A 56,417-nucleotide genomic window follows, 5' to 3' on the forward strand; every position below is an offset into this window, starting at 1 on the left:
TCGAATGCCGCGAAGCTCGATGCGTTTCGCGACGAGCTTCGCGGCGATCACGTCGCGATCGCCTGCAACCTGTCCGATGGCGCTGCGGTCGACGGGCTGGTGCCGCAGGCGGTCGCAGCGCTCGGCAAGCTCGATATCCTCGTCAACAATGCCGGCGTTACACGCGACAACCTCGCCATGCGGATGAAGGACGACGAATGGGATCAGGTAATCCGCGTCAACCTGGAGGCCGCGTTCCGACTGTGCCGTGCCGCTGCCAAGCCGATGATGAAGGCGCGCTTCGGCCGTATCGTCTCGATCACCTCGGTCGTCGGCCAGACCGGCAATCCGGGCCAGGCCAACTATGCCGCGTCGAAGGCGGGGCTGGTTGGCATGTCGAAGGCGATGGCCGCCGAACTGGCCAGCCGCGGCATCACCGTTAATTGCGTCGCGCCCGGTTTCATCGCCTCCGCCATGACCGAGGTGCTGCCCGAGGCGCAGAAAACCGCCCTGCTGACCAAGATTCCCGCCGGGGCGTTGGGCGCGGGCGATGACGTCGCTGCCGCCGTCGCCTATCTTGCCAGCCGTGAGGCCGGCTATGTCACCGGCCAGACGATCCATGTGAATGGCGGGATGGCGATGGTATGAGCGTGATGCTGATGGCGGCGATGCTGGCGACGGGCGATGCGAATGTCGTCCGCTGTGTTGCGACGAAGATGCCCAAGACCGACATGGCACGCTTGCAGCAGGGCATCATCGTCGGCGTGCTGGAGGGCAAGAAGCCAGCCCCCGCCACCGAAGCGTTGGTGAAGAAAGCGCGCGCGCAAGCGGCGGCCTGTCAGCCCGGCACCGGCAAGGCCGATGCGCGCGCGGGTGAGATCGTCGTCACCAGCATCGCGGTCGAAGCATTGGCGTCGGGACTGAGTGCGAAGGGCGTTGATCCGATCGCGGTCAACCGCCGGTTGAGCCAGACGCCGCCGGCCGTCCTGAACGCCTTTCTCGCGCGCAAGCAGACGGCGCAGGTCGACAGCTTCATGAGCGGCATGATGCATTTGGCCGGTGCGCAAAAGGGCGATACGCGGGTGCAGCGGCTGATGGGCGGCTATGCCTATAACGCCGCGACGCTCGCGCGGCTATTCGCTGCCAAGGGCTAACCCACGGCTTGCGCCGGAGCCGGACGCGCTTTAGGGGCGTTCAGGTACGATACACCCCGGATGTGAAGAGGGAATGAATATGAGCGAGACTGCCGAACGCGTGAAGAAGATCGTCGTCGAGCATCTCGGCGTCGAAGCGGAAAAGGTTACCGAAGACGCGAGCTTCATCGATGATCTGGGCGCCGACAGCCTCGACATCGTCGAGCTGGTGATGGCGTTCGAGGAAGAATTCGGCGTCGAGATCCCCGACGATGCCGCCGAAAAGATCACGACCGTCAAGGACGCGATCACCTATATCGACGAGCACAAGGGCTGATCCGGCGGGGACGCGCTGCCGCGTCCCGCCATCTGCCGAGACCATCACGGCCCCCCGTCCCGGCGAAAAGCCATGGGCGGGGGGTCGTTCGTTAAGTAACTGAACGGAGAGTAATGCCATGCGCCGCGTAGTCGTGACCGGCCTCGGCCTCGTGACCCCGCTGGGTGCCGAGGTGGAAACCGCCTGGAAGAACCTGATAGCCGGCAAATCCGGGGCGGGTCCGATCACGCATTTCGATGCGTCGAACCAGAAGTGCCGGATCGCTTGCGAGGTGAAGCCGGCCGATCACGCCTATGGTTTCGATCCCGGACTGCGCGTGGATCACAAGATCCAGCGGCAGGTCGATCCGTTCATCATCTTCGGCATCGATGCCGCCGGACAGGCGCTGGAAGACGCCGGCCTGACCGACATGAGCGAGGAAGAACGCTATCGCGCCGGCTGCTCGATTGGTGCCGGTATCGGCGGTCTGCCAGGCATCGCCAGCGAATCGCTGGTGTGCGAGAACAAGGGCCCGTCGCGCGTTTCGCCGCACTTCGTCCATGGTCGGCTGATCAACCTGATTTCGGGTCAGGTTTCGATCAAGTACGGGTTGATGGGTCCGAACCATGCGGTGGTCACCGCCTGCTCGACCGGTGCGCATTCCATCGGCGACGCCGCGCGGATGATCGCGATGGACGACGCCGACGTCATGCTGGCGGGCGGTGCCGAAGGCGCGATCTGTCCGCTGGGCATCGCCGGCTTCGCACAGGCGCGTGCCTTGTCGACCGCGTTCAACGACCACCCCGAAAAGGCGTCGCGTCCCTATGACCGCGACCGCGACGGTTTCGTGATGGGCGAGGGCGCAGGCGTCGTCGTGCTCGAGGAATATGAGCGGGCCAAGGCGCGCGGTGCGAAAATCTATGCCGAGGTCATCGGCTATGGCCTGTCGGGTGACGCCTATCACGTCACCGCGCCGCACCCCGAAGGTTCGGGGGCGTTCCGGTCGATGGAAATGGCGATGCGCAAGTCGGGCCTGTCGCTGACCGACATCGACTATATCAATGCGCACGGCACCTCGACCCCGCTCGGCGACGAACTGGAGCTGGGCGCGGTGCGGCGGCTGTTCGGCGATGCGATCGGCGGGCTGGCGATGTCGTCGACCAAGTCGGCGATTGGGCACCTGCTGGGCGGCGCCGGTGCGGTCGAGAGCATCTTCTGCATCCTCGCGATGCGTGACGGGATCGTGCCGCCGACGCTGAACCTCGACAATCCGTCGGAGAATTGCGCCGGCGTGAACCTCGTGCCGCACACCGCGCAGGAGCGGAAGGTGAAGGCGGTGCTGAACAACTCGTTCGGCTTCGGCGGCACCAACGCGTCGTTGGTGATGAAGGCGGTTTGAGCCGATGCGCCGGATCGGTTGCCTCGGCCTGATCGTCGGACTGCTCGCGATCGGCGCGCTGTTCTTCGTCATCCAGAGCTGGGGCGGAGCCGGTCCGGCCGAGCGGACGCTGACGGTGACTGTGCCGCAGGGCACAAGCCTTGCCGCGGCCGCCGAAAAGCTGGAGGAGGCCGGTGCGATCCGCTCGGCTGGCCGCTTCCGCCTGCTGGCCCGCTTCCTTGGCAGCGACGAACCGATCCGTGCCGGTGAGTACCGCATTCCGAAGGGACTGAGCCAGGCGGACGTGCTGAAGCTGTTGCAGGGCGGCAAGACCCTGCAACGTTTCGTGATGGTGCCCGAAGGCTGGCCATCGGTGCTGGTGCAGGAAGCGGTGGCCAAGGCGCCGCAGATGGACGGTACCGCGCCGCTACCACCAGAGGGTAGCATCCTGCCCGACAGCTACAGCTATGAACGCGACGGCAACCGCACCGATCTGATCGAGCGGATGCAAGGCGCGATGGATCGCTATCTCGCCGATGCATGGAAGAAGCGCAAACCGACGACGGTGGTGAAGTCGCCGCGCGAGGCGATCATCCTCGCTTCGATCGTGGAGAAGGAAACCGGCAAGCCGTCCGAACGGCGGATGGTCGCCGCCGTCTATTCCAACCGGCTGCGCGCGGGCATGCGGTTGCAGGCCGATCCGACCGTCATCTACCCGATCACCAAGGGGAAACCGCTCGGGCGGCGCATCCGCCGGTCGGAATTGCAGGCGAAGAACGGGTACAACACCTATGCATCGGCCGGGCTGCCGGTCGGACCGATCGCCAATCCGGGGCGCGCGTCGATCGATGCGGTGCTCGATCCGGTCGAGACGAAGGCGCTGTATTTCGTCGCGGACGGGAGCGGGGGGCATGTGTTCGCCGACACGCTGGCCGAACATAATGCCAATGTGAAGAAATGGTACGACATCCGCCGGGCGCGGGGCGAGATGTAGGCCGGGTCAAATCCTCCCCGCTACGCTGGGAGGGGGACCATGCGCAGCATGGTGGAGGGGGATTTCGGCACACACCACGGTTGCGTTCGTGGGCGCCCCCCTCCATCATCCGGCTGCGCCGGACGGTCCCCCTCCCCATTCATGGGGAGGAGTTTTCGGTTACGCCTTCAAACCCGCCGCTGCGTGCGCGCGCGTTTCGGTTTCTGCGTGGGTTGGGCCGACGATCCAGCTGCCACCGACGCACAGCACCGGGTCGAACGCCAACCATTCGGGCGCGGTCGCTTCGGTAATGCCGCCGGTCGGGCAGAACTTCGCCTGATAGAAGGGCGCGGCGAGCGCCTTCAGTGCCTTCAGTCCGCCCGACGCTTCGGCCGGAAAGAACTTGAAATGCGTCAGGCCCAAATCCAGTCCGCGCATGATGTCGCCGGCATTGGCAATACCCGGCAGGAACGGCACACGGCTGTCGATGATCGGACGTGCGATCGTTTCGGTGAGACCGGGCGAGACGATGAACTCGCTGCCGGCGTCCATCGCCTGCTTGAACTGATCACCGTTGACGACGGTCCCGGCGCCAACGATCGCGCCATCGACCTTCTTCATCTCGGCAATGGCTTCGAGCGCGGCGGGGGTGCGCAGCGTGACTTCGAGGACGCGCAGGCCACCCTTGACCAGCGCCTCCGCCATCGGGCGCGCTTCGGCGGCGTCGTGGACAACCAGGACCGGGATGACCGGGCTGGTCTGCATGATGTCGGAAATGGTGACGGTCATCGTGCGTGCTCCTGCGCAAAGGCGGCGGCGGCCCCGAACAGGCCGGGCTGGGGATGGGTAATGAGTTTGACGGGAATGCCCGCCATGAGCTGCTGGAAACGGCCCTTCGCGGTAAAGCGCGTGCCGAAACCCGATTCGAGGAGGTGATCCTTCAACCGCAGGCCAAGGCCACCGGCGATCACGACCGCCTTCGCGCCCTGCGCCAGTGCAAGGTCCCCGGCGACAGCGCCCAGCGTCAGACAGAAGCGGTCGAGCGCGGCGACGGCGATGCTATCGGTGCCGTCCAGTGCGGCGGCCCAGATCGCCTTGTCGTCGATGTGCGGGACCGATACGCCCTCGATCTCCGCCAACGTTTCATACCAGGCGACGATCGACGGACCGGCACAGGCACGCTCGTTGGAGCCGCGACCATGGGCCTTGCGCAGCCGCTTGAGCAGCGCATCCTCGATCCCGTCGAGCGGGGCGAAGTCCTGATGCCCGCCTTCGGTCTCTAGCACGTGATAGCGATCGGCGGTGCGCAGCAGTTGGGCGACGCCCAGACCGGTGCCGGGGCCGCAGATGGTGACGACGCCCTTGGTCGGAAGAGGGCCTTCGGGACCGCACAGGTGGATGAAATCATCGTCGGCAACCTGCGCCACGGCGTGACCGACCGCGCCGAAATCGTTGATGATCGTCCACGTGTCGACGCCGAGCCGTTCCTGCATCAGCGGCGGACGGATAATCCACGGATTGTTGGTGAACTTGATCAGCGTGTCGTTGACCGGCGATGCGACGGCGAGGCTGGCAGCGCGAGGCAGGGGGCGGCCCAGATCGCGTTCGAACGCACGCCACGCCAACTGGAGACTACCATGTTCGGCGACCTTTTGCGTGATCGGTTCGCCCAGATGAACGACCTGGCCGTTCTCGACCTCGGCAATCGCGAAGCGGGCGTGGGTGCCGCCAATATCTACCGCAACGACTTCCATGCACTTCTCTCCGTTGCCAATCTGTACTGCCGTTGGTCCTGAGTAATGACTGGACCTGTCGAAGGCGCGTATCGAAGGACTGTTGCCGGTCGCAACGGTCCTTCGATACGCCATTTCGACTTCGCTCAATGGCTACTCAGGACAAACGGAAGGTGTTGTTTACAGCCCCGCCGCGGCCAGCATCGCCGACGCGCCGGCCTCGGCCTCGCTCGCGCCCTGCCGCATCATCGCAAAGATTTCGCGCCCGGTGCCATCGGCTGCCGCCGGGGCTGGAGCATGTTCGCGCGCGGCCCATTCGTCGGCGGGCACCAGTGCCTCCAGCGTATTCGCATTGGCGTCGAGGCGGATGACGTCACCGTCGCGCAGCTTGCCGATCGGACCGCCGCCCAGCGCTTCGGGCGACAGATGGATCGCCGCCGGCACCTTGCCCGATGCGCCCGACATGCGGCCATCGGTGACCAGCGCTACGCGGAAGCCGCGATTTTGGAGGACGCCCAGCGGCGGGGTCAGCTTGTGCAGTTCGGGCATGCCGTTGGCGCGCGGCCCCTGATGCCGGACGACGACGACGACGTCGCGGTCGAGTTCGCCGTTCTTGAACGCGGTCTGCACCGATGCCTGATCGCTGAACACGCGGCACGGTGCTTCGATGACCCAGCGATCGGGGTCGACCGCCGACACCTTGATACAGGCGCGACCGATATTACCCTGCAGGATGCGGAAGCCGCCTTCGACCGAGAAGGGCGCGTCGATGGTGCGGACGATGGTATCGTCGCCGCTGGTCGGGGCGTGATCCTTCCACACCAACTGGTCGTTCTCGATTCCCGACTGGCGGCCATAGGCGGCCATACCATCCTTTGCGATCGTCAGCACGTCGGCGTGGAGCAGACCGCCGCGCAGCAGTTCGCGGATGACGAAGGACGGGCCACCCGCATCCTCGAACCCGTTCACATCGGCCGAACCGTTGGGATAGACGCGGGTCAGCAGCGGCACGACCTCGCTCAACCGGTTGAAATCGTCCCAGTCGATGATGATGCCGGCGCAGCGCGCGATGGCGGGCAGGTGGATCAGGTGGTTGGTCGAGCCGCCGGTCGCGAGCAGCACGATGGCGGCGTTCACGATCGCCTTCTCATCCACCACCCGACCGATCGGGCGATAATCGTCGCCGTCCCAGCCGATTTCGGCGAGACGGTGGACCGCATAGCGGGTCAGTTCCTGCCGACGCTTCGTACCCGGATTGGCGAAGGCGGCGTCGGGAACGTGCAGGCCCATCGCCTCGACCATCATCTGGTTCGAATTGGCGGTGCCGTAGAAGGTGCAGGTACCCTTGCCATGATAGGCGGCGATTTCGGCGTCGAGCAGTTCCTCGCGACCGACCTTGCCCTCGGCATAGGCTTCGCGGACCGCCGCCTTCTGCTTGTTGGGAATGCCCGAGCGCATCGGGCCGCCGGGGATCAGCACCATCGGCAGATGCCCGAAGCGAAGCGCACCCATCAGCAGGCCGGGCACGATCTTGTCACAGATGCCGAGCAGCGCCGCGCCCTCGAACGCGCCGTGGCTGAGCGCCACCGCCGTCGACAGCGCGATGGTGTCGCGACTGAACAGCGACAATTCCATGCCCGGAAAGCCCTGCGTCACGCCGTCGCACATTGCCGGCACGCCGCCCGCGACCTGCGCCGTCACGCCCGCTTCGCGCGCCCAGACCTTCATCTGTTCGGGATAGCGGTAATAGGGCGCGTGGGCCGACAGCATGTCGTTATAGGCGGTGACGATACCGATGTTCATCCGGTTGGCCGGACGCATCGCATCGCGATCCTCATCGGTCCCGGCATAGGCATGGGCAAGGTTCGCACAGCCCAGCATCGGCCGGTCAACGCCACTTTCGCGCTCCCGGTCGATCAGCGCGAGATAGGCGGCGCGCTTTTCGCGTGACGCTTCGATGATGCGGTCGGTGACGGCGGCGATCGTGGCGTTGAGGGCCATTAGCGGCTCCAGTGGATATCGACGGGAAGTTCGACTTCGGCCAGCACGCGGCCGATCGGATAGCTGGACGATGCGCCCTGATCGATGGCGCGTTCAAGCACCGTCTTCTTCTCCTCGCCGGTTATCGCGATCATCAGCGCGCGGGCCGAAGCGATCGCGGCATGGCTGAGCGTTACGCGCGCGACCGGCGCCTCGGGAGGCAGCGGGTCGGGCATCACGCCCAGCGCGCGGCGTTCTTTCGGTCCGGTCAACGCCTCGACCAGATCGGGGCCGGGGAAGATCGATGCGGTATGTCCATCGGCGCCCATGCCCAGCAGGCAGAGGTCGAGCGGCCAGTGCAGGTCCTGCAACCGGGCATCGGCGGCGCGACCGGCGGCCTTGTAATCCGCAGCCTTTTCGGCGGTCAGCGGGATCACCCGTGCGCCCTTAGGCAGGAAAATCTTGGCGAGGCCGGTGACGTTCGACAGCGCGTCACCCATCGGCACGATGCGGTCGTCGGTCGGGACGATCGTCACCCGCTTCCAGTCGAGCTTCGCCTTGATCAGCTTGTCATAAATCGGGGCGGGGGTGCGACCGCCCGCCAGCGCGATCACCGCCGCGCCGCGCGCATCGATCGCCGATTCGATGATGAACTGAATGTCGCCGGACAACGCTTCGGCGAATTCGGTGGGTTCGTCATATTCCCACCATTCGATCTCGGTCATGTGTCTCTTATCCTGCTAAAATCCAAGCGGGGATTTGGGGAAGGGAGCGCGTCAGCCGCTCACTCGTTCCACGTCACCCCGTCGCGTTCGGTCAGCGCCACGCTGGCGTTCGGTCCCCAGCTTCCCGACGGATAGCCCTTGGGACTGGTCGCATTCGCCTTCCACCCGTCGCGGATCGCGTCGATCCACTGCCACTGTGCCTCGACCTCGTCACGGCGGACGAACAGCGTCGGATCACCCTCGATCAGATCGAGCAGCAACCGCTCATAGGCGATACGGCGGCGCGTGCCGGCAAAGGCGGTGGTTAGCGACAGGTCGAGCGGCACTTCACGCAGGCGGACGCCGTCACGGTCGAGGCCCGGTTCCTTGGCCATCACCAGCAAGCGGACATATTCCTCGGGCTGGAGGCGGATGACCAGTGTGTTGGGCTGCAACCGGCCACCACGATCGGCAAAGATCGAATGCGGTACCGGCTTGAACTGGATCGAAATTTCCGAATGGCGATCCTGCATCCGCTTGCCGGTGCGCAGGTAGAAGGGCACGCCCTGCCACCGCCAGTTGTCGATATGCGCCTTCACCGCGACAAAGGTCTCCGTGTCCGAATCCTTGCCCAGCTCCTCGTCATAGCCACGTACGATCTCACCCTTGACCGCGCCGGCGTCATATTGGCCGGTGACGGTGTGGGTGTTCACTTCGGCCGGGCCGATCGGGCGCAGCGAGCGGAGGACCTTCACCTTCTCGTCGCGGATCGAGGTGCCGTCGAACTTGGCGGGCGGCTCCATCGCGATTAGCGCGACCAGTTGCAGGACATGGTTCTGCACCATGTCGCGCAGCGCGCCGACCTCGTCATAATAGCCGGCGCGCCCTTCGAGGCCGACCGTTTCCGAGATGGTGATCTGGACATGGTCGATGCCGCGCGCATTCCACACCGGTTCGAACATCGCATTGCCAAACCGCAGCGCGAGGATGTTCTGAACGGTTTCCTTGCCCAGATAATGGTCGATGCGGAACGTCCGCTCCTCCGGAAAGGCGGCGGCGACCAAGTCGTTGATCTCGCGGCTCGATTCGAGGTCCTTGCCAAGCGGCTTTTCGAGGCTGATGCGGACGTTGGGGCCGGCAAGGCCCGCGCTCTTCAGTCCGGTGATGGTCGGGCCGAACAGCCACGGCGCGGTCGACAGGAAGATGGCGAGGCCACCCGAAATGTCGCCGAGCTTTTTGGCAAGGTCATCGAACCCGTCGACGTTCGATGCGTCGAGCGGCTGATAGTGCAGCCGCGCGAGAAACCCGTCGATCGCGACCTCGTCCTTGCGGTCGTCGGGCAGGAACTGGTCGAGGGCGTGGCGTGCGAAGGCACGGAAACCGTCGTCGTCATGCTCGTGCCGCGCGGTGCCGGTGATGGTCAGGCCTTCGGGCAACAGGCCATCGGCATGGAGGCCGTAGAGCGAGGGGAGCAGCATCCGTTGCGACAAATCCCCGGTCGCGCCGAACAACAGCAGCTTCGCTACCGCTTGCCTCGTCATGCGTGCTCCTATCTTCAAACTCGGTCGTGCGCGCTCCTAGCAGCCTATTTCGCAAACGCGAAGGCAGCATAGGTATGCGATGCGAAACGATTGCGTGGATCGTCAGAATATCGCGTGCGGCCGGCGGGCAGCGCTCAGAGCGTCAGCCCCGCCGTCTGGTCGAACCCGGCCATCAGGTTGAAATTCTGTACCGCCGCACCGGCCGCACCCTTGCCCAGATTGTCGAGCGTCGCGACAAGCCGTGCTTGCCCCGTCTCCATATTGCCGAACACGCGCAGCGACAGGCGGTCGGTGCCGGCATCGGCCTCGATCGGGATCGCGCTGTCGTCGCCGTCGAGGACGCGGACGACGGGCGATTCGCGATAGGCTTCGCGCAGCGTCTGTTCGATCGCCGACAGGCTGGGGCGGCGGTGGAAGGCGAACAGCGGCAGCGGCACCTCGACGACCATGCCGCGATAGGCGCGCGCGACCGACGGCTGGAACAGCGGCGGATGGGCGAGGCGGGCATGGCGCTGCATCTCGGGCACATGCTTGTGCGCCAGCGACAGGCCGTAGCCGAGCCAGGCGGTATCGGTCTCACCATTCTCGAACGCGGCGATCATCGCCTTGCCGCCGCCCGAATAGCCCGAGACGGCGTTAACGCTGACCGGCCATTCGTGCGGGATCAGCCCGGCGCGCACCAGCGGCCGGACGAGCGCGAGGAAACCGGTCGGATAGCAGCCGGGGTTCGACACCCGCATCGCCGTCGCAATCGCGCCGGGCTGGGCCGGCTCCAGTTCGGCCATGCCATAGGTCCAGCCGTCGGCGACCCGGTGCGCGGTCGACGCGTCGATCACGCGCGTGCGGTCGTTGGCGATCAGCGACACCGCCTCGCGCGCCGCATCGTCGGGCAGGCAGAGGATGACGAAATCGGCGTCGTTCAGCGCCTCGCGCCGCGCCGTCGCGTCCTTGCGCCGGGCATCGTCTAGGGTGATGAAGTCGATCTCGGTCCGATCCGACAAACGGTCGGCGATTTCGAGGCCAGTGGTGCCGGCGGCACCGTCGATGAAGACGCGAACGGTCATGCGGGGCGCCTCCGGGCGCGAATGGGGCCGAACCGGTCGAGCGCGGCGACGGGTTCGCACCGCACGACGTCGTCGGCATGAATGGCGGTATCGCTATCGACCAGCATTGCGACATGGTCGTTAAAGTAGATCAGATCGCCGCGACGAAGCGGGTCGCCGGCCGCCAGCGGAGTGCCGATCGCCTCGGCCTGCAAATCGAGGAAGCGCGGCGGCGGCGATCCGGCGAGCGACAGCGCGAGGAAAATCAGCCCGGCCGCATCCACGCCGTCGCCCGAACGGCCACCGGGCAGCACGGGTACGCGCTGCAACAGTGTCGCATAAACCACCGGATCGCTGGTTTCATCGTCGAGCGGCAACAGCATTGAGCGCAGCACATAGCCGCCATCGACCTCCGCCCATTCGTCATTCGCCGGCACGGCTGCGACCCGGCTGCCCATCGGCAGGGCATAGGGCAGGGCACGATCCAGCGAGCGATCGGCATGGACCACCGCCTTCGCTGCGCAGACGACATGCGACGTGGCATATGCGTCCGTCAGCGCATCGCGCAACACGAATCCGACGCTGCCATCGATCGGAGAGCGCCCCCAGCCGTGGGCGGACGTGAATTCGAGAACGTCGAAGGGTTCGCCCGCCAATGCCTGCGACACGATCTTGCCGTCGGGCGCATCGAGGATGGCGGTTGCAGTGCCGATGCTGCGCCGGGCCGGTACCGCATAGTGTGGCGCGAACACGCGGTCGGCCAAGCGGATATCGGCCAAGTCACGACGGACCGCGTCGATCCGGGAATCGAGCACGACCGACCGTCCGCTCAGGGCAAAGCGGTTACGCGCTGGCGCGTCGGTGGAAGTCGCCGACGCCGTCGCCGCCCATGAACTGCCCGAACTCTGCAAGAAAATTGGCCCCTTCGCTGGTCTGCGCGACGAAGATGTTGCGCTTGTCGGCATCGTCGCGTTGGCGGCGGAGATAGCCGAGCGTGCCCAGACGATTCAAGGCGCGCGTTACGACCGGCTTCGATACATTCAGTGCACGGGCCAGCCCGCGTACCGTATGGGGACCGGGTTGCAGATAGACGATCATCATCAGTGCCATCTGGCGGTTGGTCAGGTCCGGCTCGCCCGAGCGGACATAATCGACCAAGCCGTCCATCCATTTTTTCAAGGGGATCGTTGGGAACATCGCAGCAACCTAACGTCAATACAGGCCGTGAGGCGGGGTCGAAAGATGAACGTCGCAATTGTGCGCTTGGTTTCCCGTTCGATACGATAATGTTACGGATTGGTCCCTGGCGCTCGGTTGATTGCCACGATCGGCTCGCCTATGTGGCGCGCTTCGAACCTGCACTCCTTTCTTTCGGAAATGTTCCCCGGCCATGTTCACCTTCCTGCTCGTCGTCCATGCGATCATCGCCGCGTTGCTCGTGACGGTGATCCTCATGCAGAAGTCGGAAGGCGGCGGCCTGACCACCGGCGGCAGCCCGTCGGGGTTGATGTCGGCACGGGGTGCGGCCGATTTCCTGACGCGGGCGACCGCGATCCTCGCCGGGCTGTTCATCGCGATGAGCATCGCGCTGGCGGTGATCGCGGCGAATCGCGGCGGTTCGTCGATCGATACCTCGCTGGCACGGCCGACGACTCCGCCGCCCGCCGCCACCGCACCGGTCAATCCGGCCGCCGATCCGATCGGCAACCTGACCGGGGCGCCCGCTGCCGACAACGGCGCGGTCCCGCTGGCCCGCTAAAACCCTTTCCATCAACCGGTCCGTCGTATTTCGCGGGCGTGGGAGCAATCCCGCGCTTGGCGGCGATGGCGTTCGACGCTAGGCGATATCTCCCATGGCGCGGTATATCTTCATCACCGGCGGCGTGGTTTCGTCGCTCGGCAAGGGCCTCATGGCGGCCTCTCTCGCAGCACTCTTGCAGGCGCGCGGCTACAAGGTCCGCATCCGCAAGTTCGATCCCTATCTGAACGTCGATCCGGGCACGATGTCGCCCTATCAGCATGGCGAAGTCTATGTGACCGACGACGGGGCGGAAACCGACCTCGACCTTGGCCACTATGAACGCTTCACCGGCGTCGCGGCGCACCAGTCGGACAACGTCACCTCGGGTCGCATATACCAGACGATCATCCAGCGCGAGCGGCGCGGCGATTATCTGGGCGCGACGGTACAGGTCGTTCCGCACGTCACCGATGCGATCAAGGCATTCGCACAGGCCGATACGGTCGACGACGACGGGCAGGACCTCGACTTCGTGCTGTGCGAGATCGGCGGCACGGTCGGCGACATCGAATCGCTGCCGTTCATTGAGGCGATCCGCCAGTTGAAGAATGAACTGGGCCGCGGCCGGTCGATCAGCATTCACGTCACGCTGGTGCCGTATATCGCGGCGGCGGGCGAACTGAAGACCAAGCCGACCCAGCATTCGGTGCGCGAACTGGCGGCGCTGGGCGTGCAGCCCGACGTGCTGGTCTGCCGCTGCGAAAAGCCGCTGCCGGCGAGCGAACGTGCCAAGATCGCATTGTTCTGCAACGTGCCCGCAGGGGCGGTCATCCCCGCGCTCGACGCCCCGAGCATCTATGCGGTGCCCGAGCAATATCATGCCGAGGGGCTGGACGCCGAAGTGCTGCGTGCCTTCGGCATCGAACCCGGCGATGCGCCCGACCTGTCGCGGTGGAGCGACATTATGGACCGCCTCCAGAACCCCGAAGGCGAAGTCACGATCGGCGTGGTCGGCAAATATGTCGGGCTGCAGGACGCGTACAAGTCGCTGAACGAGGCGCTGGTCCATGGCGGCATCGCCAACCGGGTGAAGGTCAATATCCGCTGGATCGACGCTGAATTGTTCGAAGGCGATCATGACCTGGTCGCCGCCGAACTCGAGCCGTGCCACGCGATCCTCGTTCCCGGCGCGTTCGGGGAACGCGGCGCGGAGGGCAAGATCGCCAGCGTCCGTTTCGCTCGCGAGCGGAAAGTGCCCTATTTCGGGATCTGCTTCGGCATGCAGATGGCCTGTATCGAAGGTGTCCGTGCGACCGGTGGCACACCGGACGCGTCTTCGACCGAATTCGGCCCGACCGAACAGCCGGTGGTCGGCATGATTACCGAATGGATGAGCCCCGAGGGCATCCAGAAGCGCGAATCGGACGGCGATCTGGGCGGCACCATGCGGCTGGGTGCCTATGAGGCGACGCTGGCCGGCAATTCGGTCGTCGCGTCGATCTACGGCGGGACGACGATCAGCGAGCGGCATCGCCATCGATACGAGGTCAACACCGGCTATCGTGACATGCTCGAATCGGGCGGGCTGGTTTTCTCGGGCATGTCGCCCGACGGGATGCTGCCCGAAATCGTCGAGCGGCCCGACCATCCGTGGTTCGTCGGCGTGCAGTTTCATCCCGAGCTGAAGTCGAAACCGTTCAATCCGCACCCGCTGTTCGCGAGCTTCATCGCCGCAGCGGTGAAGCAGTCGCGGTTGGTTTAAGGTCTTCGCCTCTCGTCATTCCCGCGAAGGCAGGAATCCATAAGCGCAACGTCCAGCACTGACCCGTCAGCCTCGGGCATATGGATTCCCGCCTGCGCGGGAATGACGAGTAGGGCGGGGACTTCCTCCAAAAACCCGAACGGGCGCCCGAACCCATCCGGTTCAGGCGCCCGCCCACGGCGCGCAAGGGAGCAACGCGCGGTAGCTCAGGCAGCGTTGGCCGAATCGTCGGTCTTGGCTGCGTCGTTCGCGATGACCGGCTGTTCGCCCGTGCCGCCGATAGCGATCCGGCGCGGCTTCATCGCATCGGGGACTTCGCGACGCAGGTCGATGGTCAACAGGCCATCGGCTAGGTCGGCGTGTTCGACGACAATGAAATCGGCCAGTTCGAACCGGCGTTCGAAGCTGCGGTTGGCAATGCCCAGATGCAGGACCGCACTCTTCTGTGCGTCGGCTTGGTCGGTCTTGCGGCCCGAGACGACGAGCAGATTCTGCTGGGCGGTAATGTCCACCTCTTCGCGCTTGAACCCGGCGACCGCCAGCGTGATGCGGTAGCGATCTTCGGCAAGGCGTTCGAGATTGAACGGCGGATAGTTTTCGCCGGTGGTCGCGCGCGCGTTGCTTTCCAGCATGTCGAACAGACGGTCGAAACCGATGGTGGAGCGGCGATACGGGGTGAAGTCGAAGCTACGCATGTCAAATCCTCCAGATGAAGCGAGTTGAACGAGGCGGCATCCATAAGGCGATGCCGGTTCGTGAACGGCCCCTCAGGCACCGTTCGCGAACCGATATGGTTCGATAACAGAGGGCTTCAAGAGGGCGTGGGGCGCGAATATCGTGTAGGCTGGATGACGTTCTGCGAGATAGCAATGCAGTCTCTCGCTTTCCTTCAGGGGAGGAGCCTCGCCGGTGGTGTGGGTGACGCCCTTGATGATGTCTCTCCCCTCCCTGAAAGGGAGGGGCTGGGGGTGGGTAGACCCATGACGAAGGGTAAGTGCGCCACAACGGGCCGACCCACCACCGGCCCCTCCATTGTCAGGGAGGGAAGGGAAACCATCACCGGATGCCGTCTTCAAGCGACTGCGCACGGGCGCTGTCCTACAGGGCGCACCCATGCCACCATCCGGGCTGGACGCTGACCGCCTTGCTCTTTGAATCCGCTGCCCGTCGCACCATGCAAACCGCGCAAACCGTGGCAAGTGTGACTTTTGTGAACTTTGACGCGAAACCGTCAATTTATCAGAGACTTGAGCCAAACAAGTAAACTAGGCACGTCGACCCCGCGCGGGCTAGACCAACCAGCGGCTCCAGCCCAACGCCATCGGAGTGAAATCCCGGCCTTCGCGGGAAAGACGCATGGTTCCGATCGAGCGAAAAGACGCGAGGGCAGGGGCTTACGTCCCCGAAGCAGCCGCATCGCCCCGCAACAGTTCCCTGAAACGGCAAACGGCCGGGCTGTTGCCAGCCCGGCCGCCTGCGTGACGATCGCTCGTCAGCCCCCTTGGTTGCCACCGCTTCTACGCCCCTTCCCCCCTTCCAGGGCGGAGCCGGTTGGCCTCCCCGAACCGTGGCCTTGCTTGCCTGCGCTTCGTGCCACTCTCGATAAGGAACCGGACCTTATCTGTCACCGGCCTTGCGCCATCTTTGCTACGGTTTCCCTAACCATGTGTCGATTTGGCAACAGCATGGATTGAAGTCGGTCCCGCGCCTACCTACAGCTCCTGCAACGCCCCCGTTCGAGGACACCGACCGCCCTTATGCTGCTATCGCGTTACGAGCGGATGATCGCCCGCCGCTATCTGTTGCCCGGACGGGGCGAGGCGTTCATCGCGCTGGTCGCGTCGATCAGCCTGGTCGCGGTGATGTTGGGCGTCGCCGCGCTGGTCATCGTCATGAGCGTGATGAACGGGTTCCGGGCCGAACTGTTCGACAAGATCGTCGGGCTGAACGGTCATGCGCTGATCCAGGGATATAACAACCAGCTGCCCGACTGGCGGCGCATCGCGGCGGAGGCGCGGCGGACGCCCGGCGTGACCAGCGCCACGCCGCTGATCGAACAGCCGCTGTTCGCGACCTATAACGGCCGGTCCGAATTCATCCTGATGCGCGGCATGCGGATCGAGGATATCCGCGACAATCCGACGATCCGCGACAATGTGAAACAAGGGTCGCTGAATGCGGTGACGCCGGGCAGCGGCAACGTTGTGATCGGCAGCCGCCTCGCCATGGCGCTGGGCGTGACGGTCGGCAGCGAGATCACGATCATCAGTCCGCAGGGGCCGACCACGCCGTTCGGCACGATGATCCGGCAGGTGCCGTACCGCGTCGCCGCGATCGTCGAGGTCGGTGTGTATGATTACGACAAGGCGTTCGTCATCATGCCGATCGAGGATGCGCAGCAATTGCTGCTGACCGGCGATTCGGTCGGGTCGATCGAACTGGAGACGTCCGACCCCGACGATGTCGACCACATCCTCGCGCCGCTGCGGGAGAAATTCGTGGCGAGCGCACAGATTACCGACTGGCGACAACTCAATTCCGAACTGTTCCAGGCGCTGTCGGTCGACCGGATCGTGACCTTTACCGTGCTGTCGATCATCATCCTGATCGCGGTCTTCAACATCCTGTCCTCGCTGATCATGCTGGTCCGCGCCAAGACGCGCGACATCGCGATCCTGCGAACGATGGGCGCGACGCGCGGCGGGCTGCTGCGTATCTTCATGACGGTCGGCACGACGATCGGCGCGCTGGGCGTGGGGGCGGGGCTGATCCTCGGCTTCGTGTTCCTGACCTTCCGGCAGAAAGTTGTCGAAGGGATCGGCGCGGTGACCGGCATCGATATCTGGGACCCGACGATGCGCTACCTGACCGAATTGCCGTCGAAGGTCGATCCGGTCGAGATCGTCACCATCGCGCTGGTCGCACTGCTCTTTTCGTTCCTCGCCACGCTGTATCCGGCGTTCAAGGCGGCCAATACAGATCCCGTGCAGGTGTTGCGCTATGACTGAGCCCGTTCTCCAGACCCGCGGACTGAAGCGGAGTTTTACCCAGGGCACGGTGACGATCGATGTGTTGCGCGGGGTCGAACTGACCATTGCGCCGGGCGAGATCGTCGCGCTGCTGGGGCCGTCCGGGTCGGGCAAGTCGACGCTGTTACAGGCGGTCGGACTGCTTGAAGGTGGGTTCGAGGGCGAAATCCTAGTCTGCGGCGAACAGGTGGCGAAGGCCGGTGCGAACCGCCGGACCGAAGTGCGCCGCGACCGGATGGGCTTCATCTATCAGTTCCACCACCTGCTCCCCGACTTCAACGCTTTGGAGAATGTCGTGCTGCCGCAACTGGTACGGGGCGGTACCCGCGCGGACGCGGATACGCGCGCGGGCGAGTTGCTGACTGCGCTGGGGCTGGGCCAGAGGCTCGATCACCGGCCGAGTCAGTTGTCGGGCGGCGAGCAACAGCGGGTCGCAGTGGCGCGCGCGCTGGCCAATCGTCCCGCGCTGGTGCTGGCCGACGAGCCGACCGGCAATCTCGACGAAGCGACGGCCGACGTGGTGTTCGCCGAATTCATCCGGCTGGTGCGGGGGCAAGGATCGGCGGCGCTGGTTGCGACACATAACGAGCGGCTCGCCAACCGGATGGACCGGGTGGTGCGGCTGCACGACGGGGTGCTGGCATGAGCGATCTGTACGACCTTGCCGTGCGGACTGCCGATGGCGGGGATACGACGCTGGCCGAGTATCGCGGCAAGGTCCTGTTGGTCGTCAACGTCGCATCGAAATGCGGCTTCACACCGCAATATGCCGGGTTGGAGGCGCTGCATCGCAAGTTCGGCTCGCAGGGTTTCGCGGTGCTGGGCTTTCCTTGCAACCAGTTCGGCGGACAGGAGCCGGGCGATGCGGCGGAAATAGCGACCTTCTGTTCGCTGACCTACGACGTCAGCTTTTCGATGTTCGCGAAGGTCGACGTGAACGGAGCGGAAGCGGCACCTTTGTTCCGGGCGCTGAAGAAGGCGGCGCCGGGGGTACTGGGCAGCGAGGCGGTCAAATGGAACTTCACCAAGTTCCTGGTCGGACGCGATGGCAGCGTGACGCGGTTCGCTCCCACGACCAAGCCGGAGGATATGGAAGGGGCGGTCGCGGTGGCGATGGGGTAGCGCGCCGCCCCGGACCTGGTCCGGAGCGGCGCCTGCCAAAGAAGCACAACACCTGCGTTGCGGGCGTCTTACGCCGCCGGTGCATGCCGGTGCGACAGGGCGTCGATGATCGCGACGATGCCGCCCGAGAGGAAGCTCGCACCTAGGATGAAGCCGGGCAGGGCCAGTGCCGACCATGGGACGGTCGAGTAGAGGATGATCGCCAGCGCAACGTTGATGACGCCGAGCAGCAACATCAGCCCGCGCAACCGTTTGAAGCGGAACCCGACGTACAGCTCCATCAGCCCCCGCGCACCGAGCCACAGGATCATCATCAGCGTCAGCGACAACGCCCCGCCGATCGGAACCAGCAGCATGTAACCCCCGGCGACGACCGACAGCGCGCCGAACAGCAGCGCGTAGCCGCGGCCATGGTGGTTGCGGATGCCCGCGAACAACGATGCGAAACCGCCGATCAGGAAGCAGAAGCCGACGACCATCGTCGCCGCCAGCGTGGCGGGGAAAGGGGCAAGGAAGGCGAAGACGCCGACCAGCACCGAAACGATGCCATAGGCGAGTGTCCAGCCCCAGCCAGGCATTGCGCGCCGGATAGTGGTTCCTGCGGGCGTATCACGGGTGAAGCTTTCCCGGGAAACGTCGGTCATCGTCTCTCTCCGTTGCATGGTGATCCGTTACGGCGTCGGAACGGGTTATCGCCTGCCCGGTTCCGGTCGGAAGCCGCCGGCGGTACCGTCCTTTCGTACGATAGGGCGCGCACCCGGTTGGCCGGGGTGGCGGCTATACCACTGTTCGAATCACCCTGTGATGATTAGGTCCATCGGATGGCGCATTCCGGGTTCGTACCGCTTCGTATTTTCTCCTCCTTCACCATGTTGGAGGGCGCGATCGATCCGAAGGCGATCGCCAAGGTCGCGCGCAAGCTCGGCTTTCCCGCGGCCGGCCTGTCCGACCGCAACGGGCTGTATGCGGCGATGGCGTTCTCGGACGCATGCAAGGATCAGGGCGTTCAGCCGGTAGTCGGCACGTTGCTGGCGGTCGCGCGACCGGGCGGGGCGGAGGGGCAGGAGCCGGAAATCGACTGGCTGCCGCTCTATGCGCAGGACGCACGCGGCTACGATAATCTCTGCGCTTTGGTATCGATGGCGCATCTCGACCGGCCGGTCGAGATTCCGGCGCATGTGCCGATCGATGCGCTGATCGGGCGCAGCGACGGACTGGTCGCGCTGACCGGGGCGGGCGACGGTGCATTGGCGCGGCTGTTCGCGGCGGGGCGGGCGGATGAGGCGGCGGCTTACGCCGACCGGTTGCAGGCGCTGTTCGGCGATCGGCTGTATGTCGAAATCGCGCGGCGCGACGATGCGATCGAGGCGAAGGCGGAGCCGCAACTGCTCGACCTCGCTTATGCCCGCGACCTGCCACTGGTCGCGACCAATCCGTGCTGCTTCGCTGAGGCCGATTTCCACGACGCGCATGACGCGATGCTGTGTATCGCGTCTTCGAGCTATGTCGCGAGCGAGGACCGTCAGCGTTCGTCGCCACAGGCGTGGCTGAAGCCGGCGCAGGTGATGCAGGAGATGTTCGCCGACCTGCCCGAAGCGCTGGCCAACACGCTGGTCGTGGCGCAGCGCTGCGCGGTGGCCGCACCCAAGCGCAAGCCGATTCTGCCCAGTCTTGCCGGTGATCGCGAGGGCGAGGCGCTGAAACTGCGCGTCGACTCCCGCGCCGGGCTGGTCGAGCGGCTGCGCAAGATCGTCGCGCTCGAAGAAGGCATGGTGACCGCCGAAGTCGCGGTCGAGGCGCCCGCGCCATGGGAGGATGCGCCGACGCCGGCGGTGACCGGCGAGGTGCCGGAACTGTCCGAGGACGAACTGGTTACGCGCTTCCCCGACTATTTCCAGCGGTTGGATTTCGAACTCGACGTCATCTGCCAGATGGGGTTTCCGGGTTACTTCCTGATCGTCGCCGACTTCATCAAATGGGCGAAGGATCATGATATTCCGGTCGGGCCGGGCCGTGGTTCGGGCGCAGGCTCGGCGGTCGCGTGGGCGCTGACCATCACCGATCTTGACCCGATCAAGCTGGGCCTGCTGTTCGAACGCTTCCTGAACCCGGAACGCGTGTCGATGCCCGACTTCGACATCGATTTCTGCGAAACGCGGCGTGGCGAGGTCATCCGCTACGTCCAGCAAAAATATGGCCGCGATCAGGTTGCGCAGATCATCACCTTCGGAAAGCTGAAGGCGCGCGCGGTGCTGAAGGATACCGGCCGCGTGCTGCAGATGAGCTATGGTCAGGTCGATCGCCTCGCCAAGCTGGTGCCGAACCATCCGACCGATCCATGGACGCTCGACCGTGCGATCAACGGCGTGTCGGAACTGAACCAGCAATATGAGCGCGAGGAGGATGTAAGGCGGCTGCTCGACCTCGCCATGAAGCTGGAGGGGTTGCCGCGGCACAGCTCGACCCACGCCGCTGGCGTGGTGATCGGCGACCGGCCGCTGGCGCAACTGGTGCCGCTGTACCGCGATCCAAGGTCCGACATGCCGGTCACGCAGTTCGACATGAAATATGTCGAGGGCGCGGGGCTGGTGAAATTCGACTTTCTCGGCCTGAAAACGCTGTCGGTGCTGAAATTCGCGGTCGAATTGCTGGCGCGGCGCGGGATCGTGGTCAATCTCGACAGCCTGTTATGGGACGATGAAGCGACATACGAACTGCTCAAGCGCGGCGACACGGTCGGCGTGTTCCAGCTGGAATCCGAAGGGATGCGGCGGACGCTGACCGCGGTACGCCCAAGTAATTTCGGCGACATCATCGCGCTCGTGTCGCTGTACCGGCCGGGGCCGATGGACAACATCCCGTCGTTCGGCGCGCGCAAGGCGGGGCGTGAGGAACTGATCTATCCTCACGACCTGCTCGAGCCGATCCTGAAGGAGACCTACGGAATCTTCGTCTATCAGGAACAGGTGATGCAGGCCGCGCAGATCCTGGCCGGCTATTCGCTGGGCGGCGCGGACATGCTGCGGCGCGCGATGGGTAAGAAGGTCAAGGCGGAGATGGACGCGCAGCGCTCGATCTTCGTGAAGGGTTGTGCCGAGGTGAACGGCATTCCGGCGGCCAAGGCCAACGAACTGTTCGACTTGATCGACAAGTTCGCCGGCTACGGGTTCAACAAGAGCCATGCGGCGGCCTATGCGCTGCTGGCATATCAGACCGCTTGGTTGAAGGCGCACCACCCGCACGAATTCTTCGCGGCGTCGATGGCGTTCGACTATGCGCAGACCGACAAGCTGGCGATTTTCGTCGACGATATGAAACGGTTGCGGATCGAGTGCCTGCCGCCGTGCATCAACGCCAGCGATGCGACCTTCGGCGTCGAGGAAACCGGGGGCGGCCTCGCGGTGCGCTATGCGCTGTCGGCGCTGAAAGGGGTCGGCGAGCGGGCGATGGAGCTGATGGTCGAGGAGCGGGCGGCGAAGGGGCCGTACAAGTCGCTCGACGATTTCGCGTCGCGGGTTGATCCCAAGCTGCTGAACAAGCGGCAGATCGAAACGCTGGCGGCGGCGGGCGCGTTCGATTGCGCGGTCGTCGATCGGGCAGGCGTCCATGCGCTGGCCGACACGCTGATGGCGACGGCACAGCGGACCGAGGCGAACCGGTCGAGCGGGCAGGGCGGCCTGTTCGGCGAGGCAAGCGGTGCTGTCGAGGCGGCGATCCGGATGCCCGACGTCCACTGGTCGCTGACCGAGGCGATCGCGGCGGAGAAGGATGCGTTCGGCTTCTACTTCTCCGCCCATCCGCTTGATCGCTATGCCCATCTCGCCAGTGCGCATGGTGCGCGCAAGATCGCCGATCTGGCCGATACCCATGTGCCCGAGGGCGGTCGAGTCGGCGCGACGGTGGCGGCGCTGGTCGAAGATGCGCGCTGGCGGACGTCAGCACGCGGCAAACGCTACATGATGGCGACGCTGTCCGATGCGACCGGACAGGTGCCGGTAACCTGCTTCGACGAGGGGCCGGCGAACGATCTGGAAGCCGCGGGCAAGGTCGGCGGATGCGGGCTGTTCACGCTGGAACTCGATCGCCGGGCGGGCGACGAGAGTGCGCGAGCGACCGTCAAGTCGCTCAAACCGTTCGACATGATCGCGCGCGACGTGCGGCTGCGGCTGGACCTGACCATCGACGATGCTGCGGCCTATCCGGCGCTGGCGGGACTGATGATGGGTGAGCGCGGCGGGCGCGGCGAGATTTGGGTATCGGTGCCCGCTACGCCAGGAATCGAAGCTCGGGTATGTCTGGGCCGCGATTTCAGGATTGATGGTGAGCTTGCCGAACGGGTTGGCAGGCTGCAAGGTGTCGCCAGCGCGGCGTTCGATACGGTGAAGCCACCGATCGCCGCCGTCGGATAGGGGCGACACGGCTCCGTTCGCAAAGGAGAGTGCGCGTGCTGGGCGGAATGCAGGATTTCGAACTTCGAGTACCCCGGTTGCTCGATCATGCCGAGCGCGAGCATGGGGCTCGGGAGGTCGTCACCCGCTGGGCGAATGGCGGCGAGACGCGGACGAATTGGGCGGGGATCGCGCGCGACGCGCGGCGGCTGGCGCAGGCGCTGGAGCGGTTGGGAATCCGGCCCGGCGACCGGGTCGCGACGATGGCGATGAACCACGCGCATCACCTGATCGCCTGGTATGGCGTGATCGGGATGGGCGGGATCATCCACACGATCAACCCGCGGCTATTCGACGACCAGCTGGCCTATATCGCCGACCATGCCGGCGACCGGGTGCTGTTCTACGACGCGGTGTTCGCGCCGATCATCGAGCGGATGAAGCCGCGCCTGTCGGGGATCGAGCATTTCATCGTTATGGATGGGAATGGTCCGGACTCTTTCGCTGCGCTGATCGCGCCCGAAACCGGCGACTACGTGTGGGTCGAGGGTGACGAGCGCGACCATTGCATGATCTGCTATACCAGCGGCACGACCGGCGATCCCAAGGGCGTGATCTATTCGCACCGATCGAACGTGCTGCACGCCATCGCCGAGTTGCAACCCGACGAGTTCGACCTGTCGCAGCGGGCGGTGTGCCTGCCGGTGGTGCCGATGTTCCACGCGGTCGGCTGGGGCCTGCCCTTCGCCGCGCCGGCGGTGGGGGCGAAGATCGTGTTCTCGGCGGTCAACGAACCGGCGGTGTTGTGCGACCTGATGAACCGCGAGCGGGTGACCCATTCGGCGGGCGTGCCGACGGTATGGTTCGCGATGTTCCAATATATGGACGCGACGGGGGCCGCGCCCGAACATCTGAAGGTCGTGACGATCGGCGGATCGGCGGCCCCGCGCGCGATGATCGAGCGGATCATGCGGATGGGGGTGCGCGTCAACCATGCATGGGGCATGACCGAAACCTCGCCGATCGGAACGATGGGCGCACCGGGGGCCGACTGGGACGATCTGAGCTTCGACCAGCGGGTCGATCAGGTGTGCCGGCAGGGCAAGGTGCCGTTCGGCGTCGAACTGCGCACCGTCGATGGGGACGGTGCGGTGTTGCCCCGCGACGGCGCGACGTCAGGCCAGTTGCAGGTGCGAGGGCCGTGGGTCCTCAAACGCTATTTCCGCGACGAAACCGACGATGCACTGACGGCGGACGGCTGGTTCGACACCGGCGACGTGGCGATGCTGCACCCCGACGGGACGATGCAGATCACCGATCGGGCCAAGGACGTCATCAAATCGGGCGGCGAATGGATCAGCTCGGTCGATCTGGAGAATGCCGCGGTCGGCTGCCCGGGCGTGGCGGAGGCGGCGGCGATCGGCGTACCACATCCGCGCTGGGACGAACGGCCGGTGCTGCTGGTGGTGCAGCAGCCGGGCGCGGAGGTGGCGGCGGACGGCGTGCTGGCGCATCTGGCGACGAAGGTCGCGAAATGGTGGCTCCCCGACCGGGTGATCTTCGTCGACGCGCTGCCACACAGCGCGACGGGAAAGTTGAAGAAGGCGGCCTTGCGCGAGCAATATCGGGAGGTGTTGGGGTAGGCATCGCGCTATGCCGACGTGTTCGGTCAAATACGCCTATGCCGTTGCGCGCCTAGTCGCACCTATACCACCGGCTCCGCAAACAAGCCCGTCATCACCGTCGACGCATAAAAGCCGACCGCCCGTTCGCGCGGCATGGTCGCGGCCCAGCCGCGCATGTCGAAGGCGGCATTCTGCAACGCCATCACCGCCTGCGCGGCGATCAGCGGGTCGACGGGGCGCAGCGAGCCTTCGGCGATGCCGTCGCTGATCGTGCCGGCGAAGCGGCGGGCGATGCGGTTGGAGCGGTCGACCATTGCCTGGCGTACGGTGGTCGGCAGGCCGGACAGCGCGGTGGTGCGCAGCAGCGGTCCCTGTTCGGTGAACTGTGCGTCGATCAGCATCGCCAGCGTGCTCGACAGGCGCTGCCAATGGCTGCCGCCATCGCGGTCGGCGGCGCGCTGTGCGGCGCCGATCGTGTCGAAGCTGCGCCGGTAGCAGGCGATGACCAGATCGTCCTTGGCATCGAGATGATGGTAGAACGACCCCTTCGTCACGTTCAGTTCGGACGCAATCCGCTGGACCGAGGCGCCGCGATAGCCGAGTTCGTTGATGAGCCGGGTGGCGGCGCGCAGGAAGGCATCGCGCGCTGGTTCGGCATCGGCCTGTTCGGGCGCGAGCGGACGCGGCGTCCAGCGCTGTCCGGGGCCGGCGAGACCATGCTGGAATACGTCCATCAACCGCGCCTCGACCCGGTCATATTGGTCGGGTTCGTAGCGGTCGAGCCAGACGGTCAGCCAGAAACAGTTTTCCAGCAGGACATGGGCGCGGGCGCTCTGGATATCCTTTGTCGTGCGGTCGGCGGGGTCGCCCCATAGGGTGCGCGTCTTGCGGAACACGTCGCGCCAGCCCGACAGGAGGCGCGCCTTGAACGGGTCTTCCATCGCGCGCAGGTCGGACAGCATGGCGACGGGGCGTTCCTCGCCCGCTTCGATCCGGCGCTGCCGATCGAAATGGATCGATAGGAATTTGGCGACGCGGGCCTGCGGCGTAGGTTCGCGCAGCGCTTCGTCGAGCGACGCCTGCAGCCAGTCGAGCGTGTGGTCGAATGCGGCGGCGGCAAGGTCTTCCTTGCGCTTGAAATAATAGGTGACGCTGGTGGTGTTCAGTCCGACCCGGCGGGCGACATCGGCGAAGGTCATGCCCTTCGCGCTGGCTTCGTTGATCGCCTCCGCCGCCGCCGCGAGGATGGCGTCGCGTTTGGCGCGGTAGCGCTTGGTGGCCCCGTTGGTCGTCGTCATGGATGTGACCCTAGCAGATCGGGTGTGGACCCCAAGCGCATTTTTCGCACCGATCCGCGACGTCATCGGCGCTTTACCGAATATGCGGTATGGCATAGACCGGCAAAAACAGGTTGCAGCGGGAGACGGAGTTTGGACTTTTCGCTAAGCGAGCGCGAAACCCATTGGCGCGACCGCGTGACCGCGTTTCTGACCGAGCATGTCGCGCCCGCCGACCACGACTATCACGCGCAAGTGGCGAGCGGGAATCGCTGGGCGCCGGTCGCGATGCTGGAGCCGCTGAAGGAACGGGCGCGGGCGGCGGGGTTGTGGAACCTGTTCATGCCGCCTCATTCGGGCGCGCCGATGGTCGATGACAGCTTTGCGTTCGAGGGGACGCAGCTGTCGAACCTAGAATATGCGCTGTGCGCCGAGGCGATGGGGCGGTGGCATTGGGCGAGCGAGGTGTTTAACTGCTCGGCGCCCGACACCGGCAATATGGAGGTGCTGCACCGCTATGGCACCGCTGAACAGAAAGAGGCGTGGCTGAGGCCATTAATGGCGGGCACGATCCGCTCCGCCTTCCTGATGACCGAGCCGGCGGTGGCGTCGTCGGATGCGACGAATATCGAGACGCGGATCGTGCGTGACGGCGACGATTATGTGATCGACGGGCGCAAATGGTGGTCGTCGGGGACCGGCGATCCGCGCTGCAAGGTCGCGATCGTGATGGGCAAGACCGACCCGGACGCGCCGCGCCACCGGCAGCAGAGCATGATTTTGGTGCCGATGGACACGCCGGGCGTGCGGATCGAACGGATGTTGCCGGTCTATGGCTATGACCATGCCCCGCATGGCCATGGCGAAGTGGTGCTGGACAAGGTGCGGGTACCGGCCGGCAACCTGCTGCTGGGCGAGGGGCGCGGGTTCGAGATCGCGCAGGGGCGGCTGGGACCGGGGCGCATCCATCATTGCATGCGGACGATCGGGGTGGCCGAAATGGCACTGGAGGCGATGGCGAAGCGGCTGCAATCGCGGGTCGCGTTCGGCAAGAAGATCGCCGACCATTCGATCTGGGAACAGCGGGTCGCACGCGCGCGGATCGATATCGAGATGACGCGGCTGCTGTGCCTGAAGGCTGCCGACATGATGGACCGCGCGGGTAACAAGGCGGCGCAGGGCGAAATCGCGATGATCAAGGTGCAGGCGCCGACCATGGCGCTGGGGATCCTCGACGATGCGATTCAGGCGCATGGCGGGGGCGGGGTGTCGGAGGACTTTCCGCTGGCCGCCGCTTGGGCCGGTGTCCGGACGCTGCGCTTTGCCGATGGGCCGGACGAAGTGCACAACCGGGCGATCGCCCGTGCCGAATTCGCGCGGGTGTCCGGTGGGCGGTGAGGTGGATATCGATCTCGACCGACTGACCGCGTGGCTGGGTGAAGCACCGGTCGCGGTGACGCGCTATCCGGGCGGACAGAGCAATCCAACCTATCGGGTGGACGTGGCGCGTGGCTCCTACGTGCTGCGGCGCAAGCCGTTCGGCGTGCTGCTGCCCAGCGCCCATGCGATCGAGCGCGAATATCGGCTGATCGCGGCGCTGCATCCGACGGGCTATCCGGTGCCGCGACCGGTGGCGTTGTGCGAGGATGCCGGGGTGATCGGGGCGCCCTTCTATCTGATGGAGCGGGTCGCGGGGCGCACGATCTGGAACGGGGCGATGCCCGAACTCTCCCCGAACGAACGGCGTGCGCATTACTTGGCGATGGTCGATGCGCTGGCGGCGCTCCACGCCATCGATCCGGTGGCGGTGGGACTTGGCGACTATGGCAAGCCCGGCAATTATTTCGAGCGGCAGGTGGCGCGCTGGACGCGGCAATATCGCGCGAGCCAGACCGACGATCTGGTGGATGTCGAGCGAATGATCGAATGGTTGCCGCGCACGGTGCCGGCGCAGGATCGGGTGGCGATCGTCCATGGCGATTACCGGATCGACAATCTGATCTTTGCCGAGGGCGGGGCGCAGGTCGCGGCGGTACTCGATTGGGAACTGTCGACGCTGGGCGATCCGCTGGCCGATTTCACCTATCTGCTGATGAACTGGATGACGCAGCCCGATGGACGGTCGGGCATTGCGGGCCTGAGTGGCGGGGACAGCGGCATTCCGACGATGGAGGAGGTCGTTGCCCGCTATCGCACGGCGACGGCGCGCGACGGTGTGCCGGGGCTGGATTGGTATTTCGCGTACAATCTCTTTCGCCTGGCCGGGATCGTGCAGGGGATCAAGCAGCGGGTGCGCGACGGCAATGCGTCGAGCGCACAGGCGGCGCGAATGGCCGAACGGGTGCCCGAACTGGCGGCGGCGGCGTGGCACTTTGCGGAACAGGCGGGGGCGTGATGCGGTTTGCGGGAAAGTCGGTGCTGGTCACCGGGGCGGGATCGGGGATCGGGCGTGCCTGTGCGCTGGCCTTTGCACGTGAAGGCGCTGGCGTCGTCTGTGGCGACCGGAGCGAGGCGGACGCGACGGTTGCGCTGATAGAAGGGGCAGGCGGTCGGGCGGTCGCCTGTACGATGGATGCCGGCGCTGACGCGGACGTTGCGGCGGCGGTGGTCCTGGCGGTCGATCGGTTCGGCGGGATCGATATCGTCCATGCCAATGCCGGCATTTCGGGTGGACTGGACGGGCTGTTCGAGCAATCCGCCGAGGACTGGGCCGAGATATTGCGCGTCAACCTGATCGGACCGTTTCTGGCGATCCGGCACGCCGCACCGATAATGGCGGCGGCGGGCGGGGGGACGATCGTGTGCACCGCCAGCGTCGCCGGGCTGCGATCGGGGGCGGGCGGGGCGGCCTATTCGGCGTCGAAGGCCGGCGTCATCAACCTGGTCCAGACCGCTGCGCAGCAATTGTCGGGGTCGGGGGTGCGGGTGAATGCGGTATGCCCGGGGCTGATCGAGACCGGCATGACGGCGATGGTCTACGACCATGCCCGCCAGTCGGGGAAGGAAGCGCGGATCGGCCGGCTCAACCCGTTGCGACGTGGTGGCGAGGCGGAGGAGATTGCCGGCGTCGTCCTGTTCCTCGCCTCGGGTGAGGCGAGCTATGTCAACGGACAGGCTTGGGTGGTCGATGGCGGACTGTCGTCGAGCCATCCGTTCACGCGCCAGGACTATGGGCGTACCGCCGTGTAAGTTGCCGGAACGAATGGCGGCTACCGCGCTTGTCGTTGTGAAAACGAGGAGTTGCTGGACATGACCGACATGCTGAAACCACCGGTGCGCTACTCTGCCGCGCTCGAACATCCCGCGGCGGACGAGGCGGAGACGGTCGCCGAGATGGAGCAGGCGTTTGACACGATCCTGACGACCACCTCGAAGGATTATGGCAAGGCGGTGCGCGCGGTCCACGCCAAGTCGCATGGCATATTGAAGGCCGAATTGAGCGTCCACGACGACCTGCCGCCCGAACTGGCGCAGGGGCTGTTCGCTGCACCGGGCGTCTATCCGGTGTGGATGCGGTTTTCGACCAATCCCGGCGATATCCTCGACGATGCGATCGGCCTGCCGCGCGGTCTCGCTTGGAAGGTGATGGGGGTCGAGGGCGAACGCCTGCCCGGAGCGGGTGGGCGGACGCAGGATTTCGTCATGGTCAACGCACCCGCCTTTGCCGCGCCCACGCCGGAGAAGTTCGCCGGCAACCTGAAGCTGCTGGCAAAAACCACCGACAAGGCGGAGTGGGCGAAGAAGGCGCTGTCTTATGTCCTGCGCGGGGCCGAGGCGGCGTTGGAGGCGGTCGGCACCGAGAGCACGTTGCTGAAGACGATGGGTGGGTCGAAGAACGTCCATCCGCTGGGCGAGACCTATTTCTCGGCGACGCCGTTCCGCCATGGGGCCTATGTCGCGAAATATCAGGTTGTGCCGGTATCGCCCGATCTGACTGCGCTGACCGATGTGGTGGTCGATACCAACGGTCGACCAGACGCGATCCGCGAGGACTTGCAGGCGTCAGCGAAAAACGTGCGCGGTGAGTGGGAAGTGCGGGTGCAGTTGCTGCGCGAACCCGAAGCACAGCCGATCGAGGATGCGGCGACGCCGTGGCCCGAGGACGTCAGCCCGTATCTGACCGTGGCGACGCTGCGCTGCGATCCGCAGGACAGCTGGGCGGCGGAAAAAGTGGCCGAAGTCGACGAGGGGTTGCGGTTCAGCGTGTGGACCGGGCTGGCGGCGCATCAACCTTTGGGTGGCGTCAACCGCGTGCGCAAGCCGGTGTACGACCATTCGGCGCAGTATCGCGAGCGGTTCAACGGGTGTCCGCTGCACGAGCCGGGGTGAGAAGGCTATCCCCTTACCCGCACCAACCCTTCCTGCGCGACACTTGCCACCAGCCCTCCGTCGCGCGCGAAGATTCTACCGCGGTTGAATCCCCGCGCATGGCCTGCCCATGGGCTGTCGGTTGTGTAGAGCAGCCAGTCATCGGCGCGGAACGGTTCATGCAGCCATAGCGCGTGATCGAGGCTGGCGGTCTGTACCTGGTCCATCATCCAGTGGACGCCGTGGGGGAGCATGCAGGTGCCGAGGAGCATCATGTCGCTGGCATAGGCAAGTATTGCACGGTGCAGCGTCGCGTCGTCGCCGAGCGGTGCGACGGCGCGGAACCAGCAATTCTGGAACGGCGCGCAGGGGCTCGGGTCGACCAGATGGTCGGCCTCGACCGGGCGGATTTCGATCGGGCGGGCGCGGAGGAACAGGCGGCGGAACTTGTCGGGAATGTGATCCTGCATCGCTTCGCGCAACTCCCGATCGGATCGCAGCGCCTCGGGTGGGGGCACGTCGGGCATCGCGTCCTGATGCATCATGCCTTCCTCGGGCAACTGGAACGACGCCGCCATGTTGAGGATCGCCTGCCCCCGCTGCATCGCGATCACGCGGGCATTGGCGAAGCTGCGGCCGGTAAAGTCGCGGACGACGCGGTAGATGATCGGATGCTGTTCGTCGCCCGGCCGCAGAAAATAGGCGTGGAGCGAATGCGCGATCTTCGCCCCGCCGATCGAGCGTTGTGCCGCCTGCAGTGCCTGTCCGATCACCTGTCCGCCGAACACGCGGCCGACCCCGCCGGGATTGCGGGCGCCGCGATAGAGATCGGTATCGATCTCCTCGATATCGAGCAGCTCGACCAGCCCCGCGACCAGATCAGCGGGCGTCGGCTCCATCAATAGCCTCCGATCCGGGCGATGCGGTCGCTGTGATAGCCGATATCGCCGAACATTTCGGTCAGCACGCGGGCGCGCTTCATGAAGAAGCCGATGTCCGCATCGTCGGTCATGCCAATGCCGCCATGCATCTGCACCGCTTCCTGTACCGCCAGCATCGACGCCATGCCGGCCATCGCCTTGGCGACCGAGACGGCGGTGTCGGCGTCTGCCGCTTCTTCGTCGAGCAGTTGCTGCGCCTTCAGCACCGCCGCGCGGGCGACCTCCAGTTCGGAATAGAGATGCGCGGCGCGGTGTTGCAGTGCCTGGAAACTGCCGATGGTCTGGCCAAATTGCTTGCGCTGGCGAAGGTAGTCGAGCGTGCGCGTCGCCGCGCCTTCGCCGACACCGAGCGACTCTGCTGCCGCGCCGGACCGCGCGGCGGCGAGCAGGCGGTTCAGCACGGTGCGACCGTCGTCGACGCTGCCAATGACCGCATCGCCATCAACCTCGACATTGTCGAACGTCAGTCGGGCGGCGATGCTGCTGTCGGTCAGGCGGCGGGGGTCTGCGGTCAGGCCGGGGGTATCGGCGGCGAGCGCGAACAGGGTCACGCCTTCGGTATCCGTGTGGCTGCCGGCGGTGCGCGCGGCTACCACGATCAGGTCGGCGACATGGCCGTGGGCAACGAACTGCTTTGTGCCGGACAGGCGGAAGCCGTTGCCCGAACGTTCGGCGGGCATCGCGATGGCGTCGCCATGCTTGGCGCGCTCGTCGATCGCGAGGGCGGCAATGGTTTCGCCGGCAGCGATGCGCGGCAACCAGTTCTGGCCGGCGCTTGTGCCCGACAGCGCGGCGACGGCGGCGACCGAGGTGGTGAGGAAGGGGGAAGGCGACAGGTTGCGGCCGATCTCCTCCAGCACGATGCCGGCCTCGACATGGCCGAGGCCGAGGCCACCGGCGCTTTCGGGCACCATCATGCCGGTGAAGCCCATCTCGGCGAACTTGGCCCACAGGCCGCGATCGAAGCCGGTCGGATCGTCGGCATCGCGTAAGGAACGCAGGTGCGCGACCGGGGCGGCTTCACCCAGAAACTCGCGGGCGGTATCGGCGAGCATCGTCTGATCTTCGTTCAGAAACAGGGGCATGGCTGGTGTTCCTGACAGTTATTGCAGCGGCAGGTCGAGGATGCGGCGGGCGATGATGTTGAGCTGAATTTCGGACGTGCCGCCCTCGATCGAATTCGCCTTGGTCCGCAGCCACGCGCGCGCCGCCGCGCCGTGATCGCTGTCGGCGCTTTCCCATTCGAGCGCGTCCGAACCGCCTGCCGCCATCAGCAATTCGTGACGGGTCTTGTTCAGTTCGGTGCCGGCATATTTCATCATGCTGGGCTGCGCGGGATGGGCGTGGCCGGCCTTCAGTTCGTCGCGGAAGCGTTCGGACATGGCGGCAAAGGCGCGGGCGCGGACGTCGAAGTTGGCGATGGCGGACCGCAGCATCGGGTCGGCGAGGCGGCCGGCATCGTCGGTGCCGATCGTCTCGATGGCCTTTGCGATCAACGGCCCGTTGCCGGTGGACCCCATGCCCGAAATCATCTCGCGCTCATGGCCGAGCAGGTATTTGGCGACGTCCCAGCCCTTGTTCAGTTCGCCGACCAGATTGGCCTTGGGCACGCGAACATCGTCGAAAAAGGTCTCGCAGAAGGGCGAGTTGCCGGAAATCAGCTTGATCGGGCGGGTGGTGACGCCGGGCGACGCCATGTCGAACAGCAGGAAGCTGATCCCGCCCTGTTTTGTCGAGCGGTCGGTGCGGACGAGGCAGAAGATCCAGTCGGCTTTGTCGGCATAGCTGGTCCATACCTTCTGTCCGTTGACGATGAAGTCGTCGCCATCGGCGACCGCGCTGGTCTGTAGCCCCGCGAGGTCGGACCCGGCACCGGGTTCGCTATAGCCCTGACACCAGCGGATTTCGCCGCGAGCGATTTTCGGCAAATGCTCGTGCTTCTGTTCCTCGGTCCCGTACTTCAGTAGCGCCGGGCCGAGCATCGAGATACCGAACGAATAGAGCGGGTTGCGGGCGTTTATTGCCGCCATTTCCTCGCGCAATATCTTGGCTTCGGCCGGCGACAGGCCGCCGCCGCCATAGGCGGTCGGCCAGTCGGGGACGGTCCAGCCGCGCGCCGCCATCCGGTCGAGCCACAGCTTCTGATCCGGGTTGGCGTAGGTCGGATTGCGGCCACCCCAGGTCACGTCCTTGTCGGAACGGACCGGCTCACGCATCGATGGCGGGCAATTCGCCTCCAGCCATGCGCGGGTGTCGGCGCGGAACTGCGCGAGGTCGGTCATTTGTTGAACCGGCCGCTGGTCTCTGCCTTCTCGCGCAGCAGCGGGGCAACGTCGAACCCGTGCTTTTCGAGACCGGCGACGATCTTCTTCGCGCCCTCGATATCGGCCCAGAACATCGGGCCACCGCGATAGGGCGGCCAGCCATAGCCATAGATCCAGACGACATCGATATCGGACGCGCGCTGTGCCTTGCCCTCCGACAGGATCTTCGCGCCCTCGTTGACGATCGGGTAGAGGGTGCGCTCGACGATCTCCTGATCGGTGATCTCGCGTTGCGGGGTGTTGGTCCGCTCACGGAACTCATCGATGATCTCGGCGACGCGGGCGCTGTTCGATGCCTGCCGCTTGTCGTCGTAATCGTAGAAGCCGGCACCTTTCTTCTGGCCCCAGCGACCTTCGGCGGCGAGGGCGTCGCGGATATTCTCGATGCGCGAGGGATCGCGGTGCCAGCCGATGTCGACGCCGGCAAGGTCGGCCATCTGGAACGGCCCCATCGGCATGCCGAATTCGACATGGACGCGGTCGACCTGCTCAGGAGTGGCACCCTCCATCAACAGCTTCATTGCCTCGACCTGACGCGGTTCCAGCATCCGGTTGCCGATGAAGCCGTGACAGACGCCGGCGACCACCGCGACCTTGCGGATCTTCTTCGACAGCGCCATCGCCGTCGCCAGCACATCGTCGGCGGTCGCATCACCGCGTACGATCTCCAGCAGTTTCATGATGTTCGCGGGCGAGAAGAAGTGGAGGCCGAGCACGTCCTGCGGGCGCTTGGTCGCGGCGGCGATAACGTTGACGTCGAGATAGCTGGTGTTCGATGCGAGGATCGCGCCGGGTTTACAGATCGCGTCGAGCTTGCCGAAAATGTCCTGCTTTACCGACATTTCCTCATACACCGCCTCGATCACCAGATCGACATCGGCGAGGTCGTTCAGCGACAGGCTGGGGGTTAGCAGGCCCATCGCCTGCTCGACCTGTTCGGGCTTCATCCGGCCCTTGGCGGCAGTCGCTTCATAATTCTTGCGGATGATGCCGACGCCGCGGTCGAGCGCGTCCTGCTGCATCTCGACGATCGTGACGGGGATGCCGGCCGACAGGAAGTTCATGGCGATGCCGCCGCCCATCGTGCCCGCGCCGATCACGCCGATGTGCTTGATCGGGCGCAGGGCGATGTCGTCGTCGATGCCGTCGATCTTCGACGCCTTGCGTTCCGCGAAGAAGATGTGCCGCTGTGCCGCCGACTGGACGGAGAACATCAGCTTCATGAATTGCTGCCGCTCGAACTCGATCCCCTCGGCAAAGGGGGTTTCGCTGGCCTTCACCACGCAGGCGACGTTGGCGGCGGGTGCTTCATAGCCACGGAAGCGGCGGGCATTGGCCTTTTCGAAGGCGGCGACCGCTTCGGGGTCGGGCGAAACCGACTTTTCGGACGTGCGCGGAAGGGGGCGGATATCGGCGACTTCGCGGGCGAAGGCGATGGCTTCCTCCAGCAGATTGCCTTCGGCGGCGAGGCGGTCGACGATACCGGCGTCCTTGGCTTTGCTGGCCGGGATCGGATCGCCCTTCGCGACCAATTCAAGTGCGACCGCGACCCCGGCGAGGCGGGGCAGGCGCTGCGTGCCGCCGGCGCCGGGGAGCAGGCCGAGCTTCACCTCGGGCGTGCCGAGCTTCGCGCTGGGGACGGCGATGCGGTAATGGCTGCCGATCGCGACCTCGCACCCGCCGCCAAGGGCGGTGCCGTGGATCGCAGCGACGACCGGCTTGTCCGAAGCCTCGATCATGTCGACCAGTTGCGGCAGGAGCGGTTCGACCGGCGGCTTGGTGAATTCGGTGATGTCGGCGCCGGCGAAGAAGGTCTTGCCGGCGCAGGCGATGACGATGGCACGGACCGAGTCGTCGGCCGCCGCTTCCTCGATCGCGGCCTTCAGCCCCAGCCGGACCGAGGCAGACAATGCGTTGACCGGCGGGTTGTCGGCCATCGCCACGAGGATGTCGCCATGACGTTCGGTGCTCACGGACATGTTCGGTCCTTCTCCAGCTTTTGCCATACCGGTCCTTCTAAACCGGCACGTGTTCGGCGCATTCTATTGCCTTTGACGGATAGATAATCAATAACAACCTGCATGGAAGCGACCTATCGGGCAAACCCGATATTCTAGGGTCGGCGAACGGGAGCGGTGTCTTGCAGGCAGGCGAAGCGACGATTTCCATTGGGGGCGATTGGCCGCGCATGTCGATGGCGCAGGTACAGGCGGCGCTGACCGCGCCGGGCGCACCGTTCGAAATGGCGACCGAGACGATCCGCGGCGTGCCGACGCGCATTTGGAAGAATGCACCGGCGAACCTTGCGCAACTGGTCGCCCTTTCGCGCAGTCATGGTGAGCGGCTGGCGACGGTCCATGAGGATCAGCGGGTGACCTACGAGGCGCAGTATCGCGCCATCGCGACGCTGGCGAAGCACCTTCAGGACAGCGGCATCGGCAAGGGCGACCGGGTGGCGCTGGCGATGCGCAACATGCCGGAATGGCCGGTCGCCTTCTTCGCGATCGTCGCAATCGGGGCGATCTGCGTGCCGTTGAACGCTTGGTGGAGCCCGCAGGAACTGGCGTTCGGCGTGACCGATTCGGGGGCGAAGATGCTGATCGTCGATCGGCAGCGGCACGACCGGTTGGGCGGCGATTACGGCGCGATGCCGGCGCTGGAGAGCGTGATCGTGGCGCGGGCGCGCGAGCCGTTGACCGCGCCGGCCAGGGCGCTGGAGAAGGTGATCGGCGGTTGCGCGGACTATGCGACGCTGCCCGACGTCGCGCTGCCCGACGTCGCGCTGCCCGAGGTAGCGATCGCGCCCGAGGACGATGCGACGATCTTCTATACCAGCGGCACGACCGGGAAGCCCAAGGGGGCGCTGGGCACGCATCGCAATCTGTGCACCAATATCTTCTCTAGCGCCTATATCGCGGCGCGGGCGCAGTTGCGGCGGGGCGAGATGCCGCCGCCCGCGCCGCAGCCCAAGGTCGGACTGCTGGTCATCCCGTTCTTCCATGTGACCGCGTGCAGCGCGTCGCTGATGGGGGCGATGGCGAGCGGGACGACGCTGGTGCTGATGCGCAAATGGGATACGGCGCAGGCGCTGGCGCTGATCCAGCGCGAGCGGGTGCAGGTGACCGGCGGGGTGCCGACGATCGCGTGGCAGTTGCTGGAGCATCCCGACCGCGACCAGTACGACCTGTCGTCGCTGGAGGTCGTCCAATATGGCGGCGCGCCGTCCGCGCCCGATCTGGTGCGGCGGATCCACGATGTGTTCGGCGCGATGCCGGGCAATGGCTGGGGCATGACCGAGACGATGGCGACCGTCACCCAGCACAGCGCCGAGGAGTATCTGAACCGCCCGACCAGTTGCGGGCCGCCGGTACCGGTCGCCGATCTGAAGATCATGTCGCCCTATGGTATCAGCGAACTGCCTGTGGGCGAGGTCGGCGAATTATGGGCGCGCGGGCCGATGATCGTGAAGGGCTATTGGAATTGCCCGGAGGCGACCGCCGAGACGTTCGTCGACGGATGGGTCCGTACCGGCGACCTGGCGCGGCTGGACGAGGAGGGGTTCTGCTTCATCGTCGACCGCGCCAAGGACATCATCATCCGCGGCGGCGAGAACATCTATTCGATCGAGGTCGAGGATGTACTGTACGCCCACCCCGCGGTCACCGATGCGGCGCTGGTCGGGATGCCCGACCGGGTGCTGGGCGAGGTGCCGGTGGCGGTGGTGCATCTGTGCCCCGGCTGCGCGGCCAGCGAGGGGGAATTGCAGGCGTTCGTCCGTGCGCGGCTTGCGGGGTTCAAGGTGCCGGTGGCGGTGCGCTTTTCCGACACGGTGCTGCCGCGCAACGCTAACGGGAAGATCGTGAAAAGCGAGTTACGGCAGATGTTTGCGGCGGCTTGAGCAGGCCAAAGTTCACTAAGTTCACACTTTCGGGTTTGTGCAGTTGTTGCGAGCGGGTTGCAGGAGGCGGCTACTCCTCCCCTCCCTAATAAGAGCTTCGGGTCGGTCATGTCCCCGGCATGAGCTAAACAGTGCGGGGCACTGTTTACTCGAAGCTGGGTCGGCCTGCGGGGGAACGTCACCTCAACCAAGCGGCCTACCCACCCCCAACCCCTCCCTTGCCAGGGAGGGGAGCTGTTTCGCCCGGCAGTGAAACCGACATGTCAAAGAGCGGGCGTGCGGTGCGGCCGGGGCGGATGTTGCGCCCGCGCGGGGCTGTAGGACAGCCGTTCCGCCACGCCCTTCGCAAACGCGGCGGAAAATGCTAGGCGCGCGGCCATGCTCAATCTGAACGGTATCACGGTGCGCCTTGGCGGGCGGACGATCCTCGACAATGCCAGTGCGGCGCTGCCTCCGGGGAGCCGCGTCGGGCTGATCGGCCGCAACGGCGCGGGCAAGTCGACGCTGGTGCGGGTGATTGCCGGGCAGCTGGAACCGGATAATGGCGTGGCGGAGATGCCGCGTGGCAGTCGCCTCGGCTATGTCGCGCAGGAAGCGCCCGCCGGACAGGCGACGCCGTTCGACACGGTGCTGGAGGCCGATGTCGAGCGCGCACGGCTGATGCACGACGCCGAGACGGTGACCGATCCCGACCGGCTGGGCGATATCCATGAGCGGCTGCTGGCGATCGACGCGTACGGCGCGCCGGCGCGGGCGGCGCGGATTCTGGTCGGGCTGGGCTTCGACGAAGAGATGCAGCAGCGCCCGCTGGAAAGCTATTCGGGCGGCTGGCGGATGCGCGTCGCGCTGGCGGCGTTGCTGTTCAGCCAGCCCGACGTGCTGCTGCTCGACGAACCGTCGAACCACCTCGATCTCGAAGCAGTGATGTGGCTCGAGGATTTCCTGAAAGGATATAAGGCGACGATCGTCGTCGTCAGCCACGAACGCGATTTCCTGAACAACGTCGTCGACCATATCCTGCACCTGCATCAGGGCAAGATCACGCTGTATCCCGGCGGTTACGACGCGTTCGAGAAGCAGCGCGCCGAGCGGCTGGCGCAACTGGAAGCAGCGCGCGTCAATCAGGCGGCGCAGCGGGCCAAGCTGCAGGAATATGTCGCGAAGAACTCGGCGCGCGCCTCGACCGCCAAGCAGGCGCAGTCGCGGTTGAAGATCCTTGCCAAGATGAAGCCGATCGCGGCGATGGCCGAGGACCCCAGCCTGTCGTTCGACTTTCCCGATCCCGACGAACTGCGCCCGCCGCTGATCACGCTCGACATGGCGAGCGTCGGCTATGGCGAGACGCCGATCCTCAAGCGGTTGAACCTGCGCATCGATCCCGAGGATCGCATCGCGCTGCTGGGCCGCAACGGCAACGGCAAGACGACGCTGGCGCGGCTGCTGGCAGCACAACTGGCGCCGATGGACGGCGACATGAACGCCGCGGGCAAGATGAAGGTCGGATACTTCACCCAGTATCAGGTGGAGGAGCTGAGCACCGACGACACGCCGCTGGAGCATATGACGCGCCAGATGAAGGGCGCGTCGCCGGCCGCCGTCCGGGCGCAGCTGGGCCGGTTCGGTTTTTCGGGCGACAAGGCGATCACGCTGGTCGGCAAGCTGTCGGGCGGCGAGCGGGCGCGGCTGGCGCTGGCGCTGATTACCCGGGATGCGCCGCACATGCTGATCCTCGACGAACCGACCAACCACTTGGACGTCGATGCGCGTGAGGCGCTGGTGCAGGCGCTCAACGCCTATACGGGCTGCGTGCTGCTAGTCAGCCACGACCGCCACATGCTGGAGGCGACGGCCGACCGGCTGGTGCTGGTCGATGAGGGGACCGCGAAGGAGTTCGACGGGACGATCGACGATTATATCGCGCTGATCCTCGGCAATTCGGCGAAGGAAAAGGCCGCCAAGGCCAACAAGAAGAACGACCGCAAGGCCGCCGCCGAAGCGCGCGAAAAGGCGCAGGTGCTGAAGAAGGATGCGCAAGCGATCGAACGCGATCTGGCGCGGCTGACCGAACAGCGTGACGCGCTGGACGCGGCGATGGCGGGGAATGCGATCCCGGCGCTGGCCAAGCTGACTATGGCGCAGTTGATGAAGCGCCGCGCTAGTTTGGATACCGAGATCGAGGTGGCGGAGACGAAGTGGATGGAGGCGAACGAGGCGTTGGAGGCTTTGGCGGCGTAGAGGGCCTTCCGGTCTGTTACGATAGCATTTTAAAATTGTGATGGCAGCTCAGGCATGGCACCCTGCTTTGCGATCATAACAAGAATGTCTTGGAGATGCGTGTGGCGATCTTCAAATATTTCTGTTCCGGCATCGGTCTCGCCTTGATTGTCTATATGCTTACATCGATATTGTTTGGGCGGCATTTATCAACCGCAATACTATTAGCATTGGTGGCTGTCAGTGCCGGTACCGCCAAGGGTTTTGACCGCAGGCCGTTGCGATAGGCCGAAAATTTAGCGTTGTTCCGATTGAAGGAACATGCGACCGTGGGGTATCAGTAGCTCGCTGACATTGGCATGGATGGTACGCGACACCGCCGCCGCCACCCGCTAAGACACCCCCAATGTCCGACTCTCTCCTCGCCCTCGACATGCCCGAACAGCCTGCCGCCGCGCAGCCGTATCGCGTGCTCGCGCGCAAATATCGGCCGCAGACGTTCAGCCAGTTGATCGGGCAGGATGCGATGGTCACGACGCTCGGCAATGCGATCAAGCGCGGTCGCCTTGCCCATGCGTTTCTGCTGACCGGGGTGCGCGGGGTCGGCAAGACCTCGACCGCGCGACTGATCGCGAAGGCGCTGAACTGTATCGGACCGGATGGGCAGGGCGGGCCGACGATCGATCCGTGCGGGGTGTGCGAACCGTGCCGGGCGATTGCCGAGGGGCGGCATATCGACGTGATCGAGATCGACGCCGCGTCGAACAATGGCGTCGACAGCGTGCGCGAGATGACCGAAGCGGTGCGCTATGCGGCGGTGTCGGCGCGCTTCAAGATCTACATCATCGACGAAGTGCACATGATGTCGACGCCGGCGTTCAATGCGCTGTTGAAGACGCTCGAAGAGCCGCCCGCGCACGTCAAATTCCTGCTGGCGACGACCGAGGTCCACAAGGTGCCGGTGACGGTCCTGTCGCGCTGCCAGCGCTTCGACCTGCGGCGGATTCCCGCCGACCTGCTGGCCGGGCATTTTGCGCATGTCGTCGAGGCGGAGGGCGTCGAGGCCGAGCCGGAGGCGCTGCAACTGATCGCGCGCGCGGCCGAAGGGTCGGCGCGCGACGGGCTGTCGATCCTCGACCAGGCGATCGCGCATGGCGGGCTGGAGGGCGAGGGCGTGCGCGCCGATGCGGTGCGGCAGATGCTGGGCCTGTCGGATCGCGGGGCGATCCGGGGGCTGTTCGACCTGCTGCTCAAGGCGGATGCGGCGGGGGCGCTACGGGCGTTGCGCGGGCAATATGATCTGGGCGTCGATCCGGCGGCGGTGCTGCGGACGTTGCTCGAAACCGTGCATGCTGTGACGATCGTCAAGGTCGGCGGCGATCGCGGACCGGGCCAGTCGGCCGAGGAGCGCGCGGCGTTCGATGCGTGGAGCGCGCTGTCGTTTCCGATGCTGCATCGGTTGTGGCAGTTGCTGCTGAAGGGGCATGAGGAAGTGTCGCGGGCGGCGCTGCCGATCGAGGCGTGCGAGATGGCGTTGCTGCGCATCGTCCATGCATCGTTGCTGCCCGATCCGGGCACGCTGGCGAAGCAACTGGCGGCGGGGCAGGTGCCGGCGATGGCCCCTGCTTCGGCTCCTTCCGCCCCGGCGGCGGCAGAGGTCGCGGTCGACCCGGTGCCCGAGACGATGGAGCAGGTCGCGAACCTCTTGTCGAAACATGGCCGCCATTCGCTGGAGGCACAATTTCGTAATTGCGCGCGAATGATCCGGCTGGAGCCGCAGCTGATCGAACTGAGCGGATCGCGGCCCTTGCCCGCCGACTTCGCGCGCGATCTCGAGAATGCGCTCAAAGGGATCACCGGCAGCCATTGGCGCGTTCTGATCGGCGAGGGGGCGGGAGCGCCTACCTTGCGCGAGCAGGAAACGGCCAAGGCGGATTCGGAACGCGAACAGGTTTTGCAATCACCGCTGGTACAGGCGGCGTTACAGGCGTTTCCGGACGCCACCCTCGATCATTGGCAACGCAGCGACGGGAGTATCGCGCGATGAAGAATCTCGACGACATCATGGCCATGGCGCAGAATGTGCAAAGCGAACTGACCAAGGCGCAGGCGAACCTCGACACGATCGAGGTCGACGGACAATCGGGCGGCGGGCTGGTGAAGGTCCGGGCTTCGGCCAAGGGACGCATCCTGGGCGTCGATATCGACGATTCGCTGTTGCAACCGTCGGAAAAGCAGATGCTCGAAGACCTGATCGTCGCGGCGTTCAACGATGCGCGCGCAAAGGCGGATGCGGCGAGTTCGACCGAAATGTCGAAGCTGACCAGCGGCCTGCCGCTGCCACCGGGGTTCAAGCTGCCGTTCTGACGGCTTCGGAACGCTGCTGGAACAAGCGGTTCGGCGGACGGTTCTTGGGCGATCCCCTGTTGGAGATCGTCCCATGGACCATGATCGTGTCGAAACCACCACCAATGGCGCGCCGCATACCGTGATCGTCGAACGGCGCGGATCGGGTGGGGGGCTGTTGATCGGGCTTGCCGTGCTGATCGCGGTCATCGTCGGCGCCTATTTCCTGTTGAACAACGCCAATAACGATACGGCGCGGACGAATGCGGTCACGTCGGCCGCGAAGAGCGTCGGGTCGGCGGCGGATAAGGCGGGCGATGCGGTCGAGAAGGCTGTGAAGTAAGCCTTCGTTGCCCTGCTAGTTTTTTTGTAATCCCGGCACAGGTTGGGGTGACGTTACCCGCTTCGTCATTCCGGCGGAGGCCGGAATCCGTGGATACGAACGGTTCGTCGAAGCCGCCGGCGTTTCGTTACCATGGATCCCGGCTTCCGCCGAGATGACGGCGTAGACCGAGCGAACTGTTCAATTCAAACAGCGGTCCAGCCCTTCGCGGCGGACGATGCCGATGCGGCGTTCGATCGTGCGGGCGTAGCGGCGGGTGAAGCCGGCGGGCGCGATGCCGGCGCGCTTCTTGGGCAGAGGCAGGACGGCGGCGATCTGCGCAGCTTCGCGGCCAGACAGTTTCGCGGCACTGTGCTTGAAGTAACGTTGCGACCCCGCCTCGACGCCGTAGGTGCCGATGCCGGTTTCGGCGACGTTGAGATAGACCTCCATGATCCGCCGCTTTCCCCAAAGCGCTTCGATCAGGACGGTGAAATACGCTTCCATCGCTTTGCGGAAATAGCCGCCGCCCTGCCAGAGGAACACGTTCTTTGCGGTCTGTTGGCTGATGGTCGAGCCGCCACGGATACGGCCACCTTGTGCGTTGCGGCGGGCGGCGTTGGCGATGGCGGCATAGTCGAAGCCGTTGTGACCGCAGAAGCGGCTGTCCTCCGCGGCGATCATGGCGCGGGGCATGTCGGCGTCGATGTTCGACAGGCTGCGCCACGATTTGGTGACGCCGTGTCCGGTCGGCACGTCGCCAAGCATGGTCAGGGTGATCGGCGGGGGCACGAAGCGGAGCAGCAATACCCACAGCACCGACAGGACGATGAAGCCCAGCACGGCCTTGATCGCCCAGCCGAGGATGCGTCGGCCCCATTCGCGCGTGGCAGCGGGTTTGGGGCGGCGGGGGCGTTGGGTGGTGCGGGCGGCCATGGTGGCTCGCTACGCTGGGGTGAGGGGTTTGGGCAAGGGGACGTTATGTCCGCGCGGGCTGAACCTCCGCGCAGCGGCGGGAGGGGCGCCACTTGCTGCCTTAGTCTTCGCCGGGACGATGTTTGGGGTGGCTGGGCCCTGGCGCGGGAGTTGCGGCAGGAGCCTCGGGCGGCATGGGTTATGGATCCCGGCCTTCGCCGGGATGACGATGGGGGTGGGGCGGCGGTTCGGGCCGCCGCCACCCCCGGTTGCGTCAGACCGCGGCCAGCATCCGGCGGTCGCCGGCTAGGCGCATCATTGCCTTTTGCAGCTTTTCGAACGCCCGCACCTCGATCTGGCGGACGCGTTCGCGGCTGACGCCGTAGACCTGCGAGAGTTCCTCCAGCGTCTTGGGATCGTCGGTCAGGCGGCGTTCGGTCAGGATGTGCTTCTCGCGATCGTTGAGGTCGTCCATCGCCTCGACCAGCATGCCGTGGCGGACATCCGCCTCCTGCGCCTCGGCGACGACTGAGTCCTGCAACGGGCTGTCGTCGGCCAGCCAGTCCTGCCACTGGCTCTCGCCATCCTCGCGCATGGGGACGTTGAGCGACGTGTCGCCGCCCATCGCCATGCGGCGGTTCATCGACGTCACTTCGTCCTCGGTTACGCCGAGGTCGGTCGCGATCTTGGCGAGGTGCTCAGGCGAAAGGTCGCCGTCCTCGAATGCGTCGAGCTTCGACTTCATCCGGCGCAGGTTGAAGAACAGCTTCTTCTGCGCGGCGGTGGTGCCCATCTTTACCAGCGACCACGAACGCAGGATGAATTCCTGGATCGAGGCGCGGATCCACCACATTGCATAGGTGGCGAGGCGGAAGCCGCGATCGGGTTCGAATTTCTTCACGCCCTGCATCAGCCCGATGTTCCCCTCGGAAATCAGTTCGCTGACTGGGAGGCCGTAGCCGCGATAACCCATCGCGATCTTGGCGACGAGACGCAGGTGCGAAGTGACCAGCTGGGCCGCAGCCTCCGGATCGCCATGTTCCTGAAACCGCTTGGCGAGCATATATTCCTGCTCAGGCGCGAGGATCGGGAACTTGCGGATTTCGGAGAGATAGCGGTTGAGGCTCGCCTCGCCGCCAAGCGCCGGGATCGTCGCCGGGACGTTGCTGCCAGTTGCCATCGTCAAAACTCCCTTTGTCGTGGGCATTGCCGCAACGCGGCATCGCCTGAACCTATACGTGAAGATGATCCAACAGTTCCTGCATGTCTGCCGGAAGATCGCTATCAAACGCCAAAGCGTTCTTTGTCACCGGATGAATGAACCCGAGATGTGCGGCGTGCAACGCCTGTCGCCGGAAATCGAGCGTTTCGAGTTCGGCCCGGAGCGCCGGTTTCCGCCCGGCATAGACCGGGTCGCCGAGCAGCGGATGACCGATCGATGCCATGTGCACCCGGACCTGATGCGTCCGCCCCGTCTCCAGCCGGCATTCGATCAACGACGCCTGCCGAAGTTGGCGAAGTTTACGCCAATGAGTGATGGCGTGTTTCGCGGTGGGTGAGCGGACGATCGCCATCTTCTTGCGATCATTGGGGGAACGCGCCAGCGGTGCGTCCACCGTTCCTGCCGAAGTTGACACCAAACCCGCCGCGATCGCCAAATAGCGGCGGTCGATGCTGTGATCCTTGAACTGACGCGCCAGCCCTTCGTGCGCCACATCGCTCTTGGCGACGACCAACAGCCCCGACGTATCCTTGTCGATGCGGTGGACGATTCCCGGCCGCGCGACACCGCCGATGCCCGAGAGCTTGCCCGCGCAGTGATGGAGCAAGGCGTTGACCAGCGTCCCGTCCAGATTGCCGGCGGCGGGATGCACGACCAGTCCGGCGGGTTTGTCGACGACGATCAGGTGATCGTCCTCATAGGCGACGACCAGTGGAATATCCTGCGCCACGGTGTCGAGTGGCACCGCCGCCGGCACGGTGATGACGAAATGCTGCCCTGCCGTCACCTTCCGCTTGGCATCCGATACCGGACCGTCGGGACCGGCGACGTGACCGGCGGCCAGCAATCCCTTGATCCGTTCGCGCGACAGGTTGGTCACGACCTCGGCCAGTGCCTTGTCGATCCGCAGCCCGTGCGCTGCATCGGTGATGCGCGCCTCTATCGTGGAAACCCCCCGGTCCATTGCCTACAAAGATGGGAATGAAGGTCAGTTTTACAAGCGAAACGATCCGCGCGGTGCTGTGCGAGGCGGCGGCAAGTGCGCACGAAGTTTGCGGATTGTTGCGCGGCACGGGCGATCGGATCGAGCGCGCCGAACCGGCCCGCAACGTCGCCGCCGATTCCGCCCGCCATTTCGAGATCGACCCGGCGGCACTTCTGAACGCCTATCGCGAGGCACGGAACGGCGGGGCGGCGGTCCTCGGCTGGTATCATTCGCATCCGAGCGGCAGCGCCGATCCGTCGGCGACCGATGCGGCGCAGGCGGCGGCGGACGGGCGACTGTGGCTGATTGTCGGAGGCGGTACCGCACGGCTGTGGCAGGCGGTCGCGAACGGCGAACGGCACGGCCGATTCGACCCCGTTTCCTTCGACGTCATCGGTGCCGGCCACGTTGAAAAAAGCTGCCGGGCAGTGCACATGGACGCCAGCGGCCGGACGATGACGTTCACCGCAGCGCAGGGATCGCCGCTTTGAACATCAGCCCAGCCGAATTCGCCAGCCTGATGTGTTCGCGATTGTGCCATGATCTGCTCAGCCCGGTCGGGGCACTCAACAACGGCCTGGAACTGCTGGCCGACGAGACCGATCCCGACATGCGCGCCCGCTGTCTGGAACTGTTGACCGACAGCGCGCGGGCATCGGCGAACAAGCTGAAATTCTTTCGCCTCGCATTCGGCGCGGCCGGTGGCTTCGGCGATTCGATCGATACGCGCGAAGCCCGTGCGGCGCTGGAAGGGCTGTTCGGCGACCATCACAAGGTGAAGCTCGGCTGGATGGTGGAGGCGCCGTCGCTGCCCAAGCCGGCAGTGAAGGTGTTGCTGAACCTCGCGCTGATCGCGGGTGACGCGCTGGTACGCGGCGGGCAGCTGGACGTCGGGGCGGAGGTCACGGCGAACGGTATCGATATCGCGGTGCGGGGCGATGGGCCGCGCATCGTGCTGGATGCCGAATTGCGCGGGGCGCTGCTGGGTGATGCGGCAATGATGACGCCGCGCGCGGCGGCGGCGTGCCTTGCGCGCGAACTGGTCGAACAGGGTGGCGGGACGTTGCAGGTGTCACCGAGCGATTCGCCGGTGCTGCTGTTCGGGGCGTCGTTCGCGGGGCGGTGATCGGGTGGTGCGTGTGGTTGGCGAAGCGTTCTTTCGCGGGCCGACCCACCCTCGGCCCCTCCCTTGTCAGGGAGGGGAGAAGGTTTCGGCCGTTAGCATACTAACCGCGTCTTAACCTATCCGGCGCCATGGTCGTGTCCATAACCGGGCGGGGCCGCATGGACGATCTGTTACAGGAATTCATTGCCGAGACCCGCGAGACGCTGGAGGCGTTGTCGTCGGAGATCGTCGCGTGGGAAGCCGCGCCCGACGATCGTGCCCGGCTGGATGCCATTTTCCGGTTCGTCCACACGGTGAAGGGAAGCTGCGGTTTCCTCGACCTGCCGCGCCTCTCGCGGCTGAGCCATGCCGCCGAGGACGCATTGTGCGAAGTGCGCGACGGCAAGCGGCGGCCCGACAGCGCGCTGGTGGATGCGGTGCTGGCGATCGTCGACCGGATCGGCGAGCTGGTCGAGGCGATCGATGCCGGACTGCCGCTGACCGACGAGGGCGAAGACGACCTGATCGCCGCGCTGACGCCGAAGATCGGCAATCCGGTCACGGCGACGACGCCGGTCGCGGCGGCGGCGATCGCGGCGGGCCGGGCGCCGCTGCGCAGCGTCCGGCTGAACGTCGACCTGCTCGACCGGATGATGAGCGGCATGTCGGACATGGTGCTGGTCCGCAACGAGCTGGTCCGGCGGCTGCGCGACAGCGCGCTCGACCCGGCGGTCGAGGCGGCGCTGGAGCGGCTGTCGAGTTCGGTGGCCGATATGCGTGACGCGGTGACGCGGACGCGGATGCAGAAGATCGAGACGCTGTTCCAGCCGCTGCCGCGCATCGTGCGCGACACGGCGGCGGTGGTGGGCAAGGCGGTGACGCTGACCGTCGATGGCAGCGATGTCGAGCTGGACCGCGAGATGATCGAGGTGATGCGCGACCCGCTGGTGCATCTGGTGCGCAACGCCATCGACCATGGCGTAGAGACGCCGATGGAGCGCCGCGCGGCGGGCAAGCGCGAGAGCGGGCGGCTGCACGTCTCCGCCCGGCAATCGGGCAACCAGATCGTCATCGAGATCATCGACGACGGGCGCGGCATCGATACCGAACGGCTGATGGCCAAGCTGGCAGCGAGCAAGCAGCGCAGCGAGGCCGAGCTGCGCAAGCTGAACGACCGGCAGCGCTGCGAACTGGTATTCGCGCCGGGGCTGTCGTCGCGCGATACCGCGACCGAGATTTCGGGGCGCGGCGTCGGCATGGACGTGGTGCGCGCCGCGATCGACCAGATCGGCGGCCGGATCACGCTGGACAACAAGCCCGGGCGGGGGCTGCGCATCGCGGTGCAGGTGCCGCTGACGCTGTCGATCGTGTCGACGATCGTGGTGCGTGCGGGCGCGCATCGCTTTGCCATATCGCGCCAGACGATTGGCGAGATCGTCAACGAACGCGCCGCCAACATCCGCGTCGACCAGCTGGGCGACAATCGCATCGCCCGCATCCGCGACCGGCGTTTGCCCGTGGTCGACCTGTGCGAGGTGATCGGGGTCGATACCGACCAGCCCGCCAGCCCGAAGATGCTGGCAGTAGTGTCGATCGGCGCAGGCGATTTCGCGATCGCGGTCGACGAGGTGCTGGATACCGAGGAACTGGTGGTCAAGCCCGCGGCACCGGCGGTAATGGCGACCGGCCTCTATGCCGGACAGACGCTGCCCGATACCGGGCGGCCGATGCTGATGCTCGATTGCGCCGGAGTGGCGCAGGCTGCCGGCTTGAGCTTTGCCGATGCGATGGACCTCGAGATCGAGGCCGAGGAAGCGGCCGAGGCCGACACCCGCGTCACCGCGCTGCTGTTCGACGATCTGGACGGGCGGCGGCGGGTCATTCCGCTGGCGGTGATCGACCGGATCGAACGCATCAAGGCCGGGTCTCTGCAACAGAGCGCAGGGCGCATCCGGCTGGCGATCGACGGGCGGATCGTGCCGGCCGAGGCGAGCAATCCCGGCGCGATCGACCGGGTGACGACGGTGCTGCGCCTGACCGACGGGGTGATGGAGGTGGCCTATGCGATCGTCGATGCGGTCGACATCGTGATGCTGCCTGAACTAGCGCCGGTCGGCGACGTGGCCGGCCCAATCGCGGGCATCGTGCTGCTGGACGGCGAGCAGATCGAACAGGTCGATCCGCTATGGCTGTTCGAACGCCATGCGCGCGAGGCGGCGTCGGCGCTGATCGCGCGGCGGCGGCCGACCTGCCTGCTGGCCGATGGCGGCAGCGGGTGGATGCGTGCGTTCCTGCGCCCGATGTTGGAGCAGGCGGGCTATCAGATCGTCGAGCGGGTCGCCGAGGGCGAGCGCCCGACGCTGGTGCTGGCGCAGGCCGATGTCGCGGTGCCGGCGCCGGCTGCCGATTCGCCCGTGGTGCGGCTGCGGGCGTCGCCTGCCGATATCGGCGACGGCAGCATCTATCGCTACGACCGCGAAGCCGTGCTGCGGGCGTTGCGCATGGCGGTGGGAGGTTGAGCGTGACCGAGTTGTTCCTTCTCGCCACGATCGTCGGTCAAGACGTCGCCATCCGATCCGACCATGTTGAATCGGTGGTCGATATCGGCGAGATCACGCCGGTCGCGCGCACGTCGCGCGCGGTGCGCGGGCTGGCGGCGTTGCGCAGCCGGGTGGTGACGGTGATCGATACCGCGATCGTGCTCGATCCGCTGGCGCCCATGGCGACGCGCCGCCGCGCGGTGGTGACGCAGGTCGACGGGCATCATTATGCGTTGCTGGTCGATGCGCTGGACGATGCGCATCGCTTCGTTCCCAAACCATTGTCGGCGGGGCTGTTGCCGGGGGCGGCATGGGCGGCGATCACCAACGGGCTGATCGAGCAGGAGGGACGCGTGGTCCTGATCCTCGACCTGCCCAGGATCGTCGCGCGGGCGGCGGACGGGGCACGTGCCGCGGCCTGAGCATTAACGCGGCGCTTACGAACACACCGTACACTTGCCCGTACCAACATGGGGTATCGTCATGAAGAGTTGCCTGGTCGTCGATGATTCGAAGGTGATCCGCAAGGTCGCCCGGCACATTCTCGAAACGCTCCAGTTCGAGGTGCGCGAGGCGGGCGACGGACGCGAGGCGCTCGACCAATGTGCCAAGGCGCAGCCCGACGTGATTCTGCTCGACTGGAACATGCCGGTGATGAGCGGCATGGATTTCCTGCGCGCGCTACGCCAGAGCGAGGGCGGCACGCAGCCCAAGGTCGTGTTCTGCACGACCGAGAACGGTATGGCCTATATCCGCGCCGCGATCGAGGCCGGTGCCGACGAATATGTGATGAAGCCGTTCGATCGCGAGACGCTGGAGAGCAAGCTTCAGATCGTCGGCGTCGCCTGATCCGCATCGAAAGGTCGTGAACGCCCCGTTCACCCGAACCGCCGCAGCGGACGGAACGGCCGTGCGGGTCCTGATCGTCGACGATTCGGCGGTGACCCGTGCGGTGCTGACCCGCATCGTCGAGGCGATCCCCGGCCACCGCGTCGTCGCGGCGGTCGGCGGCATCGTGCAGGCGACCGGCAGGCTGGCGGGTGAAGCGGCCGACCTGATCCTGCTCGACATCAACCTGCCCGGTATCGACGGCCTGTCGGGGCTGCCCGACCTGTTGGCGGCGGCGCCGGGGGTGCGGGTGATTGTGTTATCGAGCGACTGTGCCGACGGATCGCCGACCGCCTGTCACGCGATGTCGCTGGGGGCGGCGGCGACGCTGGCCAAGCCTGAATCCTCGCCGCTGGCGGGCGGGTTCGCCACCCGGCTGGTGGCCCTGGTCGAAAGGGTGATGCGCACCGTGCCGCGTGCGACCGGCACCGCCGCCACCGCGCGCAGCGACGTGTTCGACATCATCGCGATCGGCGCGTCGACCGGCGGCATCCATGCGCTGGCGCCGTTGCTGGCGGCGATCCCGTCCGAACTGGACGTGCCGATCATCGTTACCCAGCATCTGCCGGGGACGTTCACCGAATATTTCGCGCAGCAGCTGACCGCGCTGGCGCGGCGACCGGTCGATGTCGCGCGCGACAGCCTGCGCATCCAGCGCGGGCGGCTGATCGTGGCGCCGGGCGATGCGCATATCCGCGTGGTGCAGACCAGCGAGGGTGCGGCGACGCGGCTCGACCGGGCACCGTCGATCAGCGGCTGCATGCCTTCGGTCGACCCGATGTTCGATTCGGTGGCCCAGGTGTTCGGCGCGCGGGCGCTGGCGATCGTGTTGTCGGGGATGGGCCGCGACGGGGCGCGAGGAGCAGCCAATATCCGGGCGGCAGGGGGCGTGGTCGCGGTGCAGGATCAGGCGAGTTCGGTCGTGTGGGGCATGCCCGGCGCGGTGGCCGAGGCGGGGCTGGCCAACACCATCGGCACGCCTGCGCAACTGGGTGCGTTCGTCGCGCGGCGGCGGCGGCCGGCATGACCGTCGCGCGTCCCGCCGGCCCGCTCGGCCCCGCCGCGAACGCGATCGTCGCGTTGCTCGAACAGCGGACCGGGCAACAGCTCGACGCCGGCCGCGCATGGCGGATCGACAGTGCGCTCCAGCCGATGCTGCGCGAGCGCGGGCTGACCACGCTCGACGAACTGGTCGCGCGGATCAACGACCGGGGCGGAAGCGAGCACGGGTTGGCCGATCTGGTGGTCGATGCGCTGCTGAACCAGGAAACGTCGTTCTTTCGCGATGCGGCGACGCTCGACACCGTCGTACAGGCCGCGATCGACATGGTCGCAGAATCGCCCCGCCGGCTGCGCATCTGGTCGGCGGCGTGTTCGACCGGGCAGGAGCCGTTGTCGATGGCGATGCTGTTCGCCGAGGCCAGCGAGCGGACCGGCATCCTGCCGCCGGAAATCCGCGCGACCGATATTTCGATGCGGGCGCTGATGCGGGCGCGGGCGGCACGCTATACCCAGTTCGAAATCCAGCGCGGACTGCCGATCCGGCGGATGATGCAGTGGTTCGAACCGCGTGACGATCTGTGGGAGGCGAAGGCGGAACTGCGCTTCCGCTTGCTTTATGGCCAGCAGAATCTGATCGCCGACCCGATGCCGGGGGGCAAGTTCGACATCGTGCTGTGCCGCAACGTGTTGATGTACCTGTCGCCGGTCACGCGCGGCGCGGTGCTCGACCGGATCGCGACCGTGCTGCGGCCGGGCGGTTTGCTGGTGCTGGGCGCGGGCGAGACGGTCATCGGCCATACCGAGGCGCTCGTGCCGTCCGAACGCTATCGCGGGCTGTACCGGCCGGCGGCGCACTGACCTTGCCTTTCCCCGCGTCCCGCCGCAATCGGGACGCAGTGGCGTGAGGGGAAAGAGTCGCGTGCAGATGATCGATACGCCGTCGCCCAATTTCGGCGAACGCAGCCTGCCGGTCACGATGCTGGTGTTGCATTATACCGGCATGACCGATGCGGCATCGGCGATCGCGCGGCTGACCGATCCGGCAGCGGAGGTATCGGCGCATTATGTCGTCGAGGAGGACGGCACGATCCACCGGCTGGTCGCCGAGGACAAGCGGGCATGGCACGCGGGCAAGTCGCACTGGCGCGGGATCACCGATATCAACAGCGCGTCGATCGGCATCGAACTGGTCAATCCCGGCCATGAATTCGGCTATCGCGATTTCCCCGAAGCACAGATCGATGCGCTGATCCCGCTGGTCCACGCCATCAAGGACCGGCACCAGATCACGCGCGGCAATGTCGTCGGCCATTCGGACATCGCGCCTGCCCGCAAGCAGGATCCGGGCGAGCTGTTTCCGTGGAACCGGCTGGCCCGCCTGCGCCTCGCGCTGCCGCGACCGACCCGCAACCTGATGGACCCGGGATGGAGCGATGCCGGGTTCCTGCTGGCGCTTGAACGCTTCGGCTATGACGTCGGCGATCCGGTAGCGGCGATCACCGCGTTCCAGCGGCGGTTCCGGCCCGAGATGATCGACGGCATCGCCGACGGCGAATGCCGGATGCTGCTGCTCGCGCTATTGCTGCCCCGGCCGCAAGGCGACGATTGAACGCCGGCCGACAAGCCGCTAGGGGCGGTGCGTCAGAGGGTCGGGCGGCCGCGTCACGCGCAAGCGTGCCGAGGAAAGTCCGGGCTCCACGGAAACGACGGTGCCGGGTAACGCCCGGCGGGCTTCGCGACTTCGGTCAAGGGGTTCAGGGACAGTGCCACAGAGAGCAGACGGCCTTTGGCTTCGGCCGGGTTACGGTGAAAGGGTGCGGTAAGAGCGCACCGCGCGGCCGGTAACGGCAGCGGCATGGCAAACCCCACCGGGAGCAAGACCGAATAGGGGCGGCAGGAAGCGCGTAAGCGCTTCGGGGTATGTTCCGGCCCGCTGCCCGGGTTGGTTGCTGGAGGCGCCACGCAAGTGTCGCCCGAGAGGAATGGTCGCCTATCCCGTTTCGGCGGGTGGACAGAACCCGGCTTACAGACCCTCTGACATTCGCGCGCTGCAATGGGTTGCGCGCGGGGCATGGCGGCTTATTTCGAAGACAATGGCACGACATACGCGATCGAACGACTGGGGCTTTCCCCGCTGGCGCGGCTATAGCGAGGGCCGCGAGGCGCAGACGGTGAAGCTGTGCGACCGGCATGGTTGTACCGAACCCGGCAAATGCCCGGCGCCGAAATCGCCCAACAACCCCGATCGCTGGTATTTCTGCGAAGCCCATGCCGCCGAATACAACAAGGGTTGGAACTACTTCGAGGGGCTGAACGAAGAGGAAGCCAAGGCGCGCGAGGCGGCCGAACAGCGCACCGCCAATGGCTATGCGGCATCGGCGTCGAACGCCTGGGCTGGATCCGGCGACGGCAGCCGATCGCGCGACGAGATGCGTGCGTTGGAAGTGCTGGAATGCGATCCCGACGCGGATTTCGACACGATCCGATTGGCGTGGCGCAAGCTGGCCAAGGTGTTTCATCCCGATGTCCGGCCCGGCGATGCCGAGGCGGCGAAGATATTCCATGCGATCCAGGCCGCCTATGACGTGCTGCGCGTCGCTGAGGAACGGCGGAGCTGGAAACCGGCGTGAAGCGCGAGGTCCGTGCGCGGTGGAGCAAGGCGGTGCTTGTGTGTGCCAAATGTTCGAAGAAGCTGGACGGCGGGTTCGGCGGGTCGGACAAGCCGCTGGCGAAGGCGCTGCGCAAGCATCTGAAGCTGAAGAACGGGCCAAAGGGCGCGGCGGGGGTGGTCGAGGTGAAGTGCCTCGACGTCTGTCCCAAGGGCGCGGTGGTCGTGGTCGACAGCGAACGGCCGGGCGAATGGCTGCTGGTGCGGCCGGGCGACGATCTGGATGCCGTGGCGGCGCGATTGGGACTGGGCGAGGGGTAGGCGGCGGTCGGAGACGGGACGCTACCGAACCACGCCGCTACCCGGTTCCTCCATTCCTCGCGGTTCGAACATCGCGGCCATGACTTCGTTGACGTTCAATTCGTCCCGCCGTTCGCCGAGCGGGCAGTCGCCCTGTCGGGTCGCCGTCACTTGCCAACGCCATGCGAGAGGACGCGGCGGGTTCCAATTGGCGCCACCGCCGCGTTCGATACCGTTGGCCCGTTGTTCGACGAGATAGTTCAGGACAAGTTGCCGGGTATCATAGTGTCCGGTCAGGTTGAGGGTTTGGTCGGCGACCGGGCTGTTGCAACTGCGCGACGCATTGATCCGGCCATTGCCCATCTTCACGCGCAGCCGGCCGCATTGCATGCCCCGCATCAATCCGCTCATCAGGTTTTCTTCGCCGGCCCAGCGCCGCATCGTCACCTCGACCGTGCCGTCCGGCAGGCATTGCGTAAAGCGGAACGGCCGGATTGCATTGCCGCCATGGAGCGCGAGCGTAGCGGTTCGCCGGAACAGCCATAATCCGCCGCCCAAGTGGGCGACGTTGCCAGTAACGACGATATCGGGTGCGCCCTCGACCACGATGTCCGGGCCGATCTGCGGCGGTGGCGGAAACGGTGGGGGCGGGGCAGCAGCGGTCTCGGTTGGCGGCAACGCGCCTTCCGCCAGCCGGCTGATACGGTTTGCGACGCACCCCTTGGCCGGCGCCACCTCGCGATGTCCTTCGCGAACACAGGCGCGCAGGATCGCGCACATGATCCGGTCGATACGGGGCTCGCCGCTCGATACCTCCGCCTCGCATTTCGGCACCCACGACCCGCGCGTCGTATAGTTCAGCCGGACCTTGCGCAGCTTGCGCGCGATCACGAGGATTTCGGAATCGGCGTCCGGTTCGGACGGCGGCTCCTGTCCGGACAGCGGGACGGCGACGAACAGCGCGATCGACGCCAGCCTAATTGCCCGTCCGCCCGCCAGCATCCGCACCCTCCCGCGTCGGGATCGCGCTTCCGGCGATCTGGGGGCAGCCTAGCCTGCGGTCGATGGGTTCGCCAGCCGCGATGCGGTTTCGCGGATCAGCGCGATCATGTTGGGTATCCCCTGCGTCCGGTTCGAGCTCAACTGGTTGCGCAGGTCGAAGGGGGCGAGGGTCGCGTCGATATCGGTCGACAGGATCTGCGATGCGCTGCGATCCTGTACGGTCGCCAGCACCAGCGCGATGATCCCCTTGGTGATCGCGGCATTGCTGTCGGCGAGGAAGTGGAGCGTGCCGTCGGCCTGCTGCTGCGGATAGACCCAGACCGATGCCGAACAACCGCGTACCAGCGTCGCGTCGGTCTTGAGGGGATCGGGCATCAGCTCCAGCTGCCGTCCCAGGTCGATCAGCAACCGGTAGCGGTCGTCGCCGTCGAGGAAGTCATATTCTTCGCGGATATCGTCGATGCTCTGCATGACGCTGCTATAGGCATTTGCCTTTAGAGTTCCACCCCGGCGGCGATCGCTTCCAGCTTGCGGATGCGTTCCTTCAGGTCGGCGATCTCGATGCGGGTGCCGGCATTGGGGGCGGGCTGGGTCAGCGGCTTGTCGCCGAGCCGCTGCTGTTGCAGCGCCAACCAGCCGCGCCAGCCCGACAGCATCGTCATCGAAACGATCGTAACGGCGGCAAGGGTGGTGGCGGCGAGTGCGAGGGTCAAAGTGAGGTTCATCGGACTGCCCTTTTCGTCGGGTTTGTCAGTTGAGCGGTTTGTCGCGGAGGCGTTCGATCTCGTCGGAGAGGTCGACGCCGCGATCGGTGATGATGCGTTCGAGGACGCGGACGCGCTGTTCCAGACGTTCGGTCTGCGCGGCATATTGCGCGGCCTTTTCGGCGGTCTCGGTGCCGCGGACCTGCAATTCGCGTTCCTTGAGTTCCAGCCATGGCTGGAACACCAGCTTGCTGAGGATCGCGACAATCGGGATCATCAGGGCGAGGGCGGGGATGATGAACGGGCTCATCGTCGTTCCTTTCAGTTCGTCCGGCCGCGCAGCTGTTCGATCTCGCGGTCGAGGCTATGCGCGCCGTCGGTCACGATCCGCTCGACATTGGCGAGCCGATCCTTGATCGATCCCAGTTCGGCCTTGAGCTGGGCGTTTTCCTGGCTCAGCAGCTTGACCCGTTCGACCGTTTCGTCGTTGGCGCGGGGATAGACGCTCTGCCCCCATCCGCCCTGCAGCGGATAGCCGTTCTTGACGCGGAGCCAGGTGGTGATGACCCACGCCGCCATGCTGGTCAGGCCGAGCAGAGCGATTACGGGTAAAAGGTCGGGATTGTTCGTCAGCATGGTCGTAGTCCCCGGGATTTAGCGCAGCGCGTCGATTTCGCGAGCGGTTCGAGTTGCAGGATCGGTGGCTATGCGTTCGAGGACGGCAATGCGCTCTTCGAGGCGCAGGATCTTGCCCTGCAACTGCTCGTTCTGCTGCGCCATCAGCCATGCCTGCCGCTCCGCGTCGGGATTGCCGTGCCGGGCGAGTTCATCGTCCTTCGCAATTCCGTGTTTCGCCCGGATCGCCGCCTTCACGACGCCCGCAATCATCGCCATCGCGATGATCGCCAGCACGAACCCCGGTCCACCCCAATTCATCGTCTCTCTCCCCAAAATGCCCCGGCGGGGATCGGCTCAGCGCAAGCTGTCGATCTCGTCCGCCAGACGGGTGTTGCGGCTGGTATAATACATCTCGATGTCGGCAAGGCGACGATCGATGTCACGGAAAGTA

General features: G+C 65.8%; 56 protein-coding genes and 1 other RNA gene (1 of these 57 running past the window's edge). 32 read left to right on the forward strand and 25 right to left on the reverse strand.

All coding sequences use genetic code 11. From position 1 onward, the window contains the following. The 5 genes from fabG to mltG all read left to right on the forward strand — a co-directional run. Positions 1–627 (forward strand): 3-oxoacyl-ACP reductase FabG (gene fabG, locus ASE59_RS01165; protein ID WP_235515597.1); only part of this gene is annotated, 627 nt, incomplete at its 5' end. Continuing rightward, positions 624–1,133 (forward strand): hypothetical protein, encoded by a 510-nt coding sequence (locus ASE59_RS01170; RefSeq protein ID WP_056451109.1) that lies wholly within the window; start codon positions 624–626, stop codon positions 1,131–1,133. The genes fabG and ASE59_RS01170, both read left to right, overlap by 4 nt. 79 nt (positions 1,134–1,212) lie before the next feature. Next, positions 1,213–1,449, forward strand: a complete 237-nt coding sequence (locus tag ASE59_RS01175) for an acyl carrier protein (protein WP_055760552.1) — start codon at positions 1,213–1,215, stop codon at positions 1,447–1,449. Between the two features lie 118 nt (positions 1,450–1,567). After that, entirely contained in the window at positions 1,568–2,827 is a 1,260-nt protein-coding gene (fabF, locus tag ASE59_RS01180) for a beta-ketoacyl-ACP synthase II (protein WP_056451112.1), read from the forward strand. Between the two features lie 4 nt (positions 2,828–2,831). After that, on the forward strand, positions 2,832–3,800 hold the full coding sequence (mltG, locus tag ASE59_RS01185; RefSeq protein WP_056451116.1) for an endolytic transglycosylase MltG: 969 nt from the start codon (positions 2,832–2,834) through the stop codon (positions 3,798–3,800). Positions 3,801–3,959: 159 nt separating this feature from the next. Here mltG and eda read toward each other — a convergent pair whose 3' ends face one another. The 8 genes from eda to ASE59_RS01225 all read right to left on the reverse strand — a co-directional run bounded on the left by eda (position 3,960) and on the right by ASE59_RS01225 (position 11,947). Continuing rightward, positions 3,960–4,568 carry a bifunctional 4-hydroxy-2-oxoglutarate aldolase/2-dehydro-3-deoxy-phosphogluconate aldolase gene (eda, locus tag ASE59_RS01190; RefSeq protein WP_056451119.1) on the reverse strand — a complete coding sequence of 203 codons (609 nt, stop codon included), beginning with the start codon at positions 4,566–4,568 and terminating at the stop codon, positions 3,960–3,962. Next, complete coding sequence (locus ASE59_RS01195) at positions 4,565–5,533, reverse strand: glucokinase (RefSeq protein WP_056451122.1); 969 nt, start codon at positions 5,531–5,533, stop codon at positions 4,565–4,567. Before ASE59_RS01195 ends, eda begins: the two co-directional genes overlap by 4 nt. A 159-nt stretch (positions 5,534–5,692) precedes the next feature. After that, entirely contained in the window at positions 5,693–7,513 is a 1,821-nt protein-coding gene (gene edd / locus ASE59_RS01200) for a phosphogluconate dehydratase (protein ID WP_056451125.1), read from the reverse strand. Beyond that, positions 7,513–8,217 carry a 6-phosphogluconolactonase gene (gene pgl / locus ASE59_RS01205; RefSeq protein ID WP_056451128.1) on the reverse strand — a complete coding sequence of 235 codons (705 nt, stop codon included), beginning with the start codon at positions 8,215–8,217 and terminating at the stop codon, positions 7,513–7,515. The genes edd and pgl overlap by 1 nt, the downstream gene beginning before the upstream one ends. Before the next feature lie 59 nt (positions 8,218–8,276). Continuing rightward, on the reverse strand, positions 8,277–9,737 hold the full coding sequence (gene zwf, locus ASE59_RS01210; protein WP_056451131.1) for a glucose-6-phosphate dehydrogenase: 1,461 nt from the start codon (positions 9,735–9,737) through the stop codon (positions 8,277–8,279). A 134-nt stretch (positions 9,738–9,871) separates the two neighbouring features. Next, a complete protein-coding gene (gene argC, locus ASE59_RS01215) occupies positions 9,872–10,801 on the reverse strand; it encodes an N-acetyl-gamma-glutamyl-phosphate reductase (RefSeq protein WP_056451133.1) in 930 nt (309 codons plus the stop codon). After that, entirely contained in the window at positions 10,798–11,595 is a 798-nt protein-coding gene (locus ASE59_RS01220; RefSeq protein ID WP_056451136.1) for an NlpC/P60 family protein, read from the reverse strand. Before ASE59_RS01220 ends, argC begins: the two co-directional genes overlap by 4 nt. Positions 11,596–11,623: 28 nt before the next feature. Further along, complete coding sequence (locus tag ASE59_RS01225) at positions 11,624–11,947, reverse strand: MarR family transcriptional regulator (RefSeq protein ID WP_056451139.1); 324 nt, start codon at positions 11,945–11,947, stop codon at positions 11,624–11,626. Between the two features lie 223 nt (positions 11,948–12,170). On the opposite strand from ASE59_RS01225, the gene secG reads away from it, so the two are divergent. Together secG and ASE59_RS01235 are read left to right on the forward strand one after the other, a co-directional pair. Beyond that, positions 12,171–12,539, forward strand: a complete 369-nt coding sequence (gene secG, locus ASE59_RS01230; protein WP_056451142.1) for a preprotein translocase subunit SecG — start codon at positions 12,171–12,173, stop codon at positions 12,537–12,539. 94 nt (positions 12,540–12,633) lie between these two features. Then, on the forward strand, positions 12,634–14,283 hold the full coding sequence (locus ASE59_RS01235; protein ID WP_056451145.1) for a CTP synthase: 1,650 nt from the start codon (positions 12,634–12,636) through the stop codon (positions 14,281–14,283). Between the two features lie 206 nt (positions 14,284–14,489). Here the strand turns inward: ASE59_RS01235 and ASE59_RS01240 are convergent, their stop codons facing one another. Further along, the gene (locus ASE59_RS01240; protein ID WP_056451148.1) at positions 14,490–14,978 is read right to left on the reverse strand and encodes an Hsp20 family protein; all 489 of its coding nucleotides are present in this window, start codon (positions 14,976–14,978) and stop codon (positions 14,490–14,492) included. A 1,062-nt stretch (positions 14,979–16,040) separates the two neighbouring features. Here ASE59_RS01240 and ASE59_RS01245 point away from each other — a divergent pair. Genes ASE59_RS01245 through ASE59_RS01255 form a run of 3 tightly spaced genes read left to right on the forward strand, consistent with a single transcriptional unit; the run spans position 16,041 to position 18,434 of the window. Then, a complete protein-coding gene (locus ASE59_RS01245; protein ID WP_056451151.1) occupies positions 16,041–17,291 on the forward strand; it encodes a lipoprotein-releasing ABC transporter permease subunit in 1,251 nt (416 codons plus the stop codon). Continuing rightward, the gene (locus ASE59_RS01250; RefSeq protein ID WP_056451154.1) at positions 17,284–17,958 is read left to right on the forward strand and encodes an ABC transporter ATP-binding protein; all 675 of its coding nucleotides are present in this window, start codon (positions 17,284–17,286) and stop codon (positions 17,956–17,958) included. The genes ASE59_RS01245 and ASE59_RS01250 overlap by 8 nt, the downstream gene beginning before the upstream one ends. Continuing rightward, positions 17,955–18,434: a glutathione peroxidase gene (locus ASE59_RS01255; protein ID WP_056451156.1), complete on the forward strand. Its 480-nt coding sequence runs from the start codon at positions 17,955–17,957 to the stop codon at positions 18,432–18,434. The genes ASE59_RS01250 and ASE59_RS01255 overlap by 4 nt, the downstream gene beginning before the upstream one ends. Before the next feature lie 68 nt (positions 18,435–18,502). Here the strand turns inward: ASE59_RS01255 and ASE59_RS01260 are convergent, their stop codons facing one another. Continuing rightward, a complete protein-coding gene (locus tag ASE59_RS01260; RefSeq protein WP_056451159.1) occupies positions 18,503–19,078 on the reverse strand; it encodes an HdeD family acid-resistance protein in 576 nt (191 codons plus the stop codon). 177 nt (positions 19,079–19,255) lie between these two features. Here ASE59_RS01260 and dnaE point away from each other — a divergent pair, with 177 nt between their 5' ends. Next, positions 19,256–22,843, forward strand: a complete 3,588-nt coding sequence (dnaE, locus tag ASE59_RS01265; RefSeq protein ID WP_056451162.1) for a DNA polymerase III subunit alpha — start codon at positions 19,256–19,258, stop codon at positions 22,841–22,843. A 47-nt stretch (positions 22,844–22,890) separates the two neighbouring features. Further along, positions 22,891–24,465, forward strand: a complete 1,575-nt coding sequence (locus ASE59_RS01270) for a long-chain fatty acid--CoA ligase (RefSeq protein WP_056451167.1) — start codon at positions 22,891–22,893, stop codon at positions 24,463–24,465. Positions 24,466–24,527: 62 nt separating this feature from the next. Here the strand turns inward: ASE59_RS01270 and ASE59_RS01275 are convergent, their stop codons facing one another. Further along, a complete protein-coding gene (locus tag ASE59_RS01275) occupies positions 24,528–25,745 on the reverse strand; it encodes a TetR/AcrR family transcriptional regulator (RefSeq protein ID WP_056451170.1) in 1,218 nt (405 codons plus the stop codon). A 132-nt stretch (positions 25,746–25,877) separates the two neighbouring features. Between ASE59_RS01275 and ASE59_RS01280 the strand changes: the two genes are divergently transcribed. Genes ASE59_RS01280 through ASE59_RS01295 form a run of 4 tightly spaced genes read left to right on the forward strand, consistent with a single transcriptional unit; the run spans position 25,878 to position 30,053 of the window. After that, the gene (locus ASE59_RS01280) at positions 25,878–27,122 is read left to right on the forward strand and encodes an acyl-CoA dehydrogenase family protein (protein ID WP_056451173.1); all 1,245 of its coding nucleotides are present in this window, start codon (positions 25,878–25,880) and stop codon (positions 27,120–27,122) included. 1 nt (position 27,123) lies between these two features. Continuing rightward, complete coding sequence (locus ASE59_RS01285; protein WP_235515598.1) at positions 27,124–28,119, forward strand: phosphotransferase family protein; 996 nt, start codon at positions 27,124–27,126, stop codon at positions 28,117–28,119. Then, the gene (locus ASE59_RS01290; RefSeq protein WP_082458004.1) at positions 28,119–28,913 is read left to right on the forward strand and encodes an SDR family NAD(P)-dependent oxidoreductase; all 795 of its coding nucleotides are present in this window, start codon (positions 28,119–28,121) and stop codon (positions 28,911–28,913) included. Before ASE59_RS01285 ends, ASE59_RS01290 begins: the two co-directional genes overlap by 1 nt. 60 nt (positions 28,914–28,973) lie before the next feature. Further along, positions 28,974–30,053 carry a catalase family protein gene (locus ASE59_RS01295; RefSeq protein WP_321163208.1) on the forward strand — a complete coding sequence of 360 codons (1,080 nt, stop codon included), beginning with the start codon at positions 28,974–28,976 and terminating at the stop codon, positions 30,051–30,053. 5 nt (positions 30,054–30,058) lie between these two features. Here the strand turns inward: ASE59_RS01295 and ASE59_RS01300 are convergent, their stop codons facing one another. Genes ASE59_RS01300 through ASE59_RS01315 form a run of 4 tightly spaced genes read right to left on the reverse strand, consistent with a single transcriptional unit; the run spans position 30,059 to position 35,276 of the window. Then, positions 30,059–30,931, reverse strand: coding sequence for an acyl-CoA thioesterase (locus tag ASE59_RS01300; RefSeq protein ID WP_200913137.1), 873 nt, complete (start codon positions 30,929–30,931; stop codon positions 30,059–30,061). Then, positions 30,931–32,058, reverse strand: a complete 1,128-nt coding sequence (locus ASE59_RS01305; protein ID WP_056451184.1) for an acyl-CoA dehydrogenase family protein — start codon at positions 32,056–32,058, stop codon at positions 30,931–30,933. Before ASE59_RS01305 ends, ASE59_RS01300 begins: the two co-directional genes overlap by 1 nt. A gap of 18 nt (positions 32,059–32,076) precedes the next feature. Beyond that, a complete protein-coding gene (locus tag ASE59_RS01310) occupies positions 32,077–33,255 on the reverse strand; it encodes an acyl-CoA dehydrogenase family protein (protein ID WP_056451187.1) in 1,179 nt (392 codons plus the stop codon). Further along, on the reverse strand, positions 33,252–35,276 hold the full coding sequence (locus tag ASE59_RS01315) for a 3-hydroxyacyl-CoA dehydrogenase NAD-binding domain-containing protein (RefSeq protein WP_156359817.1): 2,025 nt from the start codon (positions 35,274–35,276) through the stop codon (positions 33,252–33,254). The genes ASE59_RS01310 and ASE59_RS01315 overlap by 4 nt, the downstream gene beginning before the upstream one ends. Before the next feature lie 209 nt (positions 35,277–35,485). On the opposite strand from ASE59_RS01315, the gene ASE59_RS01320 reads away from it, so the two are divergent. From ASE59_RS01320 to ASE59_RS01340, 5 genes are all read left to right on the forward strand, one after another. Next, on the forward strand, positions 35,486–37,195 hold the full coding sequence (locus tag ASE59_RS01320; RefSeq protein WP_056452643.1) for a class I adenylate-forming enzyme family protein: 1,710 nt from the start codon (positions 35,486–35,488) through the stop codon (positions 37,193–37,195). 378 nt (positions 37,196–37,573) lie between these two features. Next, the gene (locus ASE59_RS01325; RefSeq protein WP_056451193.1) at positions 37,574–39,430 is read left to right on the forward strand and encodes an ABC-F family ATP-binding cassette domain-containing protein; all 1,857 of its coding nucleotides are present in this window, start codon (positions 37,574–37,576) and stop codon (positions 39,428–39,430) included. Between the two features lie 385 nt (positions 39,431–39,815). Beyond that, positions 39,816–41,456, forward strand: coding sequence for a DNA polymerase III subunit gamma/tau (locus ASE59_RS01330; protein ID WP_056451196.1), 1,641 nt, complete (start codon positions 39,816–39,818; stop codon positions 41,454–41,456). Beyond that, entirely contained in the window at positions 41,453–41,776 is a 324-nt protein-coding gene (locus ASE59_RS01335) for a YbaB/EbfC family nucleoid-associated protein (RefSeq protein ID WP_056401092.1), read from the forward strand. Before ASE59_RS01330 ends, ASE59_RS01335 begins: the two co-directional genes overlap by 4 nt. 73 nt (positions 41,777–41,849) lie before the next feature. Next, positions 41,850–42,098 (forward strand): hypothetical protein, encoded by a 249-nt coding sequence (locus tag ASE59_RS01340; protein ID WP_056451199.1) that lies wholly within the window; start codon positions 41,850–41,852, stop codon positions 42,096–42,098. 180 nt (positions 42,099–42,278) lie between these two features. Here the strand turns inward: ASE59_RS01340 and mtgA are convergent, their stop codons facing one another. The 3 genes from mtgA to ASE59_RS01355 form a co-directional block, all read right to left on the reverse strand. Next, the gene (gene mtgA / locus ASE59_RS01345) at positions 42,279–43,013 is read right to left on the reverse strand and encodes a monofunctional biosynthetic peptidoglycan transglycosylase (protein ID WP_082458005.1); all 735 of its coding nucleotides are present in this window, start codon (positions 43,011–43,013) and stop codon (positions 42,279–42,281) included. 253 nt (positions 43,014–43,266) lie between these two features. After that, on the reverse strand, positions 43,267–44,172 hold the full coding sequence (rpoH, locus tag ASE59_RS01350; protein WP_055761109.1) for an RNA polymerase sigma factor RpoH: 906 nt from the start codon (positions 44,170–44,172) through the stop codon (positions 43,267–43,269). Positions 44,173–44,224: 52 nt separating this feature from the next. After that, positions 44,225–45,178 (reverse strand): RluA family pseudouridine synthase, encoded by a 954-nt coding sequence (locus tag ASE59_RS01355; protein ID WP_056451201.1) that lies wholly within the window; start codon positions 45,176–45,178, stop codon positions 44,225–44,227. Between the two features lie 17 nt (positions 45,179–45,195). On the opposite strand from ASE59_RS01355, the gene ASE59_RS01360 reads away from it, so the two are divergent. From ASE59_RS01360 to ASE59_RS01405, 11 genes are all read left to right on the forward strand, one after another. Further along, the gene (locus tag ASE59_RS01360) at positions 45,196–45,690 is read left to right on the forward strand and encodes a M67 family metallopeptidase (RefSeq protein ID WP_082458006.1); all 495 of its coding nucleotides are present in this window, start codon (positions 45,196–45,198) and stop codon (positions 45,688–45,690) included. Then, complete coding sequence (locus ASE59_RS01365; protein ID WP_056451203.1) at positions 45,687–46,325, forward strand: histidine phosphotransferase family protein; 639 nt, start codon at positions 45,687–45,689, stop codon at positions 46,323–46,325. Before ASE59_RS01360 ends, ASE59_RS01365 begins: the two co-directional genes overlap by 4 nt. Positions 46,326–46,483: 158 nt before the next feature. Then, positions 46,484–48,823 carry a chemotaxis protein CheA gene (locus ASE59_RS01370; RefSeq protein ID WP_056451205.1) on the forward strand — a complete coding sequence of 780 codons (2,340 nt, stop codon included), beginning with the start codon at positions 46,484–46,486 and terminating at the stop codon, positions 48,821–48,823. A 2-nt stretch (positions 48,824–48,825) separates the two neighbouring features. Further along, positions 48,826–49,266: a chemotaxis protein CheW gene (locus ASE59_RS01375; protein WP_056451207.1), complete on the forward strand. Its 441-nt coding sequence runs from the start codon at positions 48,826–48,828 to the stop codon at positions 49,264–49,266. Positions 49,267–49,327: 61 nt separating this feature from the next. Next, the gene (locus ASE59_RS01380; protein ID WP_056451209.1) at positions 49,328–49,693 is read left to right on the forward strand and encodes a response regulator; all 366 of its coding nucleotides are present in this window, start codon (positions 49,328–49,330) and stop codon (positions 49,691–49,693) included. Positions 49,694–49,754: 61 nt separating this feature from the next. After that, the gene (locus tag ASE59_RS01385; RefSeq protein ID WP_056451212.1) at positions 49,755–50,759 is read left to right on the forward strand and encodes a chemotaxis protein CheB; all 1,005 of its coding nucleotides are present in this window, start codon (positions 49,755–49,757) and stop codon (positions 50,757–50,759) included. Next, positions 50,756–51,592, forward strand: coding sequence for a CheR family methyltransferase (locus ASE59_RS01390; RefSeq protein WP_056451215.1), 837 nt, complete (start codon positions 50,756–50,758; stop codon positions 51,590–51,592). Before ASE59_RS01385 ends, ASE59_RS01390 begins: the two co-directional genes overlap by 4 nt. Positions 51,593–51,659: 67 nt before the next feature. Then, a complete protein-coding gene (locus ASE59_RS01395; protein ID WP_056451219.1) occupies positions 51,660–52,343 on the forward strand; it encodes an N-acetylmuramoyl-L-alanine amidase in 684 nt (227 codons plus the stop codon). A gap of 32 nt (positions 52,344–52,375) precedes the next feature. Continuing rightward, positions 52,376–52,776: RNase P RNA component class A (rnpB, locus tag ASE59_RS04665), an RNA gene on the forward strand. 51 nt (positions 52,777–52,827) lie between these two features. Next, complete coding sequence (locus ASE59_RS01400; RefSeq protein ID WP_056451223.1) at positions 52,828–53,364, forward strand: J domain-containing protein; 537 nt, start codon at positions 52,828–52,830, stop codon at positions 53,362–53,364. Continuing rightward, complete coding sequence (locus ASE59_RS01405) at positions 53,361–53,663, forward strand: (2Fe-2S) ferredoxin domain-containing protein (protein WP_200913138.1); 303 nt, start codon at positions 53,361–53,363, stop codon at positions 53,661–53,663. The genes ASE59_RS01400 and ASE59_RS01405 overlap by 4 nt, the downstream gene beginning before the upstream one ends. A 21-nt stretch (positions 53,664–53,684) precedes the next feature. Here the strand turns inward: ASE59_RS01405 and ASE59_RS01410 are convergent, their stop codons facing one another. The 7 genes in view from ASE59_RS01410 to pspC are tightly spaced (at most 48 nt apart) and all read right to left on the reverse strand, a layout consistent with a single transcriptional unit that may run on beyond the window. Next, complete coding sequence (locus tag ASE59_RS01410) at positions 53,685–54,644, reverse strand: hypothetical protein (RefSeq protein ID WP_056451229.1); 960 nt, start codon at positions 54,642–54,644, stop codon at positions 53,685–53,687. 48 nt (positions 54,645–54,692) lie between these two features. Then, entirely contained in the window at positions 54,693–55,115 is a 423-nt protein-coding gene (locus ASE59_RS01415; protein WP_056451234.1) for a SufE family protein, read from the reverse strand. A 23-nt stretch (positions 55,116–55,138) separates the two neighbouring features. Further along, the gene (locus ASE59_RS01420; protein ID WP_056451237.1) at positions 55,139–55,369 is read right to left on the reverse strand and encodes a hypothetical protein; all 231 of its coding nucleotides are present in this window, start codon (positions 55,367–55,369) and stop codon (positions 55,139–55,141) included. Between the two features lie 25 nt (positions 55,370–55,394). Next, a complete protein-coding gene (locus tag ASE59_RS01425; RefSeq protein WP_056451243.1) occupies positions 55,395–55,658 on the reverse strand; it encodes a hypothetical protein in 264 nt (87 codons plus the stop codon). Positions 55,659–55,669: 11 nt separating this feature from the next. Continuing rightward, a complete protein-coding gene (locus tag ASE59_RS01430) occupies positions 55,670–55,984 on the reverse strand; it encodes a hypothetical protein (protein ID WP_056451246.1) in 315 nt (104 codons plus the stop codon). Positions 55,985–56,002: 18 nt separating this feature from the next. Beyond that, positions 56,003–56,284: a hypothetical protein gene (locus ASE59_RS01435; protein WP_056451250.1), complete on the reverse strand. Its 282-nt coding sequence runs from the start codon at positions 56,282–56,284 to the stop codon at positions 56,003–56,005. Between the two features lie 36 nt (positions 56,285–56,320). After that, a protein-coding gene (pspC, locus tag ASE59_RS01440; RefSeq protein ID WP_056451253.1) for an envelope stress response membrane protein PspC crosses the window boundary here: on the reverse strand, positions 56,321–56,417 show its final stretch. 284 nt of this gene lie beyond the right edge of the window; 97 of the gene's 381 nt are visible here — the last part of the coding sequence; its start codon lies off the right edge, out of view; it ends in the stop codon at positions 56,321–56,323.

It is taken from the genome of Sphingomonas sp. Leaf10, assembly GCF_001421245.1.
GTDB lineage: Bacteria > Pseudomonadota > Alphaproteobacteria > Sphingomonadales > Sphingomonadaceae > Sphingomonas.

Bases quoted from the DNA above. Each gene is read 5' to 3' on its own strand.
- ASE59_RS01170 (WP_056451109.1), top strand. From the start codon at position 624: ATGAGCGTGATGCTGATGGCGGCGATGCTGGCGACGGGCGATGCGAAT.
- ASE59_RS01175 (WP_055760552.1), top strand. From the start codon at position 1,213: ATGAGCGAGACTGCCGAACGCGTGAAGAAGATCGTCGTCGAGCATCTC.
- fabF (WP_056451112.1), top strand. From the start codon at position 1,568: ATGCGCCGCGTAGTCGTGACCGGCCTCGGCCTCGTGACCCCGCTGGGT.
- mltG (WP_056451116.1), top strand. From the start codon at position 2,832: ATGCGCCGGATCGGTTGCCTCGGCCTGATCGTCGGACTGCTCGCGATC.
- eda (WP_056451119.1), bottom strand. From the start codon at position 4,568: ATGACCGTCACCATTTCCGACATCATGCAGACCAGCCCGGTCATCCCG.
- ASE59_RS01195 (WP_056451122.1), bottom strand. From the start codon at position 5,533: ATGGAAGTCGTTGCGGTAGATATTGGCGGCACCCACGCCCGCTTCGCG.
- edd (WP_056451125.1), bottom strand. From the start codon at position 7,513: ATGGCCCTCAACGCCACGATCGCCGCCGTCACCGACCGCATCATCGAA.
- pgl (WP_056451128.1), bottom strand. From the start codon at position 8,217: ATGACCGAGATCGAATGGTGGGAATATGACGAACCCACCGAATTCGCC.
- zwf (WP_056451131.1), bottom strand. From the start codon at position 9,737: ATGACGAGGCAAGCGGTAGCGAAGCTGCTGTTGTTCGGCGCGACCGGG.
- argC (WP_056451133.1), bottom strand. From the start codon at position 10,801: ATGACCGTTCGCGTCTTCATCGACGGTGCCGCCGGCACCACTGGCCTC.
- ASE59_RS01225 (WP_056451139.1), bottom strand. From the start codon at position 11,947: ATGGACGGCTTGGTCGATTATGTCCGCTCGGGCGAGCCGGACCTGACC.
- secG (WP_056451142.1), top strand. From the start codon at position 12,171: ATGTTCACCTTCCTGCTCGTCGTCCATGCGATCATCGCCGCGTTGCTC.
- ASE59_RS01235 (WP_056451145.1), top strand. From the start codon at position 12,634: ATGGCGCGGTATATCTTCATCACCGGCGGCGTGGTTTCGTCGCTCGGC.
- ASE59_RS01240 (WP_056451148.1), bottom strand. From the start codon at position 14,978: ATGCGTAGCTTCGACTTCACCCCGTATCGCCGCTCCACCATCGGTTTC.
- ASE59_RS01245 (WP_056451151.1), top strand. From the start codon at position 16,041: ATGCTGCTATCGCGTTACGAGCGGATGATCGCCCGCCGCTATCTGTTG.
- ASE59_RS01250 (WP_056451154.1), top strand. From the start codon at position 17,284: ATGACTGAGCCCGTTCTCCAGACCCGCGGACTGAAGCGGAGTTTTACC.
- ASE59_RS01255 (WP_056451156.1), top strand. From the start codon at position 17,955: ATGAGCGATCTGTACGACCTTGCCGTGCGGACTGCCGATGGCGGGGAT.
- ASE59_RS01260 (WP_056451159.1), bottom strand. From the start codon at position 19,078: ATGACCGACGTTTCCCGGGAAAGCTTCACCCGTGATACGCCCGCAGGA.
- dnaE (WP_056451162.1), top strand. From the start codon at position 19,256: ATGGCGCATTCCGGGTTCGTACCGCTTCGTATTTTCTCCTCCTTCACC.
- ASE59_RS01270 (WP_056451167.1), top strand. From the start codon at position 22,891: ATGCAGGATTTCGAACTTCGAGTACCCCGGTTGCTCGATCATGCCGAG.
- ASE59_RS01275 (WP_056451170.1), bottom strand. From the start codon at position 25,745: ATGACGACGACCAACGGGGCCACCAAGCGCTACCGCGCCAAACGCGAC.
- ASE59_RS01290 (WP_082458004.1), top strand. From the start codon at position 28,119: ATGCGGTTTGCGGGAAAGTCGGTGCTGGTCACCGGGGCGGGATCGGGG.
- ASE59_RS01295 (WP_321163208.1), top strand. From the start codon at position 28,974: ATGACCGACATGCTGAAACCACCGGTGCGCTACTCTGCCGCGCTCGAA.
- ASE59_RS01300 (WP_200913137.1), bottom strand. From the start codon at position 30,931: ATGGAGCCGACGCCCGCTGATCTGGTCGCGGGGCTGGTCGAGCTGCTC.
- ASE59_RS01305 (WP_056451184.1), bottom strand. From the start codon at position 32,058: ATGCCCCTGTTTCTGAACGAAGATCAGACGATGCTCGCCGATACCGCC.
- ASE59_RS01310 (WP_056451187.1), bottom strand. From the start codon at position 33,255: ATGACCGACCTCGCGCAGTTCCGCGCCGACACCCGCGCATGGCTGGAG.
- ASE59_RS01315 (WP_156359817.1), bottom strand. From the start codon at position 35,276: ATGTCCGTGAGCACCGAACGTCATGGCGACATCCTCGTGGCGATGGCC.
- ASE59_RS01320 (WP_056452643.1), top strand. From the start codon at position 35,486: ATGTCGATGGCGCAGGTACAGGCGGCGCTGACCGCGCCGGGCGCACCG.
- ASE59_RS01325 (WP_056451193.1), top strand. From the start codon at position 37,574: ATGCTCAATCTGAACGGTATCACGGTGCGCCTTGGCGGGCGGACGATC.
- ASE59_RS01330 (WP_056451196.1), top strand. From the start codon at position 39,816: ATGTCCGACTCTCTCCTCGCCCTCGACATGCCCGAACAGCCTGCCGCC.
- ASE59_RS01335 (WP_056401092.1), top strand. From the start codon at position 41,453: ATGAAGAATCTCGACGACATCATGGCCATGGCGCAGAATGTGCAAAGC.
- ASE59_RS01340 (WP_056451199.1), top strand. From the start codon at position 41,850: ATGGACCATGATCGTGTCGAAACCACCACCAATGGCGCGCCGCATACC.
- mtgA (WP_082458005.1), bottom strand. From the start codon at position 43,013: ATGGCCGCCCGCACCACCCAACGCCCCCGCCGCCCCAAACCCGCTGCC.
- rpoH (WP_055761109.1), bottom strand. From the start codon at position 44,172: ATGGCAACTGGCAGCAACGTCCCGGCGACGATCCCGGCGCTTGGCGGC.
- ASE59_RS01355 (WP_056451201.1), bottom strand. From the start codon at position 45,178: ATGGACCGGGGGGTTTCCACGATAGAGGCGCGCATCACCGATGCAGCG.
- ASE59_RS01360 (WP_082458006.1), top strand. From the start codon at position 45,196: ATGAAGGTCAGTTTTACAAGCGAAACGATCCGCGCGGTGCTGTGCGAG.
- ASE59_RS01370 (WP_056451205.1), top strand. From the start codon at position 46,484: ATGGACGATCTGTTACAGGAATTCATTGCCGAGACCCGCGAGACGCTG.
- ASE59_RS01380 (WP_056451209.1), top strand. From the start codon at position 49,328: ATGAAGAGTTGCCTGGTCGTCGATGATTCGAAGGTGATCCGCAAGGTC.
- ASE59_RS01390 (WP_056451215.1), top strand. From the start codon at position 50,756: ATGACCGTCGCGCGTCCCGCCGGCCCGCTCGGCCCCGCCGCGAACGCG.
- ASE59_RS01395 (WP_056451219.1), top strand. From the start codon at position 51,660: ATGATCGATACGCCGTCGCCCAATTTCGGCGAACGCAGCCTGCCGGTC.
- ASE59_RS01400 (WP_056451223.1), top strand. From the start codon at position 52,828: ATGGCACGACATACGCGATCGAACGACTGGGGCTTTCCCCGCTGGCGC.
- ASE59_RS01410 (WP_056451229.1), bottom strand. From the start codon at position 54,644: ATGCTGGCGGGCGGACGGGCAATTAGGCTGGCGTCGATCGCGCTGTTC.
- ASE59_RS01415 (WP_056451234.1), bottom strand. From the start codon at position 55,115: ATGCAGAGCATCGACGATATCCGCGAAGAATATGACTTCCTCGACGGC.
- ASE59_RS01420 (WP_056451237.1), bottom strand. From the start codon at position 55,369: ATGAACCTCACTTTGACCCTCGCACTCGCCGCCACCACCCTTGCCGCC.
- ASE59_RS01425 (WP_056451243.1), bottom strand. From the start codon at position 55,658: ATGAGCCCGTTCATCATCCCCGCCCTCGCCCTGATGATCCCGATTGTC.
- ASE59_RS01430 (WP_056451246.1), bottom strand. From the start codon at position 55,984: ATGCTGACGAACAATCCCGACCTTTTACCCGTAATCGCTCTGCTCGGC.
- ASE59_RS01435 (WP_056451250.1), bottom strand. From the start codon at position 56,284: ATGAATTGGGGTGGACCGGGGTTCGTGCTGGCGATCATCGCGATGGCG.